The 57671-nt window shown below is 59.7% G+C and carries 47 protein-coding genes and 1 pseudogene (2 of these 48 only partly in view); 28 read left to right on the top strand and 20 right to left on the bottom strand.

Annotated elements, in window-relative coordinates; genetic code table 11:
• The 8 genes from EQV97_RS13560 to aceA form a co-directional block, all read left to right on the top strand.
• On the top strand, positions 1-386 hold the 3' portion of the coding sequence (locus EQV97_RS13560) for an NUDIX hydrolase (RefSeq protein WP_122839244.1). Its footprint begins 61 nt before the window's first position; only the last 386 of its 447 coding nucleotides appear in the window; its start codon lies off the left edge, out of view; the stop codon is at positions 384-386.
• A 59-nt stretch (positions 387-445) separates the two neighbouring features.
• Entirely contained in the window at positions 446-1591 is a 1146-nt protein-coding gene (gene mnmA / locus EQV97_RS13565) for a tRNA 2-thiouridine(34) synthase MnmA (RefSeq protein WP_122839245.1), read from the top strand.
• A complete protein-coding gene (hflD, locus tag EQV97_RS13570; RefSeq protein WP_122839246.1) occupies positions 1588-2211 on the top strand; it encodes a high frequency lysogenization protein HflD in 624 nt (207 codons plus the stop codon). The genes mnmA and hflD overlap by 4 nt, the downstream gene beginning before the upstream one ends.
• Positions 2212-2337: 126 nt before the next feature.
• Positions 2338-3708: an adenylosuccinate lyase gene (gene purB, locus EQV97_RS13575; RefSeq protein WP_045062286.1), complete on the top strand. Its 1371-nt coding sequence runs from the start codon at positions 2338-2340 to the stop codon at positions 3706-3708.
• Positions 3709-3794: 86 nt separating this feature from the next.
• On the top strand, positions 3795-4964 hold the full coding sequence (locus EQV97_RS13580; protein ID WP_045062287.1) for a cupin domain-containing protein: 1170 nt from the start codon (positions 3795-3797) through the stop codon (positions 4962-4964).
• Positions 4957-5382, top strand: a complete 426-nt coding sequence (locus EQV97_RS13585; protein ID WP_122839247.1) for a GNAT family N-acetyltransferase — start codon at positions 4957-4959, stop codon at positions 5380-5382. The genes EQV97_RS13580 and EQV97_RS13585 overlap by 8 nt, the downstream gene beginning before the upstream one ends.
• A gap of 219 nt (positions 5383-5601) precedes the next feature.
• A complete protein-coding gene (locus EQV97_RS13590) occupies positions 5602-6363 on the top strand; it encodes a secretin N-terminal domain-containing protein (protein ID WP_122839248.1) in 762 nt (253 codons plus the stop codon).
• Positions 6364-6838: 475 nt separating this feature from the next.
• Positions 6839-8164 (top strand): isocitrate lyase, encoded by a 1326-nt coding sequence (gene aceA, locus EQV97_RS13595; RefSeq protein ID WP_045062291.1) that lies wholly within the window; start codon positions 6839-6841, stop codon positions 8162-8164.
• Between the two features lie 169 nt (positions 8165-8333).
• On the opposite strand, the gene EQV97_RS28990 is transcribed toward aceA, so the two are convergent.
• Positions 8334-9956, bottom strand: a complete 1623-nt coding sequence (locus EQV97_RS28990) for a metallophosphoesterase (RefSeq protein ID WP_240889077.1) — start codon at positions 9954-9956, stop codon at positions 8334-8336.
• An 884-nt stretch (positions 9957-10840) separates the two neighbouring features.
• On the opposite strand from EQV97_RS28990, the gene EQV97_RS13605 reads away from it, so the two are divergent.
• The 13 genes from EQV97_RS13605 (at position 10841) to nuoN (ending at position 25780) form a co-directional block, all read left to right on the top strand.
• Positions 10841-11254, top strand: a complete 414-nt coding sequence (locus EQV97_RS13605; protein ID WP_003223812.1) for an NADH-quinone oxidoreductase subunit A — start codon at positions 10841-10843, stop codon at positions 11252-11254.
• Between the two features lie 10 nt (positions 11255-11264).
• The gene (locus EQV97_RS13610; protein ID WP_008146035.1) at positions 11265-11939 is read left to right on the top strand and encodes an NADH-quinone oxidoreductase subunit B; all 675 of its coding nucleotides are present in this window, start codon (positions 11265-11267) and stop codon (positions 11937-11939) included.
• A 72-nt stretch (positions 11940-12011) separates the two neighbouring features.
• Positions 12012-13796 carry an NADH-quinone oxidoreductase subunit C/D gene (gene nuoC / locus EQV97_RS13615; protein WP_122839250.1) on the top strand — a complete coding sequence of 595 codons (1785 nt, stop codon included), beginning with the start codon at positions 12012-12014 and terminating at the stop codon, positions 13794-13796.
• A gap of 2 nt (positions 13797-13798) precedes the next feature.
• A complete protein-coding gene (gene nuoE, locus EQV97_RS13620; protein WP_008020715.1) occupies positions 13799-14296 on the top strand; it encodes an NADH-quinone oxidoreductase subunit NuoE in 498 nt (165 codons plus the stop codon).
• Positions 14293-15648, top strand: coding sequence for an NADH-quinone oxidoreductase subunit NuoF (gene nuoF / locus EQV97_RS13625; RefSeq protein WP_122839251.1), 1356 nt, complete (start codon positions 14293-14295; stop codon positions 15646-15648). The genes nuoE and nuoF overlap by 4 nt, the downstream gene beginning before the upstream one ends.
• Before the next feature lie 137 nt (positions 15649-15785).
• Positions 15786-18500, top strand: a complete 2715-nt coding sequence (gene nuoG, locus EQV97_RS13630; protein WP_122839252.1) for an NADH-quinone oxidoreductase subunit NuoG — start codon at positions 15786-15788, stop codon at positions 18498-18500.
• Entirely contained in the window at positions 18497-19504 is a 1008-nt protein-coding gene (nuoH, locus tag EQV97_RS13635) for an NADH-quinone oxidoreductase subunit NuoH (RefSeq protein WP_028623953.1), read from the top strand. The genes nuoG and nuoH overlap by 4 nt, the downstream gene beginning before the upstream one ends.
• A 9-nt stretch (positions 19505-19513) precedes the next feature.
• Positions 19514-20062 (top strand): NADH-quinone oxidoreductase subunit NuoI, encoded by a 549-nt coding sequence (nuoI, locus tag EQV97_RS13640; protein ID WP_045062308.1) that lies wholly within the window; start codon positions 19514-19516, stop codon positions 20060-20062.
• A 9-nt stretch (positions 20063-20071) separates the two neighbouring features.
• On the top strand, positions 20072-20575 hold the full coding sequence (nuoJ, locus tag EQV97_RS13645; RefSeq protein WP_225568606.1) for an NADH-quinone oxidoreductase subunit J: 504 nt from the start codon (positions 20072-20074) through the stop codon (positions 20573-20575).
• A gap of 2 nt (positions 20576-20577) precedes the next feature.
• A complete protein-coding gene (gene nuoK / locus EQV97_RS13650) occupies positions 20578-20886 on the top strand; it encodes an NADH-quinone oxidoreductase subunit NuoK (RefSeq protein WP_007905077.1) in 309 nt (102 codons plus the stop codon).
• A complete protein-coding gene (gene nuoL, locus EQV97_RS13655; protein WP_045062313.1) occupies positions 20883-22736 on the top strand; it encodes an NADH-quinone oxidoreductase subunit L in 1854 nt (617 codons plus the stop codon). Before nuoK ends, nuoL begins: the two co-directional genes overlap by 4 nt.
• A 40-nt stretch (positions 22737-22776) precedes the next feature.
• Complete coding sequence (gene nuoM, locus EQV97_RS13660) at positions 22777-24309, top strand: NADH-quinone oxidoreductase subunit M (protein WP_122839254.1); 1533 nt, start codon at positions 22777-22779, stop codon at positions 24307-24309.
• A gap of 7 nt (positions 24310-24316) precedes the next feature.
• Positions 24317-25780, top strand: a complete 1464-nt coding sequence (nuoN, locus tag EQV97_RS13665) for an NADH-quinone oxidoreductase subunit NuoN (RefSeq protein WP_122839255.1) — start codon at positions 24317-24319, stop codon at positions 25778-25780.
• A 164-nt stretch (positions 25781-25944) separates the two neighbouring features.
• Here the strand turns inward: nuoN and EQV97_RS13670 are convergent, their stop codons facing one another.
• Positions 25945-26409, bottom strand: a complete 465-nt coding sequence (locus EQV97_RS13670) for a GNAT family N-acetyltransferase (protein ID WP_122839256.1) — start codon at positions 26407-26409, stop codon at positions 25945-25947.
• Between the two features lie 324 nt (positions 26410-26733).
• Here EQV97_RS13670 and EQV97_RS28995 point away from each other — a divergent pair.
• Positions 26734-26823, top strand: a pseudogene (locus EQV97_RS28995) (transcriptional regulator); the annotation flags it as partial.
• A gap of 228 nt (positions 26824-27051) precedes the next feature.
• A complete protein-coding gene (locus EQV97_RS13680; RefSeq protein ID WP_240889078.1) occupies positions 27052-28377 on the top strand; it encodes an OprD family porin in 1326 nt (441 codons plus the stop codon).
• A 657-nt stretch (positions 28378-29034) separates the two neighbouring features.
• Here EQV97_RS13680 and EQV97_RS13685 read toward each other — a convergent pair.
• From EQV97_RS13685 to EQV97_RS13705, 5 genes are all read right to left on the bottom strand, one after another.
• On the bottom strand, positions 29035-29367 hold the full coding sequence (locus EQV97_RS13685) for a DUF2790 domain-containing protein (protein WP_122839258.1): 333 nt from the start codon (positions 29365-29367) through the stop codon (positions 29035-29037).
• Between the two features lie 67 nt (positions 29368-29434).
• Positions 29435-29638, bottom strand: coding sequence for a co-regulatory protein PtrA N-terminal domain-containing protein (locus EQV97_RS13690; protein WP_122839259.1), 204 nt, complete (start codon positions 29636-29638; stop codon positions 29435-29437).
• A 184-nt stretch (positions 29639-29822) separates the two neighbouring features.
• Positions 29823-32969, bottom strand: a complete 3147-nt coding sequence (locus EQV97_RS13695) for a CusA/CzcA family heavy metal efflux RND transporter (protein WP_122839260.1) — start codon at positions 32967-32969, stop codon at positions 29823-29825.
• Between the two features lie 15 nt (positions 32970-32984).
• Positions 32985-34187: an efflux RND transporter periplasmic adaptor subunit gene (locus tag EQV97_RS13700; protein ID WP_122839261.1), complete on the bottom strand. Its 1203-nt coding sequence runs from the start codon at positions 34185-34187 to the stop codon at positions 32985-32987.
• Between the two features lie 49 nt (positions 34188-34236).
• Positions 34237-35484 (bottom strand): TolC family protein, encoded by a 1248-nt coding sequence (locus tag EQV97_RS13705; RefSeq protein ID WP_240889079.1) that lies wholly within the window; start codon positions 35482-35484, stop codon positions 34237-34239.
• Positions 35485-35940: 456 nt separating this feature from the next.
• On the opposite strand from EQV97_RS13705, the gene EQV97_RS13710 reads away from it, so the two are divergent.
• Entirely contained in the window at positions 35941-36615 is a 675-nt protein-coding gene (locus EQV97_RS13710; protein ID WP_240889080.1) for a heavy metal response regulator transcription factor, read from the top strand.
• Positions 36612-38045 (top strand): heavy metal sensor histidine kinase, encoded by a 1434-nt coding sequence (locus EQV97_RS13715; RefSeq protein WP_122839263.1) that lies wholly within the window; start codon positions 36612-36614, stop codon positions 38043-38045. Before EQV97_RS13710 ends, EQV97_RS13715 begins: the two co-directional genes overlap by 4 nt.
• Positions 38046-38380: 335 nt before the next feature.
• On the opposite strand, the gene EQV97_RS13720 is transcribed toward EQV97_RS13715, so the two are convergent.
• Genes EQV97_RS13720 through EQV97_RS13745 form a run of 6 tightly spaced genes read right to left on the bottom strand, consistent with a single transcriptional unit; the run spans position 38381 to position 44318 of the window.
• Positions 38381-40123 (bottom strand): ABC transporter substrate-binding protein, encoded by a 1743-nt coding sequence (locus tag EQV97_RS13720; protein ID WP_045062319.1) that lies wholly within the window; start codon positions 40121-40123, stop codon positions 38381-38383.
• Between the two features lie 48 nt (positions 40124-40171).
• Positions 40172-40444: a DUF2160 domain-containing protein gene (locus EQV97_RS13725; protein ID WP_045062321.1), complete on the bottom strand. Its 273-nt coding sequence runs from the start codon at positions 40442-40444 to the stop codon at positions 40172-40174.
• A gap of 10 nt (positions 40445-40454) precedes the next feature.
• Positions 40455-41255: a carbohydrate ABC transporter permease gene (locus EQV97_RS13730; protein ID WP_045062323.1), complete on the bottom strand. Its 801-nt coding sequence runs from the start codon at positions 41253-41255 to the stop codon at positions 40455-40457.
• Positions 41256-41263: 8 nt separating this feature from the next.
• Positions 41264-42130 carry a sugar ABC transporter permease gene (locus tag EQV97_RS13735; protein WP_033057091.1) on the bottom strand — a complete coding sequence of 289 codons (867 nt, stop codon included), beginning with the start codon at positions 42128-42130 and terminating at the stop codon, positions 41264-41266.
• Positions 42127-43224 (bottom strand): ABC transporter ATP-binding protein, encoded by a 1098-nt coding sequence (locus EQV97_RS13740; protein WP_122839265.1) that lies wholly within the window; start codon positions 43222-43224, stop codon positions 42127-42129. The genes EQV97_RS13735 and EQV97_RS13740 overlap by 4 nt, the downstream gene beginning before the upstream one ends.
• A complete protein-coding gene (locus tag EQV97_RS13745) occupies positions 43224-44318 on the bottom strand; it encodes an ABC transporter ATP-binding protein (RefSeq protein ID WP_122839266.1) in 1095 nt (364 codons plus the stop codon). The genes EQV97_RS13740 and EQV97_RS13745 overlap by 1 nt, the downstream gene beginning before the upstream one ends.
• A 311-nt stretch (positions 44319-44629) precedes the next feature.
• Between EQV97_RS13745 and EQV97_RS13750 the strand changes: the two genes are divergently transcribed.
• Positions 44630-46462: a sigma-54-dependent Fis family transcriptional regulator gene (locus EQV97_RS13750; RefSeq protein ID WP_122839267.1), complete on the top strand. Its 1833-nt coding sequence runs from the start codon at positions 44630-44632 to the stop codon at positions 46460-46462.
• Positions 46463-46677: 215 nt separating this feature from the next.
• Here EQV97_RS13750 and cysS read toward each other — a convergent pair whose 3' ends face one another.
• Together cysS and EQV97_RS13760 are read right to left on the bottom strand one after the other, a co-directional pair.
• Positions 46678-48060 (bottom strand): cysteine--tRNA ligase, encoded by a 1383-nt coding sequence (cysS, locus tag EQV97_RS13755; protein WP_045062332.1) that lies wholly within the window; start codon positions 48058-48060, stop codon positions 46678-46680.
• An 18-nt stretch (positions 48061-48078) separates the two neighbouring features.
• Positions 48079-49776: a glutamine--tRNA ligase/YqeY domain fusion protein gene (locus EQV97_RS13760; protein WP_045062335.1), complete on the bottom strand. Its 1698-nt coding sequence runs from the start codon at positions 49774-49776 to the stop codon at positions 48079-48081.
• Between the two features lie 281 nt (positions 49777-50057).
• On the opposite strand from EQV97_RS13760, the gene EQV97_RS13765 reads away from it, so the two are divergent.
• Positions 50058-50561 (top strand): peptidylprolyl isomerase, encoded by a 504-nt coding sequence (locus EQV97_RS13765; RefSeq protein ID WP_045062337.1) that lies wholly within the window; start codon positions 50058-50060, stop codon positions 50559-50561.
• Complete coding sequence (gene lpxH / locus EQV97_RS13770) at positions 50558-51286, top strand: UDP-2,3-diacylglucosamine diphosphatase (protein WP_122839268.1); 729 nt, start codon at positions 50558-50560, stop codon at positions 51284-51286. The genes EQV97_RS13765 and lpxH overlap by 4 nt, the downstream gene beginning before the upstream one ends.
• 94 nt (positions 51287-51380) lie before the next feature.
• Here the strand turns inward: lpxH and EQV97_RS13775 are convergent, their stop codons facing one another.
• From EQV97_RS13775 to EQV97_RS13795, 5 genes are all read right to left on the bottom strand, one after another.
• Positions 51381-52910: a DHA2 family efflux MFS transporter permease subunit gene (locus EQV97_RS13775; protein WP_122839269.1), complete on the bottom strand. Its 1530-nt coding sequence runs from the start codon at positions 52908-52910 to the stop codon at positions 51381-51383.
• Between the two features lie 73 nt (positions 52911-52983).
• Positions 52984-54189 (bottom strand): HlyD family efflux transporter periplasmic adaptor subunit, encoded by a 1206-nt coding sequence (locus EQV97_RS13780; RefSeq protein ID WP_240889081.1) that lies wholly within the window; start codon positions 54187-54189, stop codon positions 52984-52986.
• Between the two features lie 15 nt (positions 54190-54204).
• The gene (locus tag EQV97_RS13785) at positions 54205-55668 is read right to left on the bottom strand and encodes an efflux transporter outer membrane subunit (RefSeq protein WP_240889082.1); all 1464 of its coding nucleotides are present in this window, start codon (positions 55666-55668) and stop codon (positions 54205-54207) included.
• Positions 55665-56138 (bottom strand): MarR family transcriptional regulator, encoded by a 474-nt coding sequence (locus EQV97_RS13790; protein ID WP_045059169.1) that lies wholly within the window; start codon positions 56136-56138, stop codon positions 55665-55667. Before EQV97_RS13790 ends, EQV97_RS13785 begins: the two co-directional genes overlap by 4 nt.
• Before the next feature lie 280 nt (positions 56139-56418).
• Positions 56419-57671, bottom strand: the 3' portion of a protein-coding gene (locus EQV97_RS13795; RefSeq protein ID WP_240889083.1) for a translocation/assembly module TamB domain-containing protein. The gene runs 2422 nt beyond the window's last position; 1253 of the gene's 3675 nt are visible here — the last part of the coding sequence; its start codon lies beyond the right edge, outside the window; the stop codon is at positions 56419-56421.

Raw genomic sequence — 57671 nt, forward strand, 5'->3', positions numbered from 1 at the left:
TGGTCGAAGAACTCAAAGGCGGACGAGCGGTACTCAACCAGCCCGCCGGTCACCTCGACCCGAATGAAACCCTGACCGAAGCTGCCATCCGTGAAACCCTCGAGGAAACCGGCTGGGACGTCGAGCCCACAGGGGTATTGGGCATTTATCTGTACACCGCCCCGAGCAACGGCGTGACCTACCAGCGAGTCTGCTTCATCGCCAAGCCGCTGAAACACCACCCCGAGTATCAACTGGACGACGGCATCATCGGCGCCAAGTGGTTGACCCGCGAGGAATTAATCGGACAGCGCGACAACTGGCGCAGCGAACTGATCATCCGCTGCATCGACGACTATCTGGGCGGTCAGCGCTTCGGCCTGGAATTGATCCGTCCTTCTCTTTAGCCTTGTGGCCTTGGGCCTGCTAGAATCGCGTCCTTTTTAAAGACACTCATTGAATCCCTATGCGTGATCCAGCCCCTTCTGACATACAAAAGAAGCGCGTCATTGTCGGCATGTCCGGCGGCGTGGACTCTTCCGTTTCCGCTCTCCTGCTGATCGAGCAGGGTTACGAGGTGGAAGGCCTGTTCATGAAGAACTGGGAAGAAGACGATGGAACGGAATACTGCACCGCGATGGACGACCTCGCAGACGCCCAGGCTGTGTGCGACAAGATTGGCATCAAGCTGCATACCGCCAACTTCGCCGCCGAGTACTGGGACAACGTGTTCGAGCACTTCCTGGCCGAATACAAGGCCGGACGCACGCCGAACCCGGACATCCTGTGCAACCGCGAAATCAAGTTCAAGGCGTTTCTCGACTACGCGATGATGCTCGGCGCTGACCTGATCGCCACCGGTCACTACGTGCGCCGCCGCGACATCGATGGACGCACCGAGCTACTCAAGGGCCTGGACCCGAACAAGGACCAGAGCTACTTCCTGCACGCCGTGGGCGGAGAACAGATCGCCAAGACCCTGTTCCCGGTGGGCGAGCTGGAAAAACCCGAAGTGCGCGCAATCGCCGAGAAGCACGACCTGGCCACCGCGAAGAAAAAAGACTCCACCGGGATCTGCTTTATCGGCGAGCGCCGCTTCAGCGACTTCCTCAAGCAGTACCTGCCGGCACAACCCGGCGAGATCAAGACCACCGAAGGTGAAGTCATCGGGCGCCACCACGGCTTGATGTACCACACCATCGGCCAACGCCAGGGCTTGGGCATCGGCGGCCTCAAGGACGCCGGTGACGAGCCGTGGTACGTGCTGATCAAGGACCTGGAGCATAACGAGCTGATCGTCGGCCAGGGCAATGACCACCCATACCTGTTCTCCCGCGCCCTGCTCGCCTCGGACATCTACTGGGTCAACCCCATCGACCTCAGCGAGCCACGCAAGTTGACCGCCAAGGTGCGTTACCGCCAGGGCGACCAGCCGTGCACGCTGGAAAAAACCGCTACCGGCTATCGCGCCACCTTCGATGACCCGCAACGGGCGGTCACCCCGGGCCAGTCCGTGGTGTTCTACGACGGTGAGATCTGCCTGGGTGGCGGCGTGATCGAAATAGCCGAGCCCTGGACGAGCAAGAACGCGAGCAAGGGCCAAGCCCAATGAGCCCGACCCAGGAGCAACTGACAGCGCTGGGCGGGGTATTCCTCGCTGCTGTCCTGGTGGACAAGATCGCCAAGACCGGCCAGACCACCGAAGCGGGCCTGACCTGCATGCTGGGCAGCCTGCTGATTCGTGATCCCAAGGACACGCTGGAAGTGTACGGCGGAGACGACATCAACCTGCGTGAAGGCTATCGCGCCCTGATCGGCGCCCTGGAACGCGACCCCAGCACCCTGCAGCGCGAACCGTTGCGCTACGCCCTGGCCATGCTAGGCCTGGAGCGTCAGCTGGCCAAGCGTGAGGACTTGCTGGACGTGATCGGCAAGCGCCTGCCGCAGATCCAGTCCCAGGTCGAGCACTTCGGCCCGGCCCACGAAAACGTGATCGCCGCCTGTGGAGCGTTGTACCAGGACACCTTGAGCACCCTGCGCCAGCGCATTCAGGTGCACGGCGACATGCGCAACCTGCAGCAGCCAAGCAACGCTTCGAAGATCCGCGCCCTGCTGCTGGCGGGAATTCGTTCGGCGCGCCTGTGGCGCCAGTTGGGCGGTCATCGCTGGCAGTTGGTGATCAGCCGGCGCAAATTGCTCAAAGAGCTTTATCCGCTGATGCGCAGTAGCTGAACAGCGCCCGCTACACCGATTTTGATCTGTAACGCGTAATACGCCGGTCAGTTGGCAACGGACCGGCGGATTTTTTCATGTATGATACGCGCCCCATTTCGTTGCCCGACTGTCCGAGAACACCCCATGCAGCTTTCTTCGCTCACTGCGGTTTCCCCTGTTGACGGCCGCTACGCCGGCAAAACCCAGGCCCTGCGCCCTATTTTCAGCGAATACGGCCTGATCCGTGCTCGCGTCCTGGTCGAAGTGCGCTGGCTCCAGCGTCTGGCCGCTCACTCTGCCATCAGCGAAGTACCGGCGTTCTCCGCCGAAGCCAACGCTGTCTTGAACACCCTGGCGGAAAACTTCTCTCTGGAGCACGCCGAGCGCGTCAAAGAGATCGAGCGCACCACCAACCACGACGTCAAGGCCATCGAATACCTGCTCAAAGAGCAAGCGGCCAAGCTGCCTGAACTGGCGGCCGTCAGCGAATTCATCCACTTTGCCTGCACCAGCGAGGACATCAACAACCTGTCCCACGCCCTGATGCTGCGCGAAGGCCGTGATGACGTGATGCTGCCGCTGATGCGCCAGACCGCCGACGCCATCCGCGAACTGGCGATCCGTTTCGCTGACGTGCCGATGCTGTCGCGCACTCACGGTCAACCGGCCTCGCCGACCACCCTGGGCAAAGAGCTGGCGAACGTGGTTTATCGCCTGGAGCGCCAGATCGCCCAGGTCGCTGCCGTGCCTTTGCTGGGCAAGATCAACGGCGCCGTGGGCAACTACAACGCCCACTTGTCGGCCTACCCCGAGATCGACTGGGAAGAAAACGCCCGCGCCTTCATCGAAGACGAGCTGGGCCTGGGTTTCAACCCGTACACCACGCAGATCGAACCGCACGACTACATCGCCGAGCTGTTCGACGCGATCGCGCGCTTCAATACCATTCTGATCGACTTCGACCGTGACATCTGGGGCTACATCTCCCTGGGTTACTTCAAGCAGCGCACCATCGCCGGCGAAATCGGTTCATCGACCATGCCGCACAAGGTCAACCCGATCGACTTCGAAAACTCCGAAGGCAACCTGGGTATCGCCAACGCACTGTTCCAGCACCTGGCGAGCAAGCTGCCGATCTCCCGCTGGCAGCGCGACCTGACCGACTCCACCGTGCTGCGCAACCTCGGTGTGGGCTTCGCCCACAGCGTCATCGCGTACGAAGCCAGCCTCAAAGGCATCAGCAAACTGGAGCTCAACGCCCAGAAGATCGCTGCCGACCTGGACGCTTGCTGGGAAGTATTGGCCGAGCCGATTCAGACCGTCATGCGTCGCTACAACATCGAAAACCCGTACGAAAAGTTGAAAGAATTGACCCGTGGCAAGGGCATCAGCCCCGAAGCGCTGCAAACTTTCATCGACGGCCTGGACATGCCTGCCGCCGCCAAGGCCGAGCTGAAACTGCTCACCCCGGCGAACTACATCGGCAATGCTGTAGAGCAAGCCAGGCGCATCTGATCGACCGCTGCACCCGTTTGAAACGCCCGGCAGCGCCGGGCGTTTTTATTCCCGTCTGAAAAGTACTTTTTTTCAATAGGTTACACATGAATCCTGATATTCCTCTTCAACTTCTGGGCGGCATCACGGCGCGCGAGTTCATGCGCGACTACTGGCAGAAAAAACCGCTGCTGATCCGTCAGGCGATTCCTGATTTCGAAAGCCCGATCGACGCCGACGAACTGGCCGGCCTGGCACTGGAAGAAGAAGTTGAGTCGCGCCTGGTGATCGAAAACGGCGAGCGCCCGTGGGAATTGCGCCGCGGCCCATTCGCCGAAGACGAATTCAGCAAGCTGCCGGAACAGGACTGGACCCTGCTGGTTCAAGCCGTTGACCAGTTCGTCCCGGAAGTCGCTGAACTGCTGGAAAACTTCCGGTTTCTGCCAAGCTGGCGTGTCGATGACGTGATGATCAGCTTTGCCGCACCAGGCGGCAGCGTCGGTCCGCACTTCGACAACTACGACGTGTTCCTGCTGCAAGGCCATGGCAAGCGCAACTGGAAAATCGGCCAGATGTGCGACTCCGAAAGCCCGCTGCTGCAGCACGCCGACTTGCGCATCCTGGCTGAATTCGAAGCCACCGACGAATGGGTCCTGGAACCGGGCGACATGCTTTACCTGCCGCCGCGCCTGGCCCACTGCGGCGTGGCCGTCGACGATTGCCTCACCTACTCGGTCGGCTTTCGCGCGCCAAGCGCCGCTGAAGTGCTGACCCACTTCACCGACTTCCTCAGCCAGTTCCTGTCGGACGAAGAGCGCTACACCGACGCGGATGCCCAGCCAGTCGCCGATCCGCACCAGATCCAGCACGATGCCCTCGGCCGCCTTAAAGGCCTGCTGGCCGAACACATGAGCGACGAGCGCCTGTTGCTGACCTGGTTTGGCCAGTTCATGACCGAGCCGCGCTATCCGGAGCTGGTGGTAGGCCCGGAAGAGATCGAAGAAGACGACCTGCTTGCCAGCCTGGAACAGGGCGCCGTACTGATTCGCAACCCGAGCGCGCGCCTGGCCTGGTCCGAAGTCGATGACGACCTGCTGCTGTTCGCCAGCGGCCAGAGCCGTTATCTGCCGGGCAAGCTGCGCGAGCTGTTGAAGCTGATCTGCGCCGCCGATGCGCTGCACATCGATAACCTCGGCGAATGGCTGGGCGATGACGACGGTCGCGGCCTGCTGTGCGAGCTGATCAAGCAAGGAAGCCTGGGGTTTGCCGATGAATAAAATTCACGTACGTGTCGCAGACTGGCAGAAGGACAACGCCGAGATCCGGCGCATTCGTGAGACGGTGTTCATCGCCGAGCAATCCGTACCGCCCGAGCTGGAATGGGATGCGGATGACGCGACAGCGGTGCATTTCCTGGCCTTCGAAGGTGACTTTCCGATTGGCACTGCGCGCCTCCTGCCTGACGGTCACGTCGGCCGGGTGTCGGTGCTCAAGGACTGGCGTGGCTTGAAGGTCGGTGATGCGCTGATGCAGGCGGTGATCGGTGAGGCCGAGGAACGTGGTCTGAAGCGGCAGATGCTCAGCGCGCAGGTGCAGGCCACGGCGTTCTATGAGCGCCTGGGCTTCAGCCTGGTCAGTGAGGAATTCCTGGAAGCCGGGATTCCGCATGTGGACATGGTGCGTCACTCGGCTTAAGCACACCTGTGGCGAGGGAGCCTGCTCCCTCGCCACAAAAGCGTGAACACCATCGCAAACCGCCCCGCCATCTCCGGATGCCGGGGCGTTTTGCTGTCTGTGATTCAACTTGCCCCACCCCGGGCCGACAAACTGGCAATATCAATCAAAGGCAGGATCAAAAGATCGCAGCCTTCGGCAGCTCCTACGGGCTTTGTTTATTTGGCGGAGATAACGGACATGTCCCTACGCACCCTGCTCACCACGCTGCTGCTGAGCTGCAGTTTTTCGCTCAGCGCAGCCACCGAGATAGTGCCGCTGAACTACCACACCAGCGCCGACATGCTGCCGATGGCACAGGACTTCATCGGCAAGGACGGCCAGGTCAGCGCCTATGGCAACCAGTTGATTGTCAACGCAGATCAACGCAAGATCGACGAACTTAAGGCACTGATCAGCCAGCTGGATACCGCGCCAAAGCGCCTGCTGATCACTGTCGACACCAGCGAAAACAACTTCCAGGCTGACCAGGGCTACTCGGTGAACGGCGCCAGGCCGAGCCAGACTCGCATCATCAACCGCAGCACCGACAGCCGTGATGGTGGCATCCAGCAGATCCAGGCCAGCGAAGGTGCGCCTGCGCTGATCCAGGTCGGCCAAAGCGTGCCACTGACCAGCAGTCAAAGCGATTCCTACGGCGATTTGCGCAGCCAAACCGAATACCGCAACGTCACCCAGGGCTTCTACGTCACTGCCAGCGTCACCGGCGACATCGTTCACCTGAATATCAGTACCAACCGTGACCGCATGAGCCAGGAACGTCCCGATGTAGTGAATGTGCAAAGCACCGACACAACTGTCACGGGGCGCCTTGGCGAGTGGATCCCCCTGGCCGGGGTGAATCGCCAGACCCAGGCCGACAAACAGGGCCTGACCCGCAGCTACTCGACTCAAGGCCGGGACGACATGACCCTGCGGGTTAAAGTCGATACTTTGGACTAAACCACCGAAAACTGACTGATTAGTCGTATTAGACCAAAGATGTAGTGCTTGAAAAAAAGCACTACAAAACGTTTGACGATCGAAAAAAGCAAGGGCATGATGGCCTCGCTCCCGCTAATCAGGGGCCCTGGCAAGGGCCTTCGAAGCGATGTTCGCACCTACCCCGCGAACCGCTTCGTGTCTGTACCGCCCACAAGGTGTGTTTGACGAGGTTGCCGACTGGAACGAAGTTGTCCCGAGGGACGGAAGCGTAATTAGGTAACCCGGCTCCACACTGAAGTCTGCACCAGGGCCCACGATGCCCGAATGCGTTCGCCAGTTCGCCCTTACCTGCTCACTTCCCCTCGAGCCCATCGTTCATCCCGTCGCCAATCCCGCCGAATCCGACTTGACCACCTAAGCTTCTGGTCTGCGAGCGCACGTATTTTCCACCGCAGAACAACTTTCCGTAAAAGACGCGACGAGGTTTATCTCCATGGCACTGACACGCGAACAGCAAATTGCAGCCCTCGAAAAAGACTGGGCTGAAAACCCACGCTGGAAAGGTGTGACACGCGCCTACTCCGCTGCTGACGTCGTCCGCCTGCGTGGCTCGGTTCAACCCGAGCACACCTTTGCAAGACTCGGCGCCGAGAAGCTGTGGAACCTGGTGACCCAGGGTGCCAAGCCGTCCTTCCGCCCCGAGAAAGATTTCGTCAACTGCATGGGCGCCCTGACCGGCGGCCAGGCTGTGCAACAAGTCAAGGCCGGTATCCAGGCGATCTACCTGTCCGGCTGGCAAGTGGCTGCGGACAACAACTCCGCCGAATCGATGTACCCGGACCAGTCGCTGTACCCGGTAGACTCGGTTCCAACCGTGGTCAAGCGCATCAACAACTCGTTCCGTCGTGCTGACCAGATTCAGTGGAAAGCCGGCAAAGGCCCGGGCGACGAAGGCTACATCGACTACTTCGCGCCAATCGTAGCTGACGCCGAAGCCGGTTTCGGTGGCGTACTGAACGCTTACGAGCTGATGAAGAGCATGATCGAAGCAGGCGCCGCCGGCGTTCACTTCGAAGACCAGCTGGCTTCCGTGAAAAAATGCGGCCACATGGGCGGCAAGGTACTGGTTCCTACCCAGGAAGCCGTACAGAAGCTGACCGCTGCTCGCCTGGCTGCTGACGTTGCCGGTACACCGACCATCATCCTGGCCCGTACCGATGCGAACGCCGCTGACCTGCTGACTTCCGATTGCGACCCGTACGACCAGCCATTCGTAACTGGCGAACGTACCCAGGAAGGCTTCTATAAAGTGCGCGCCGGTCTCGACCAGGCCATCGCTCGCGGCCTGGCTTACGCGCCGTACGCCGACCTGATCTGGTGCGAAACCGCCAAGCCGGACCTGGACGAAGCTCGCCGCTTCGCCGAAGCGATCAAGAAGGAATACCCGGACCAACTGCTGTCGTACAACTGCTCGCCTTCCTTCAACTGGAAGAAAAACCTGGACGACGCGACCATCGCCAAGTTCCAGCGTGAACTGTCCGCCATGGGCTACAAGCACCAGTTCATCACCCTGGCCGGCATTCACAACATGTGGCACAGCATGTTCAACCTGGCGCACGACTACGCCCGCAACGACATGACTGCCTACGTGAAACTGCAAGAGCAAGAGTTCGCTGACGCCGCCAAGGGATACACCTTCGTGGCTCACCAGCAGGAAGTGGGCACCGGCTACTTCGACGACATGACCACCGTGATTCAAGGTGGCTCGTCTTCGGTCACCGCGCTGACCGGTTCGACTGAAGAAGAACAGTTTCACTGATCTGCTTCATCTGAAATAACAGCCGCTGCGGACCGACTGAAAAGCTAACCGCAGCGCTGCACCTCTGACGCCCCGACTTGCTCGGGGCGTTTTTTTGCCTGAAATTCAACAAACCATGTCAGCCTTGCGCGTACAGATGCAGACGCGCATGGCTGCGCCAGAGCCAGACTTAATAATCGATTTCCTGGAGCAGAGTCTTGGCTTTGTGGTTATTGTTACGTACCGAGTAGACTCGCAATTTTTTCTGTTCGGGCAGGCTTTCTACAACCAGGTAAGTTTCGTAGGAAGCCGAACCGCTGAGAAACACCGGAGTGTCGCCGAAGTAGTTGGGGTTATGATAATTGCCGTGACCACTATGGAAATGTCCCGCAAAGACAGCGGCCACCTTATGTTTTTTCATCATAGCCCTGAAGGCGTCGGCGTCGGCGGCGCTAAAGTTCTTCCAACTGTTAGGCTTATGGGTAACGAGGATATTCACCTTGCCCCAGGTGCTGGCGAACGCCATCTTGCTGTCGATAAAATTCAAGGATGGGGTAATGTTAAATCTTTTCTTATCAAGGTACGCCACCCCCGTTTCAAATTTAGTTGTATAGACCGGAGAATTATTGGTTTGTACAACGTGCAAATTATTATGCCACTCTGAATGGGCCAAACTGCCCTCGTAGCTTTCTCTGAACTTCCCGCCACTCGTACTGGAGCTCACATCAATATTGCCGTTCGCTATCAAATTTCTTGTCATTTTCAAGTGATTCAGAACACTGTCTCTGGCGCAACCATTGTTGGCACATTTGCCGACGTTATTTTCATAGTCGTGATTGCCCAAACCCAGATAGACCTTGTTATTAAAATACTCTTCAAATCTTCTCTGCATAAAACTTATCTGCGACCCATGACCATAGGCAGTTATATCGCCATTGACATAGACCGGGATATCGAGCGACGGATGACTGGCCCTGAACGAATTGACGTCACGGTACTGTGCATGAATGTACGCTGCTGACAGCTTGTTCTCGTCCCCCCCCTTGTCCTCCTCTTTATCCGTCCAGGGATACTGCGGGTCCGAGGTCATCACGATGTATGAGGGCGTGCCGGCATACGTCCAGTGATCATTGGATTTTTTGTCCGTCGGATAGGCGCGATAACCATCCTTCGGAAGGCCGGAAAATTTTGAGATAAAGTAAGAACTGTCACCTTCGGAGTATTGGTGTATCGCACCGACATAGGTCTGTTCGGTCCAGTCTTTGGGCTCGGCATAAGTACCGGCACGGGTCCCTTTGAAATCCCAGAGTGGACCGCCGAAGGGGCCTGCCGGGTAGAATGGCTCGCCTACATAGCCCTGAAACTTCGCTGCAAAGTACAAATTGCCGCTATTCAGCGTTTTCTTGTGAATGGCCCCAACGTAGGTCAACTCATTCAATTCTTTGGGATCGGCATAGGTACCGGCATGAACCCCTTTGAACTCCCAATAATCGTTACTGTAGGGCCCCGTTGGGAAAAACCAGTTGTGATCACTCGCTTTGCCATCGAATTTCGCCGCGAAGAACAGGTTTTTGCCAGCATAAATGTATTTGTGGATGGCGCCGATCCTTGTGTCTTCCTCCCATAGTTTAGGATGCTCATAAGTGCCAGAAGCGGCGATGGCGCTCATGTTCGTCGCTGCAGAAGGCGGCACGATCTCGGCAGTGGACGGTGCCAAGGCAGAGCTTTCAGCCGCCGACGCATTCATGACGCCAAACGTCAACTGACTGGCAATTAATATTGAAAGGGTAGTTCGCTGCAGGGTAATAAGCACTGGACATCTTCGTTAGATTGAAAAACCCAGAGTGGCGCTGAAGCAACAGCAAAAACATACGAATTGTACGAAATGTCATACAGGTAAATCTAACACCATAGGACGACGATATTCCGTTAAGCGCATGCCTCGCCTGCTCGTCAGGCCGGCACCTGCCTTTTTCTCATCGAGTGAAAATTGCCAGGCAAAAAAAATGCAGCGCTGGACCGCTAGAGAGCAATCGACTCACCTGAAACGGGAGCCTGATCACGAAACACTTCTCGCGGCCTGGCTTACGCGACGAACGCCGACTTGATCTGGTGCGAAACTGCCAGCCGGACCTGGACGAGGCTCGTCGCTTCGCCGAAGCGATCAAAAAGGAATACCCGGAACAACGTCGCGCCTCGAGACGGCCCGACGGATTTGGGACGTTTTTTGGCTTGGGATTTAGCCCATGACTACCGCCGTAGGAGGGTCAGTGGGTCAGTGGCAAACCGGAGGCAAAACATTTATCCAGCGCGGTGCCCCCTTCAGAAAAACGCGGTAAAACCACCGTCGCTGCTACTTGCAGTAACCGCTATATAGGACAACTTCCCACTCCCCAACCCGTTAAACAGTTCAAAAATCAACCCAAACAATATTGATTATCATTTAGCAGCAGTCATGCTTGTTACATTCCCTACAAAACATAATTGGCGAAATACCCCGTAATGCCCGAAGCGCATGGGCTGCAGTGGGTTGGAGGCACGCCATGTCGTTATTCCAATCAATAATTTCGCTATAGGAATTTTACTTGCACCGTGTTGTGCCATAAAATCAGCGGGATTGATTGCTGCGACATATCGTCACTGCGTTGTTTCTTTTTCAAGCTCAGAGACCTTTGCTCTCTGTTAAGGATTTCCAGCATGCCCGAAGCGACAGGACTCATGGCCCACAACTGGGGCTTTGCCATTTTCCTTCTGGGCGTCGTCGGCCTCTGCGCCTTCATGCTTGGTGTTTCCAGCCTCCTTGGGTCAAAAGCCTGGGGCCGCAGCAAAAACGAACCGTTCGAGTCGGGCATGCTACCTACAGGTGGCGCCCGCTTGCGGCTCTCAGCCAAATTCTATCTGGTCGCGATGCTCTTCGTGATCTTCGATATCGAAGCCCTCTTTCTCTTTGCCTGGTCTGTGTCCGTCCGCGAAAGCGGCTGGACCGGATTCGTCGAAGCTCTCGTTTTCATAGCAATTCTGTTGGCAGGTCTTGTCTACCTGTTCCGAGTGGGCGCCCTTGACTGGGCTCCGGAAGCTCGTCGCAAGCGGCAGGCGAAGCTGAAACAATGAGGCTTTGGCAATGCAATACAATCTCACCAGGATCGACCCCGATGCTCCTAACGAGCAGTATCCGATTGGCGAGCGGGAAACCGTTTCCGATCCGTTAGAAGATCAAGTCCACAAAAACATCTTCATGGGCAAGCTCGAAGACGTGCTTAACGGCACGATCAACTGGGGGCGCAAGAACTCCCTGTGGCCGTACAACTTCGGTCTTTCGTGCTGCTACGTGGAAATGACCACCGCCTTCACGGCGCCCCACGACATCGCGCGCTTTGGCGCCGAGGTTATCCGGGCATCGCCGCGCCAGGCGGATTTCATGGTTATCGCCGGTACCTGCTTCATCAAGATGGCGCCGATCATTCAGCGTCTCTACGAGCAAATGCTCGAGCCTAAATGGGTTATCTCCATGGGTTCGTGCGCCAACTCCGGTGGCATGTACGACATCTACTCCGTCGTTCAAGGGGTGGACAAGTTCCTGCCCGTGGACGTCTACGTGCCTGGCTGCCCGCCCCGCCCTGAAGCTTTCCTGCAAGGCTTGATGCTGTTGCAGGAGTCGATTGGACAGGAGCGTCGTCCGCTTTCCTGGGTCGTCGGTGATCAAGGCGTATACCGCGCCGAGATGCCTTCGCAAAAGGAACAGCGCCGCGAACAGCGAATCGCAGTCACCAACCTGCGCAGCCCCGACGAAGTCTGATCCAGATCTGCTTCTTTTATAGAACGAGACACTGGCTTCATTCTTTACGTTGACCGAAAGCGATAAATAACCATGACTACAGGCAGTGCTCTGTACATCCCGCCTTACAAGGCAGACGACCAGGATGTGGTCGTCGAACTGAACAACCGTTTTGGCCCGGAGGCGTTCACCGCCCAGCCGACCCGCACCGGCATGCCGGTGCTTTGGGTTGCCCGTGCCAAACTTTTTGAAGTCCTGAGCTTCCTGCGCAACCTGCCCAAGCCGTACGTCATGCTTTATGACCTGCACGGCGTGGACGAGCGCCTGCGCACCAAGCGTCAAGGGCTGCCGAGCGGCGCCGACTTCACCGTGTTCTATCACCTGATGTCGATCGAACGTAACAGTGACGTGATGATCAAGGTCGCCTTGTCCGAGAGCGACCTCAGCGTACCGACCGTTACCAGTATCTGGCCTAACGCCAACTGGTACGAGCGTGAAGTGTGGGACATGTACGGCATCGACTTCAAAGGTCACCCGCACCTGACCCGCATCATGATGCCGCCTACCTGGGAAGGTCACCCGCTGCGCAAGGACTTCCCGGCCCGGGCCACCGAGTTCGACCCGTTCAGCCTGACCCTGGCCAAGCAACAGCTCGAGGAAGAAGCCGCGCGCTTCAAGCCGGAAGACTGGGGCATGAAGCGTTCCGGGGCGAACGAGGACTACATGTTCCTCAACCTCGGCCCGAACCACCCTTCCGCGCACGGTGCGTTCCGCATCATCCTGCAGCTGGACGGTGAAGAGATCGTCGACTGCGTGCCAGACGTTGGTTACCACCACCGTGGTGCCGAGAAAATGGCCGAGCGCCAGTCCTGGCACAGCTTCATCCCGTACACCGACCGTATCGACTACCTCGGCGGCGTGATGAACAACCTGCCGTACGTGCTCTCGGTCGAGAAGCTGGCCGGCATCAAGGTGCCCGAGAAGGTCGACGTCATCCGCATCATGATGGCCGAGTTCTTCCGGATCACCAGTCACCTGCTGTTCCTGGGGACTTACATCCAGGACGTCGGCGCAATGACCCCGGTGTTCTTCACCTTCACCGACCGTCAGAAGGCGTACACGGTGATCGAGGCCATTACCGGTTTCCGTCTGCACCCGGCCTGGTACCGCATCGGTGGCGTCGCCCACGATCTGCCGCGCGGCTGGGAAAAACTGGTGAAAGACTTCGTCGAGTGGATGCCAAAGCGTCTGGACGAATACCAGAAAGCCGCCCTGGACAACAGCATCCTCAAAGGCCGGACCATCGGTGTCGCCGCCTACAACACCAAGGAAGCCTTTGAATGGGGCGTCACCGGTGCTGGCCTGCGTTCGACCGGTTGCGATTTCGACCTGCGTAAAGCGCGTCCTTATTCCGGCTACGAGAATTTCGAATTCGAAGTGCCGCTGGCGGCCAATGGCGATGCCTATGATCGTTGCATCGTTCGCGTCGAAGAAATGCGCCAGAGCATCAAGATCATCGAACAGTGCATGCGCAACATGCCGGAAGGCCCGTACAAGGCGGATCACCCGCTGACCACGCCGCCGCCGAAAGAACGCACGCTGCAGCACATCGAGACCCTGATCACGCACTTCCTGCAAGTTTCGTGGGGCCCGGTCATGCCGGCCAACGAATCCTTCCAGATGATCGAAGCGACCAAGGGCATCAATAGTTATTACCTGACGAGCGATGGCGGCACCATGAGCTACCGCACCCGGATTCGCACCCCAAGCTTCCCCCACCTGCAGCAGATCCCTTCGGTGATCAAAGGCAGCATGGTCGCGGACTTGATCGCGTACCTGGGTAGTATCGATTTCGTTATGGCCGACGTGGACCGCTAAGCATGAACAGCACGCTTATCCAGACAGACCGTTTCACCTTGAGTGAAACCGAGCGCTCGGCCATCGAGCACGAGCTGCATCACTACGAAGACCCGCGCGCGGCGTCGATCGAAGCCCTGAAGATCGTCCAGAAGGAACGTGGCTGGGTGCCCGACGGTGCCCTGTACGCCATCGGCGAAATCCTCGGCATCCCGGCCAGCGACGTAGAAGGCGTGGCGACGTTCTATAGCCAGATCTTCCGTCAGCCGGTGGGCCGCCACATCATTCGCGTCTGCGACAGCATGGTCTGCTACATCGGCGGCCACGAGTCTGTGGTCAGCGAAATCCAGAGCAAGCTCGGCATCGGCCTGGGTCAGACCACCGCCGACGGTCGTTTCACCCTGCTGCCGGTCTGCTGCCTCGGCAACTGCGACAAGGCGCCGGCGTTGATGATCGACGACGACACTTTCGGTGATGTGCAGCCAGCAGGCGTTGCCAAATTGCTCGAGGGCTACGTATGACCCTGACTTCCTTTGGTCCTGCCAACCGCATCAAGCGGTCGGCCGAGACTCACCCGCTGACCTGGCGCCTGCGTGACGACGGCGAAGCCGTGTGGCTCGACGAGTACCAGGCCAAGAACGGTTATGCCGCTGCGCGCAAGGCGTTCGCCGACATGGCCCAGGACGACATCGTCCAGACCGTGAAAGACGCCGGCCTCAAGGGTCGCGGCGGTGCAGGCTTCCCCACGGGCGTGAAGTGGGGCCTGATGCCCAAAGACGAATCCATCAACATCCGCTACCTGCTGTGCAACGCGGATGAAATGGAGCCGAACACCTGGAAAGACCGCATGCTGATGGAGCAACTGCCCCATCTGCTGATCGAAGGCATGCTGATCAGTGCTCGCGCGCTGAAAACCTACCGTGGCTACATCTTCCTGCGTGGCGAATACACCACCGCCGCCAAGCACCTCAACCGTGCCGTGGAAGAAGCCAAGGCTGCTGGTCTTTTGGGCAAGAACATCCTGGGATCGGGTTTTGATTTCGAGCTGTTCGTCCACACCGGTGCCGGGCGTTACATTTGCGGTGAAGAAACCGCACTGATCAACTCCCTCGAAGGCCGCCGCGCCAACCCGCGCTCCAAGCCGCCCTTCCCTGCCGCCGTGGGCGTGTGGGGCAAGCCGACTTGCGTGAACAACGTTGAAACCCTGTGCAACGTGCCGGCGATCATTGCCGACGGCGTGGACTGGTACAAATCGTTGGCCCGTGAAGGCAGTGAAGACATGGGCACCAAGCTCATGGGCTTCTCCGGCAAGGTCAAGAACCCGGGCCTGTGGGAATTGCCGTTCGGCGTCACCGGTCGCGAGTTGTTCGAAGACTACGCCGGTGGCATGCGCGACGGCTTCAAGCTCAAAGCCTGGCAGCCGGGCGGCGCCGGTACCGGTTTCCTGTTGCCGGAACACCTGGACGCACAAATGTACGCCGGCGGCATCGCCAAAGTGGGCACCCGCATGGGTACCGGCCTGGCCATGGCGGTGGACGACAGCGTCAACATGGTGTCCCTGCTGCGCAACATGGAAGAGTTCTTCTCCCGTGAGTCGTGCGGCTTCTGCACCCCGTGCCGTGACGGTTTGCCGTGGAGCGTCAAGCTGCTGCGCGCAATCGAGAACGGTGAAGGGCAAGCCGGCGACATCGAGACCCTGCTGGGTCTGGTCGGTTTCCTCGGTCCGGGCAAGACCTTCTGTGCTCACGCACCGGGCGCCGTGGAGCCGTTGGGCAGCGCAATCAAATATTTCCGCCATGAGTTCGAAGCCGGCATCGCGCCTGTCAGCGCCGTCGTCCCGCCTCTGGCACGGCCGATCGTAATCGGCGCGTAAACGCTTAAAAAGGCGAAGGGCCCGTGCTCTTCGCTTTGTCGTGTGATGACGCCTTGAACGGCTGTGTTGAATCACGCGAATAACAAGATTCCATTAGCCACGCCCGCTGACACCGGGCCAACGAAGAACTTTGAACCATGGCCACTATCCACGTAGACGGCAAAGAGCTCGAAGTCGACGGGGCAGACAACCTGTTACAGGCATGTCTGTCGCTAGGCCTCGATATTCCGTATTTCTGCTGGCACCCCGCCCTAGGCAGCGTTGGCGCTTGCCGCCAGTGCGCGGTCAAGCAGTACACCGACGCCAACGATACCCGTGGTCGGATTGTCATGTCCTGCATGACGCCCGCCACCGACGGCAGCTGGATCTCCATCGAAGACGAAGAAGCGAAAGTGTTTCGCGCCAGCGTCGTCGAATGGCTGATGACCAACCACCCTCACGACTGCCCGGTCTGTGAGGAAGGCGGTCACTGCCACCTGCAAGACATGACGGTGATGACCGGCCACAACGAGCGCCGTTATCGCTTCACCAAGCGTACCCACCAGAACCAGCAACTGGGCCCGTTCATTTCCCACGAAATGAACCGCTGCATTGCTTGCTACCGCTGCGTGCGCTTCTATAAGGACTACGCCGGCGGCACTGACCTCGGTGTATTCGGCGCCCACGACAACGTGTACTTCGGTCGCGTTGAAGACGGCACCCTGGAAAGCGAGTTCTCCGGCAACCTCACCGAGGTCTGCCCGACCGGTGTGTTCACCGACAAGACTCACTCCGAGCGCTACAACCGCAAGTGGGACATGCAGTTCTCGCCGAGCATCTGCCATGGCTGCTCCAGCGGTTGCAACATCTCCCCGGGCGAGCGCTACGGTGAACTGCGTCGTATCGAAAACCGCTTCAACGGTTCGGTCAACCAGTACTTCCTGTGCGACCGTGGCCGTTTCGGCTATGGCTACGTCAACCGCGAAGACCGCCCTCGTCAGCCTTTGCTGGCCAATGGCGCCAAGCTGAGCCTCGACGAAGCGCTGGATAAAGCCGCTGACCTGCTGCGCGGTCGCAACATCGTCGGTATCGGTTCGCCCCGTGCCAGCCTCGAGAGCAACTACGCGTTGCGCGAACTGGTCGGCGCCGAGCACTTCTACTCCGGTATCGAAGCCGCCGAGCTGGAACGCATTCGCCTGGTCATGCAGGTGCTTAAAGACAGCCCGCTGCCGATCCCGAACATGCGCGACATCGAAGACCACGACGCGATCTTCGTCCTCGGTGAAGACCTGACCCAGACCGCTGCCCGTATGGCACTGTCCCTGCGTCAGTCGGTCAAGGGCAAGGCTGAAGACATGGCCGACGCCATGCGCGTCCAGCCCTGGCTCGACGCCGCCGTGAAGAACATCGGCCAGCACGCGCTGAACCCGCTGTTCATCGCCAGCCTGGCTGAAACCAAGCTCGACGATATCGCCGAAGAGTGCGTGCACGCCGCTCCAGACGATCTGGCGCGCATCGGTTTCGCCGTGGCTCATGCCCTCGACGCCAGCGCTCCAGCAGTTGAAGGCCTCGACACCGAAGCCCTTGAACTGGCCCAACGCATTGCCGACGCCCTGCTGGCCGCCAAGCGTCCACTGATCATCGCCGGCACCTCCCTGGGTTCCAAGGCGCTGATCGAAGCCGCTGCCAACATCGCCAAAGCCCTCAAGCTGCGCGAAAAGAACGGTTCCATCAGCCTGATCGTGCCAGAGGCCAACAGCCTCGGCCTGGCCATGCTGGGTGGCAACTCGGTCGACGAAGCGCTGCAGGCCGTGATCGATGGCCAGGCCGACGCACTGGTCGTGCTGGAAAACGATCTGTACACCCGTACCGACAAGGCGCTGGTTGATGCTGCCCTGAACGCTGCGAAAGTGCTGATCGTTGCCGACCACCAGAAGACCGCCACCAGCGATCGTGCGCACCTGGTGCTGCCCGCTGCCAGCTTTGCTGAAGGCGACGGCACCCTGGTCAGCCAGGAAGGCCGCGCCCAGCGCTTCTTCCAGGTGTTCGATCCGAAGTACATGGACGCGAGCATTCTGGTCCACGAAGGCTGGCGCTGGCTGCATGCCCTGCGTGCCACCCTGCTGAACCAGCCGATCGACTGGACCCAGCTGGACCACGTTACCGCTGCCGTTGCTGCCAGCACGCCGCAACTGAACCGTATCGTCGATGCCGCACCGTCCGCCGCGTTCCGCATCAAGGGCATGAAACTGGCCCGTGAACCGCTGCGTTACTCCGGTCGTACCGCCATGCGCGCCGACATCAGCGTGCACGAACCGCGTACACCGCAGGACAACGACACCGCGTTCAACTTCTCGATGGAAGGTTATTCGGGCTCGGTCGAACCGCGTCAGCAAGTGCCATTCGCCTGGTCCCCGGGCTGGAACTCGCCGCAAGCCTGGAACAAGTTCCAGGACGAAGTCGGTGGTCACATCCGCGCTGGCGACCCAGGCACCCGCCTGATCGAAAGCACCGGCGATTCGCTGAACTGGTTCGCCGCTGTACCGCGTGCATTCAACCCGGCTCCGGGTACCTGGCAGGTCGTGCCGTTCTTCCACCTGTTCGGCAGCGAAGAGAACTCTTCCAAGGCCGCGCCGGTTCAAGAGCGTATTCCGGCTGCTTATGTCGCTTTGGCCAAATCCGAAGCCGATCGCCTGGGTGTCAACGAGGGTGCCTTGCTCAGCTTGAACGTGGCCGGCCAGACCCTGCGTCTGCCACTGCGGATCAACGAAGAGCTGGGTGCCGGTCTGGTTGCATTGCCAGCGGGTATCGCCGGGATTCCACCGGCGATCTTCGGCAAATCCGTTGACGGTCTGCAGGAGGCAGCTCAATGACCTGGTTCACGCCTGAAGTGATTGACGTGATCATCGCGGTTCTCAAGGCCATCGTGATTCTGCTCGCCGTGGTGGTGTGCGGCGCGCTGCTGAGCTGGGTCGAGCGTCGTTTGCTTGCCCTCTGGCAGGACCGTTACGGTCCGAACCGCGTCGGCCCGTTCGGCGCGTTCCAGATCGCGGCCGACATGATCAAGATGTTCTTCAAGGAAGACTGGACTCCGCCGTTCGCCGACAAGATGATCTTCACCCTGGCACCGGTCGTGGCCATGAGCGCCCTGCTGATTGCCTTCGCGATCATCCCGATCACCCCGACCTGGGGCGTGGCGGACATCAACATCGGCATCCTGTTCTTCTTCGCCATGGCAGGCCTGTCGGTCTACGCGGTGTTGTTCGCCGGCTGGTCGAGTAACAACAAGTTCGCCCTGCTGGGCAGCTTGCGGGCCTCGGCGCAGACCGTGTCGTACGAAGTGTTCATGGGCCTGTCGCTAATGGGCATCGTGATCCAGGTCGGCTCGTTCAACATGCGCGACATCGTCGAATATCAAGCGCAGAACCTATGGTTCATCATTCCGCAGATCTTCGGTTTCCTGACCTTCTTCATCGCCGGCGTCGCCGTGACTCACCGTCACCCGTTCGACCAGCCAGAAGCGGAGCAGGAACTGGCCGACGGTTACCACATTGAATACGCCGGCATGAAATGGGGCATGTTCTTCGTTGGCGAGTACATCGGCATCGTGTTGATTTCGGCGCTGCTGGTGACGTTGTTCTTCGGTGGCTGGCATGGCCCGTTCGGCATTCTGCCGCAGATCCCGTTCATCTGGTTCGCGCTGAAAACCGCGTTCTTCATCATGATCTTCATCCTGCTGCGCGCCTCGATTCCGCGCCCACGGTATGACCAAGTGATGGATTTCAGCTGGAAGTTCTGCCTGCCGCTGACCCTCGTCAACATGCTGGTGACCGCTGCGATCGTGTTGCTCAACACGCCCGCCGTCGCGGCTCAGTGAGGATAGAGAATCATGAAGTACATAATTGACATCGTGCATGGTTTCTTCACCCAGCTTCGCAGCCTGGTGATGATCTTCGGCCATGCCTTCCGCAAGCGTGACACGCTGCAGTACCCGGAAGAGCAGGTCTACCTGCCGCCGCGCTACCGTGGCCGTATCGTTCTGACCCGTGACCCTGATGGCGAAGAGCGTTGCGTAGCCTGCAACCTGTGCGCCGTGGCGTGCCCGGTCGGTTGCATCTCGCTGCAGAAAGCTGAAACCGATGACGGTCGCTGGTACCCGGAGTTCTTCCGCATCAACTTCTCGCGCTGCATTTTCTGCGGCCTCTGCGAGGAAGCCTGCCCGACCACCGCGATCCAGCTGACACCGGATTTCGAGATGGCCGAGTTCAAACGTCAGGACCTGGTTTACGAGAAAGAAGATCTGCTGATCTCCGGCCCCGGCAAAAACCCTGATTACAACTTCTATCGTGTTGCAGGTATGGCCATTGCCGGTAAGCCCAAGGGCGCCGCGCAAAATGAAGCCGAACCGATCAACGTGAAGAGCTTGCTGCCTTAAGGAAGAAAGATGGAATTCGCTTTCTATTTCGCATCGGGTATCGCTGTGGTGTCCACGCTTCGCGTGATCACTCACACCAACCCCGTGCACGCCCTGCTCTACCTGATCATTTCGCTGATCGCCGTGGCCATGACGTTCTTCGCCCTCGGCGCACCGTTTGCCGGTGTCCTGGAAGTGATTGCCTACGCTGGCGCCATCATGGTGCTGTTCGTGTTCGTGGTGATGATGCTCAACCTTGGCCCGGCCTCGGTTCAGCAAGAGCGCGTCTGGCTCAAGCCTGGCATCTGGCTCGGCCCGACCATCCTCGGCGTGCTGCTGCTGGCTGAACTGCTGTATGTGCTGTTCGCCCATCAGAGCGGCCAGGCCATCGGCCACACCACCGTAGACGCCAAGGCCGTGGGCATCAGCCTGTTCGGTCCTTACCTGCTGGTGGTTGAACTCGCCTCGATGCTGCTGCTCGCTGCAGCCGTCACGGCGTTCCACTTGGGCCGTAACGAAGCCAAGGAGCAATGACGATGCCTGCTATCCCTTTGGAGCATGGTCTGGCGGTCGCCGGCATCCTGTTCTGCCTCGGTCTGGTCGGCCTGATGGTCCGCCGCAACATTCTCTTCGTGCTGATGAGCCTGGAGGTCATGATGAATGCCTCCGCGTTGGCGTTCATCGTCGCCGGTAGCCGCTGGGGCCAGCCGGATGGACAGATCATGTTCATCCTGGTGATCAGCCTGGCAGCCGCCGAGGCCAGTATTGGCCTGGCGATTCTGTTGCAGCTGTATCGCCGCTTCCACACTCTCGATATCGACGCTGCCAGCGAGATGCGCGGATGAATCTTCTCTATCTGACTTTCGTATTCCCTCTCATAGGTTTCCTGCTGCTGTCGTTCTCCCGGGGACGCTTTTCGGAAAACCTTTCGGCGCTGATCGGCGTCGGCTCCATCGGCCTGTCTGCCATCGTCACGGCCTACGTGATCTGGCAATTCAACGTCGCCCCGCCGGAAGGCGGCCACTACACCCAGGTGTTGTGGCAGTGGATGGCGGTTGAAGGCTTTACGCCGAACTTCGCGCTGTACCTGGATGGCCTGTCCGTAACCATGCTCGGCGTGGTAGTGGGCGTCGGTTTCCTGATCCACCTGTTCGCGTCCTGGTACATGCGCGGTGAAGACGGTTACTCGCGCTTCTTCGCCTACACCAACCTGTTTATCGCCAGCATGCTGTTCCTGATCCTGGGCGATAACCTGTTGTTCCTGTACTTCGGCTGGGAAGGCGTGGGCCTGTGCTCGTACCTGTTGATCGGTTTCTACTACAGCAACCGCAACAACGGTAACGCGGCACTCAAGGCCTTTATCGTGACCCGCATCGGCGACGTGTTCATGGCCATCGGCCTGTTCATCCTGTTCGTGCAACTGGGCACGCTCAATGTCCAGGAACTGCTGGTACTGGCACCGCAGAAGTTCCAGGTCGGTGATTTCTGGATCGTCCTGGCGACCCTGATGCTGCTGGGTGGCGCCGTGGGTAAATCCGCGCAACTGCCACTGCAAACCTGGCTGGCGGACGCGATGGCCGGTCCGACTCCGGTTTCGGCACTGATCCACGCCGCGACCATGGTCACCGCCGGCGTCTACCTGATAGCCCGTACCCACGGCCTGTTTGCCCTGGCCCCGGACATCCTGCAACTGGTCGGCATCGTCGGCGGTGTGACCCTGGTGCTGGCCGGTTTTGCTGCACTGGTGCAGACCGACATCAAACGTATCCTCGCCTACTCGACCATGAGCCAGATCGGCTACATGTTCCTGGCGTTGGGCGTTGGTGCCTGGGATGGTGCGATCTTCCACCTGATGACCCACGCCTTCTTCAAGGCGCTGCTGTTCCTCGCTTCCGGTGCGGTGATCGTCGCCTGCCACCATGAGCAGAACATCTTCAAGATGGGCGGCCTGTGGAAGAAACTGCCACTGGCCTACGCCAGCTTCATCGTCGGCGGCGCGGCCTTGTCGGCCCTGCCACTGGTGACCGCAGGCTTCTACTCCAAGGACGAAATCCTCTGGGAGGCGTTTGCCAGCGGCAACCACGGTCTGCTGTATGCAGGTCTGGTCGGCGCGTTCATGACCTCGCTGTACACCTTCCGCCTGATCTTCATCGCGTTCCACGGTGAAGCGAAGACTGAAGCGCACGCCGGTCATGGCATCGCTCACTGGCTGCCCCTGTCGGTGTTGATCGTATTGTCCACCGCCATCGGCGCGATGATCGTTCCGCCACTGCACGGTGTGTTGCCGCAAAGCGTCGGCCATGCCGGCGGCGAAGCCAAGCACAGTCTGGAAATCGCCTCGGGCGCCATCGCCCTGGCCGGTATCCTGCTGGCTGCCTTGCTGTTCCTCGGCAAGCGTCGTTTCGTTACTGCAATCGCCAACAGCGGCATTGGCCGCTTCCTTTCGGCCTGGTGGTTCGCCGCCTGGGGCTTCGACTGGATCTACGACAAACTGTTCGTCAAGCCATACCTGGCGATCAGCCACGTACTGCGCAAAGACCCGCTGGACCAGACCATCGGCCTGATCCCGCGTATGGCCAAGGGCGGCCACACCGCCTTGAGCCGTACCGAAACCGGTCAACTGCGTTGGTACGCGGCCTCGATGGCAGCCGGCTCCGTGCTGGTCATCGGCGCCATTGTGCTGGTAGCGGTCTGAATATGAACCTTGCGAACTTGCGAAAGGAATTGAGCCCGTCATGATTCTGCCTTGGCTAATCCTGATCCCCTTCATCGGCGGCCTGCTGTGCTGGATGGCTGAGCGCTTCGGCGCTACCCTCCCGCGCTGGATTGCGCTGATCACCATGTCCCTGTTGCTCGCTCTTGGCCTCTGGCTGTGGGCAACCGGCAACTATTCATTTGCCCCGGCGCCTGGCGCCGATCCAACCTGGGCGCTTGAGTTCAAGCACACCTGGATCCAGCGTTTCGGCATCAGCGTGCACCTGGCCCTCGACGGCCTGTCGCTGTTGATGATCCTGCTGACCGGCCTGCTGGGTATCCTCTCGGTACTGTGCTCGTGGAAAGAGATCCAGCGTCACGTTGGCTTCTTCCACCTGAACCTGATGTGGATCCTGGGCGGTGTCGTCGGCGTGTTCCTCGCCCTCGACCTGTTCATGTTCTTCTTCTTCTGGGAAATGATGCTGGTGCCGATGTACTTCCTCATCGCGCTCTGGGGTCACAGTTCTTCGGACGGCAAGAAAACCCGGATCTACGCGGCGACCAAGTTCTTCATCTTCACCCAGGCTTCCGGCCTGATCATGTTGGTGGCGATCCTCGGTCTGGTACTGGTCAACTTCAACAACACCGGCGTGATCACGTTCAACTACGCCGACCTGTTGAAAACCAAGATGTCGCTCACCACCGAGTACATCCTGATGCTGGGCTTCTTCATTGCCTTCGCGGTGAAGCTGCCAGTCGTGCCGTTCCACTCCTGGTTGCCTGATGCTCACGCCCAGGCGCCAACTGCGGGTTCGGTCGACCTGGCAGGTATCCTGTTGAAAACCGCCGCCTACGGCCTGCTGCGTTTTGCCTTGCCGCTGTTCCCGAATGCCTCGGCCGAGTTCGCACCGATCGCCATGACCCTGGGTCTGATCGGGATTTTCTACGGCGCATTCCTGGCGTTCGCGCAAACCGACATCAAGCGTCTGATTGCCTTCTCGTCCGTTTCCCACATGGGCTTCGTGCTGATCGGCATCTATTCCGGCAGCCAGCTCGCGCTGCAGGGCGCAGTGATGCAGATGCTGGCGCACGGTGTTTCGGCAGCGGCGCTCTTTATCCTCAGCGGCCAGCTGTACGAGCGCACCCATACCCGCGACATGCGTCAGATGGGCGGCCTGTGGTCGAAGATCGCCTACCTGCCCGCCATCAGCCTGTTCTTTGCTGCCGCGTCCCTGGGCTTGCCGGGTACCGGTAACTTCGTGGGTGAGTTCCTGATTCTGATCGGCACGTTCGCCAGCGCTCCATGGATCACATCGATTGCCACGACCGGCCTGGTGTTCGGTTCGGTGTACTCGCTGATCATGATTCACCGTGCCTACTTCGGCCCGTCCAAATCGGACGCGGTGCTGCATGGCATGGATGCTCGCGAACTGATCATGGTGCTGGGCCTTGCGGTACTGCTGATTTACCTCGGCGTATACCCGCAACCGTTCCTCGATACTTCTGCCGCCACGATGCATGGCGTGCAGCAATGGCTCAGTACCGCCTTCACTCAACTCGCTTCGGCCCGGTAAGAGCGCTATGGAATTCACGACTCAACACTTTATCGCGCTGGCGCCGCTGTTGATCACCACCGTCACGATCATCGTGGTGATGCTGGCGATTGCCTGGCGCCGTAACCACTCGCAGACCTTCCTGATTTCCGTGGCAGGTCTGAACCTGGCGCTGCTGTCGATCCTGCCTGCCCTGAAAGTTGCGCCTCTGGCCGTAACCCCATTGCTGCAAATCGACAGTTTCGCCTGCTTGTACATGGCGCTGATCCTGGTCGCCACCCTCGCTTGTGTAACCCTCGCCCACGCCTACCTCGGCGATGGCGGCTCGGGTTACCCGGGCAACCGTGAAGAACTGTACCTGCTGATCCTGATGTCCGCCCTCGGCGGTCTGGTGCTGGTCAGCGCGCAGCACTTGGCTGGCTTGTTCATCGGTCTGGAACTGCTGTCGGTACCGGTCTACGGTCTGGTGGCGTATGCCTTCTTCAACAAGCGTTCGCTGGAAGCCGGCATCAAATACATGGTGCTGTCGGCCGCCGGTTCCGCATTCCTGTTGTTCGGCATGGCCCTGCTGTATGCCGATTCCGGCAGCCTGAGCTTCGTCGGTATTGGCCAGGCCCTCGCGGCCACCGGCCTGCCGAGCTCGCTGGCACAACTGGGCCTGGGCATGATGCTGGTCGGTCTGGCATTCAAGCTGTCGCTGGTACCGTTCCACCTCTGGACCCCGGACGTTTACGAAGGTGCTCCGGCACCTGTGGCCGCGTTCCTGGCCACCGCGTCGAAAGTCGCTGTGTTCGCCGTGATGGTGCGTCTGTTCCAGATCTCCCCAGCCGCAAGCAGCGGTGTGCTGAGTGACGTGCTGACCATCATCGCCATCGCGTCGATTTTGTTCGGTAACCTGCTGGCCCTGACCCAGAGCAACCTCAAGCGTCTGCTGGGTTACTCGTCCATCGCGCACTTCGGTTACCTGCTGATCGCCCTGGTGGCGAGCAAGGGCCTGGCCGTGGAAGCCATCGGCGTGTACCTGGTCACCTACGTCATCACCAGCCTCGGCGCCTTCGGCGTAATCACGCTGATGTCCTCGCCGTACAACGGCCGTGACGCCGATGCCCTGTACGAATACCGCGGCCTGTTCTGGCGCCGTCCGTACCTGACTGCGGTACTGACCGTGATGATGCTGTCCCTGGCGGGTATCCCGCTGACTGCGGGCTTCATCGGCAAGTTCTACATCATCGCCACCGGCGTCGAGTCGCATCAATGGTGGCTCGTCGGTTCCCTGGTACTGGGCAGCGCCATCGGCGTCTTCTACTACTTGCGCGTGATGGTCACCCTGTACCTGATCGAGCCGAACCTGCGTCGCCACGATGCGCAACTGCACTGGGAACAACGTGCAGGCGGCGTGATGCTGCTGGCCATCGCTGTGGTCGCCTTCTTCCTCGGCGTGTACCCACAGCCGTTGCTGACCCTGGTTCAGCAGGCGGTATTGGCGGGTTGATCGCTTGGCGGTAATCGGTAGAAAACAAAACGGCACCTTCGGGTGCCGTTTTTTGTGGCGAGGGGGCTTGCTCCCGCTGGGACGCGAAACGACCCCGCTGTTCAGCTGAGAAGCGGGGCCTGCTGCGCAGTCCAGCGGGAGCAAGCTCCCTCGCCACAATGGAATCAAAGGTTCTTCACCATCGGTACACACGCCAGTTGCAGCCCTGAAGGTGATTGGTAAATCGCACTCCCCTCTCCGACGTAACCGCAGCGCCGGTAAAAATCGGCAGCGTTCAACGTTGCGTCCAGACACACCTCTGCCAGCCCCAGTTCCCGCGCCAGATTTTCAAGAAAATACAGGACACGCTGACCCAACCCCCGCTGCATGAAATCAGGAAGAATAAAGATCGCACCGATTTCACGATGCTGCAGATCTAGCATCCCGGTCGCTACCGCTTCACCGTCCACGCACCCCAAATAGAAATGCTTTGCCATGAGTGTGTCGTAACCGTCCTCGGCCGAACCTCTCGTCCAATCGAGCATTTGCTGCTGGCTGTAGGCACCGATGCATTGATGCCGAATCGCTAGTCGCCGGATATCGAAGGCAATCTGGGCATCGTCCAGGGTCGCTCTCCTGATTTCGAACATTTCTCTCTCCATGCGCCATGTGCGGACGGGCAATGAAAAAGCCCCGTCCATTTCTGGCGGGGCTTTGGGTAGCCGTCAAATGACAAACACGTATGACCTTATGGCCCGCCGGAAGCGGTCATAGAGGAGCACATCATGTTCATTCGGTGTTGGGCAGTCATGTTCGGATAGTGCTGTGGATTGTTCCGACACGTCAATCGCGAAGTCTCTTGTTGCTCCACCGAAAGCCCTTGCAAGAAGGTCAGGTTCGTCCTACAGCCAGAATTGAGGCACTTCTCTATCCTCAGTAATTGCTGAAAAGATCAATCGAGGCACGGAGGAACAATCAAACGAGACATTTTTTCCGAACTACTGGACGGCTTGAAATCCTTGGCAGATCAGCGCGAAGGCAAAGTCAAACTACGGACCACCAAGCATTATCTGGTAAAGGATTCCGATAAAAGCGAGGAAACAAACAATCCCACACACCGATTGAGTTCAAATCAAACGCACATGACGAAATTGTAATTCCCCCATCACCTTGGCGTTATCCGCAGCTTGCAACGATGTCACCCGGCGACCATGCCGGCGGCCCCTTGTCCGTCGAACAATAAAACCCACGCCGAAGCGCGTTCCCGTTCTGCCGAACCCAAGGAGTGTTTGATGGTTAACAATACAAAAATGTCGATGGCCGCTTTAGCGGTGGTGGTCGGCTCCGGGCCGTCCATGGTGTTTGCAGAAGACAAGCCTGAGGGCTTTGTCGAAGGCAGCAGCCTGACGGTACTCAACCGCAACTTCTACTTCAATCGTGATCACCGCAACGGCCAGTCCAGCCCTACCGGCAATGGTTATTCCGAAGCCTGGGCACATGCGGTAATCAGCAAGTTCGAATCCGGATTTACCCAAGGCACCGTCGGGGTCGGTGTTGATGCTTTTGCGATGATCGGCTTGAAACTCGACACCGGTGACGGGCGCAACGGTGGCCGCAGTTCCGTTGATGTGCTGCCGGTCAACAGTGACGGCGAGGCGCGGGACGAATACACCAAGGTCGGGGGCGCCGCGAAAGTGCGGGCGTTCGATACGGTGGTCAGGGTCGGTGATGTATTCCCGGCCAACCCGGTAGTGGCGGCAGGTGACTCTCGTTTGCTGCCAGAAAGCTTTCGCGGCGTGACGGCGACCAACACCAGCATTGAAGGTCTATCGGTTCAGGGCGGTCGACTGCACGCTATGAGCCAACCGGTGTCCAGCGACATGCGCGAGAATTTCGCGACCTTCTACGCCGGCCCGGTCAATTCGCCGTGGATCGCTTACGGCGGCGGCGACTATGTACTGAACAAAAACCTCAGTTTCAGCCTCTACTCCAGCCGTCTCAAAGACGCCTGGAATCAGTATTACGCCGGTACCGCCTGGACCTATCCGCTCTCCGATGACCTGTCGCTGTTCGGCGGCCTGAACTATTACAAGGCTGTCGATGAGGGCAAACAACTGCTCGGCGAGTTCGATAACAACATCTGGAGCGGCCGTGCCGGCGTGAAGTTCGGCGCCCACTCCGTCGCCCTCTCCCACCAGCGCAACAACGGTAATGACGACTTCGATTACCTGCGCCAGTCCGACTCGATCTTCCTCGACAACTCCATCCAGTACAGCGACTTCAACTCGCCGAAAGAACGTTCGTGGATGGTGCGTTATGACCTCGACATGACGACCTACGGCGTGCCCGGTCTGTCATTCATGACCCGATATGCGCGTGGTACTGATGCCGATTATTCCAACGCCAACGCGGTGTACATGCGCCGGGATGCCGAAGGTAATCCGCTGACGGATCAGAAGCGCTGGGAGCGCGATATCGAAGTCAAATACGTGGTGCAGAGTGGTTCGATGAAAGACCTGTCATTGCGCTTGCGCCACGCCACTACTCGCGCCACGGCGTTTGAGTCCGATCTGGATGAAGTGCGGGTGATTGTCGAATACCCGTTGGCGATTCTCTGAGTTCACGAGCACAACACATTCACCTTTAGAAGCTCCTTGCTCCTTTGGTAAGAGGTGAATTTTTGGCGTCCTTCGGGCCGCCTTTTTTATGCCCGGTGTCTAGAATCACTTACCCCCTTATGCTGGAGCCCCACGCGGTCATTGAGGCCGAGCGCTTACCGGCGCACCTGAAAAAGTGGCTGGCGATGCCACGATGCCTTCTGCGAATGGCGAGACGTAGGGGGAAGTTGTATTGGCGTCCGCTGGAACGGTTGTTTCAGGCGGATTGGGCGTTGGCTTTTTCATAATGTTTTCACTCAGCTTGACGGTGCAGCTGACCCATCAGGTTCCTCGCGAAGGGGTAGCAGCTGTACGCAGGTTGGAACCCGGGCAATTGAGCAAAACCCGACAGACTCGAAGTCTCCCGCGCACAGCCGCCATAACGGAGTGCACACCATCAAGGTGCGCAAGAATACGTTATGAAAGATGCTTTTGCTGTCAGTTAAACCACGGGGTTCCAATCCCGATCGCTGATTTGGCCGCGACATCCACACACTAGAGAGCCGACGTCCGACGGACAACCTGAAAACATTGTGGGAAGGTTCTGCGATTGACCTACACACTTAAACATCCCGAAGCGAAATACAGATCGTGATATTGCAATCCCCCCGGTGTCGGCTATCCACCGCTGTTCCGGCAGACGCCCGCCACGCTGTATTTGAGGGTGTTGAGCTGCCCTTGCGAATCTTCATAGGTCATGGCGGTGGGGACGACCGAGCAGGCCGGCTGCGGCTTCACGACGCTGACGATTTTCACCACATCCAGCTTCATCCCGTACCCGTAATCCCTCACCACTGGCGGCGCCTTGCCCTGGTTGGCGGCGTATTGCGCCATGGCTTTGGCGTTGGCGCTGAATGCGCGCTCGAACGTGCGGTCACCACCGCCCTCGGCCAACACATTCATGGACATCGCCATGACGCCGGCGAGGGTCAACGACTTGATCAACTTCATGTTCAACTCCTCCATAAAAAAGCCCGGCATCGATGCGCGATGACAGGCTTGTTCCAGCACGGTGTGGTTACAGGTCCTGGGTCTTGTCGTCTTTCTTTTCATTGACGACGACCGGATTGCCAGCAGCCTTTTCCTTGGCGACAAACAGCTCCACAGAGCGGTCCTTGGCGGCCATCATTTTTTCGAAAGTGCGGTCGCCGCCACCTTCGGCCATGGCCAGGGAAGACAACGCGAGGGCTGCAGTGAAGGCACTGATCTGAGCGAATTTCATGTTTGATTCCTCGTTTAAGTAGCTGACGGGATCAAGGTAACAATCCGAACCTATCGTGACGGTGGCGTGGGGATTACATATTCGTTATGTGGGAAAGTGCGGCAACCACACAGAAAATTTTCAGGCCGGAGAAATACCTATGGCGAGGGAGCTTGCTCCCTCGCCATAGGGGTTGTGTTCACAGTCAGGTAGGGACGGAGTCCTCATCCCGGCGATGGGCGAGTTGATAGAGCGCCGGCAATATCAGCAGCGTGAGGATGGTCGAGGACAGGATTCCGCCGATCACCACCGTCGCCAACGGGCGCTGCACTTCCGCACCCGTGCCGGTCGCCAGCGCCATCGGGATAAACCCCAGCGACGCCACCAACGCAGTCATCAATACCGGCCGCAGACGTGTCAGCGCACCTTCGTTGATCGCATCCGACAGCGACCGCCCCTCCTCGCGCAGATTGCGGATAAACGCGATCATCACCAAACCGTTAAGCACCGCCACACCCGACAGCGCGATAAACCCCACGCCCGCCGAAATCGACAACGGAATATCGCGCAACCACAGCGCCATGACCCCACCGGTCAAGGCAAACGGAATCCCGGTAAACACCAGCAGACCATCCTTGAGATTGTTGAACATCATGAACAACAACCCGAACACCAGCAGCAACGCCACCGGCACGACGATCTGCAAGCGTTTGGCTGCCGATTGCAGTTGCTCGAACTGCCCGCCCCAACTGGTCCAGTAACCGGCCGGTACTTGCACGTCACGCTCGATGACTTCGCCCGCCTCGCTGACAAACGAACCAATGTCACGCCCACGCACGTTGGCGCTGACGATCACCAGGCGCTTGCCGTTCTCGCGGCTGACCTGATTCGGCCCGAGCACCAGGTCGAGGCTGGCGACTTCCTGCAGGGCGATGAAGCCGATCTGGTTGGCCGTACCGTTCACCGCAGGCACTGGAATCAGCAGCGCCGACAAACCATCGATGTCCTTGCGCATGGCATCGGACAAGCGCACAACCATGTCGAAACGCCGATCGCCCTCATACAACGTCCCGGCCTGCCGTCCGCCCACCGCCACGGCAATGGTGTCCTGCACATCACCGACGTTGAGCCCGTAACGCGCCGCTTTGTCGCGGTCAATGTTGATGGTCAGCACCGGCAACCCGGTGGTCTGTTCGACTTTGACCTCGGACGCGCCGTTGACCTTCTGCATCGCCGTGGCGATCTTCGCGGCGGTGGCATTAAGCACGTCCATGTCATCGCCGAACACTTTCACCGCAACATCGCTGCGCACGCCGGAGATCAGTTCGTTGAAGCGCAATTGGATCGGCTGCGACAGTTCATAGTTACTGCCCGGCAGCGTCGCGGCGGCGGCTTGCAGTTCCGCCATCAGGGTTTCGCGGGACTTGCCCGGTTCCGGCCACTGCTCTTTGGGTTTGAGCATCACGTAGCTGTCGGAGATGTTCGGCGGCATCGGATCGGAGGCAATTTCCGCAGTCCCCGTTCGGGCGAACACCCGCTCGACTTCCGGCACCTTGGCGAGAATCAACGTTTCCAGACGCTGCTGCATGTCCACCGATTGCGTCAGGCTGGTGCCCGGTACGCGCAAGGCTTGCAAGGCAAAATCGCCCTCGCTGAGGCTCGGCACAAACTCGCTGCCCATACGGCTGGTGAGCACGCTGCTGAGCACGATCACCGCCACCGCCGCGCCCACGGCGACAGCGCGATGCGACATGACCCAGGCCAGTGCCGGCGCATACACCTTGCGTGCGCCGCGCATCACCGCGCCCTCTTCTTCCTTGACCTTACCGGTGACGAACAGCGCAATCGCCGCTGGCACGAAGGTCACCGACAACAGCATCGCACCGAGCAAAGCGATGACCACGGTGAACGCCATCGGGTGGAACATTTTCCCTTCGACGCCGCTGAGGGCGAAGATCGGCAGGTATACGACCATGATGATCAACTGACCGAAAATCAGCGGTCGCCGCGCCTCTTTCGCCGCGGCAAACACTTCCTTGAAACGCTCGGCGCGGGTCAGCAAACGCCCATGATGTTGCTGCGCATGGGCCAGGCGACGCAGGGTGTTTTCAACGATCACCACCGCGCCGTCGACAATGATGCCGAAGTCGAGCGCGCCGAGGCTCATCAGGTTGGCACTGACCTTGTTGCTGAACATCCCGGTGAAGGTGAACAGCATCGACAGCGGAATCACCATCGCCGTGATCAGCGCCGCGCGGATGTTGCCGAGGAACAGGAACAGAATCGCGATCACCAGAATCGCGCCTTCGATGAGGTTTTTCTTCACCGTGGCGATGGCTTTGTCGACCAGGTGCGTACGGTCGTAAACCGGCACGGCGATCACCCCGACAGGCAGGGACTTATTGATCTGTTCAAGCTTGCTCGCGACTGCTTGCGACACCGTGCGGCTGTTTTCACCAATCAGCATGAACACCGTGCCGAGCACCACTTCACGCCCGTTTTCCGTGGCCGCGCCACTGCGCAGTTCACGGCCGATGTCCACGGTGGCGACGTTCTTGATGCGGATCGGCGTGCCGTCGACGTTGGCCATGACGATGTTCGCGATGTCCTCGGTGCTCGCCACTTGCCCCGGCGCACGGATCAGCAATTGCTCGCCGCTGCGCTCGATGTAACCGGCGCCGACGTTGGCGTTGTTGCGCTCCAGCGCGGTGACCAGGTCGGTGAGGGTGAGCTTGTACGCGGCCAGGCGTTTCGGATCCGGCGCAATCTGATATTCCTTGGCGAAACCACCGATGGTGTTGATCTCGGCGACGCCCGGCACGTTGCGTAATTGTGGTTTGATGATCCAGTCCTGAATCACCCGCAGATCGATTGGCGTGTACGGCGTGCCGTCGTCCTTCAGCGCGCCTTCCTGCGCTTCGACCGTCCAAAGAAAGATCTCGCCAAGGCCGGTGGAGATCGGTCCCATCACGGCTTCCGCGCCTTCGGGCAATTGCTCCTTGGCGATTTGCAAACGCTCGTTGACCAATTGGCGGGCGAAGAACAGGTCGGTGCCGTCCTTGAAAATCACCGTGACCTGCGACAGCCCCGAACGCGACAACGAACGGGTCTGCTCCAGCGCCGGCAGACCGGCCATGGCGGTTTCAATCGGGAAAGTGATGCGCTGCTCGGTTTCCAGCGGCGAGAACCCGGCCGCGCCGGTGTTGATCTGCACCTGGACGTTGGTGATGTCGGGCACGGCGTCGATCGGCAGTTTTTGATAGCTGGCGATGCCGAGGCCGGCCATGAGCAGAACGGCGAGCAGCACGATGATGCGCTGCTCGATGGCAAACTGGATTAGGCGTTCGAACATGAGGGCCTTCCGGGATCAATGAGAATGTTCGGCCGAGGCTTTGCCCAGTTCCGATTTGAGGACAAAGCTGCCGGCGCTGGCGACTTTTGCGCCCGCGTCCAGGCCTTGGGTGATTTCCACAAAACCATCGGCGCGGCTGCCCAGCTCCACCGCTCGCGTCTCGAAGCCGTCGTCGGTACGGACGAATACCGAGGGTTTGTCCTCGACCGTCTGGATCGCGGTTTCCGGCACGGCGACTTTCGCTTCGCGGCTGTCGGTAGCCACCAGCGCAGTGACGAACAATCCGGGACGCCACGAACCCTGCGGGTTTTCCAGCGTCACGCGGACCGTTGCAGTACGGGTCTGCTCGCCGAGCAGACTTCCGACATAAGCCACGCTGCCGACCACTTCGGCATTCAGCTCCGCTGCGCTGACCGTGACTTTTTTGCCCACCTGTACCTTGTTCAGATCCTTCGGTGATACGCCAAACGTCACCCACACCCGCGACAAATCCGAGAGGGTGAACGCTGCCGTAGACTCATCGACCACCTCGCCCGGCGTCAGGTGTTTTTCCACCACGACACCGTCGAACGGCGCACGCAATTCGTAGCGGTTGCCGCCGGTGGCAACCACACTGCCGCTGAGCACACTGATTTTTTGCCGGGCATTGCTCACGGCGATTTCGGCTTCTTGCAACGCTTGGCGCGCCTGGAGGAAATCCTGCTCGGCGGAAATCTTGCCCTGCCAGAGTTTTTTCTCACGCTCATAGGTGGTGCGCGCCAACGCCAGACGACGTTGTGCGGCGGCTTGCTCGCTGCGCTGATCGGAGATCTGCTGGCTGGCGATCACCGCCAGCAACTGACCCTTTTTCACCGACTGGCCAAGGTTGACCGCCACCGACTCGACCACGCCCGGCACACGCGGCACCACATGCGCGGTGCGGTCTTCGTCGAAGCGCACTTCGCCGGGGAACGGCAAACCGAGGCTGATGTTCTGCGCCCGCGCTTCGACCAGTTGAATGCCGGCGGCGGTGATCTGCTCGGTGCTCAATTCGATGTGGCCTTCTTCGCCATGTTCGCCCTCGGCTGCGGCGCCCTCCTCGGCGTGATCCGCGTGCTCGGCATGTTCCGAAGCCTCATCGGCGTGCGCGTCGATAACGCCATCGCCCGCCCACATCGAGCCGATGCCGATGCCCAAAACCAGCGTCGCCGCAGCGACCACGATCAGTTTTTTATCCATGGAAACTCCTCTGCGCCGAACCTGCGCACAGTGATCTGAAAAGTGAAATTCAAGGGCGGACGCTGAGGTCGCCGAAGATCCGTTCAATGCGTACGCGGGCGTCGGTCGCCTCGCTGACTGCCTGGATGTATTGGCTGCGCGCAGCGATCAGGGTGCGCTGAGCATCGAGCACATCGAGGAAGCCGAACTTGCCCATTTCGAAACCCCGGGTGGCGCTTTCAACAGCGCTTTGCGCGGCGGGCAGGATGGTCTGGTTGAACGCTTTGACTTCGCCGTTGGCCGTCTGCCATTGCTCAAGACTGGACTGGATTTCCGTGCGCAAGCGTAGCTCGGTGGCGTTGCGCAGATCCCGCGCCTGATCAGTTCGGCGTGCCGCCGCGAGGACGTTGCCCTGATTGCGATTGAACAGCGGAATCGGCATCGTCAGCCCGACCACGTTGACCCGCTCGCGCTCGGTTTCGCTGTACTGGCTGCCGATGCTGACGGTGAGATCGGGAATGCGTTGGGACTTTTCCAGCCCCAACGAAGCTTCACGCTGATCGATCTGCAACTTGGCCAGACGCAGCTCGGCGGTCTCGTTCAGACGCTCAAGCAAACGATTCGACGGCGGCACGTTGGCGAGGTTTTGCGTGGCAGTTTGCACCGTGGTCGAGGTCGGCAGCGGCGCGCCCATGACCTGCGCCAATTGTTGATAGGCGTTGGCCTGATCGCGTTCGGCGCGGCTCAGTTCCAGGCGCACTTCCGAGAGTTGCACCTGCGCCCGCGTGCCTTCGACGGGTGACGACTTACCGGCCTCGATCCGCCCTTGCGCCACACGCAAACCGTGCTCGGCCAGTTGCAGTGACTGGCGGGACAACTGCAAGCGTTGCTGCGCAGTCTGGGCGCTGTTGAACGTCTGAATCACATCGGCGCGCAAGGTGTTGCGCTTGCGCTCAAGCTCGATGCCAGCGGCGTCCTGCGCGCGGCTGGCGACGTCGATGCGCGCGCCGCGCTTGCCACCCAGTTCGATCGGCTGACTGAGCATCACCGTGGTGGTACGCGAGTCGCGACGGGTGTCTTCAGCCTCCCACGAGACTTCAGGGTTGGGGATCAGCCCGGCCTGTTGGCGATCACCCTCGGCGATACCTATTTCCCACTGCGCAGCGGCCAGATCCGGGTTGCCGGCAAACGCCGTTTGCAGGGCCTGATCGAGGGTCAGGGTCGATGCGCCCGCGAGGCTGGTAATGGTCAGCAACAGAATGCCACTGGCTGTTTTTTGCAGGCGTGATCGCGCCGTCAGTTGTCTTGAAACGGGCAATGGAAGACTTCCTTCATTGAGGATTTTTCGATGCCGCCACGGTAGGGTTTTGAACTTATCGACAAGGTGACTGGAACATTACAAATCCGTTATCCACGGTTTCGCCAAGTTGTTTTGCTCTAGGATGCGAAGTGCAAAAAGCTAACTTGGCAATACATAGAAACAAATGAGTCTAAGTTATCTGCTGAACAGCACTTGCCCGAGCAGGAAGGTCATGTGCAAACGCCTGCCTCGCTGCGACAGGCTGTCGCAGAAAGCCACTTTAGAGCCTCATGGCGCACGTCTCAGGTTGACTCTGTAGCCACTTCACCCTTTACCGTGCACGCCTGCAACCGGAGAAATATCCGTCGGAAAATCGTTAGTCGTTAATAGCACCTGCCCGGAAGACCTTACAAAAACAATAACTTTCCCGGTCACCTTAATTACACATCCATTCAATGAAAGTGGTGATTGATCATGCGAATCCTTGTGATCGAGGACGAGCTTAAAGCTGCCGAATACTTGCATCAGGGTTTGACCGAAAGTGGTTATATCGTTGACCACGCGGCCACCGGCGCCGATGGTTTGCATCTGGCGCAACAACATGTTTATGACCTGATCATTCTCGACGTCAATCTGCCCGAACTCGACGGCTGGGGCGTGCTGGAGCAACTGCGTCGCACGCATTCGACGCGGGTGATGATGCTCACCGCGCGCGGGCGTCTGGCCGACAAGATTCGCGGCCTCGACCTGGGCGCCGACGATTATCTGGTAAAGCCGTTCGAGTTTCCCGAATTGCTCGCGCGGGTGCGCACGCTGATGCGCCGCAGCGAGAACATCCCGGTGCCGCAAGTGCTGAAAGTCGCCGATCTGGAACTCGACCCCGGCCGGCATCGTGCGTTTCGCGGCGAACAGCGCATCGACCTGACCACCAAGGAATTCGCCCTGCTGCATCTGTTGATGCGCCAGTCCGGCGAGGTGATGACCCGCACACAGATCATTTCGCTGGTGTGGGACATGAATTTCGACTGCGACACCAACGTCGTGGAGGTCTCGATCCGGCGTCTGCGGGCGAAAATCGATGACCCGTTCGAGCACAAGTTGATCCACACCCTGCGCGGCGTCGGTTACGTGCTGGAGGCGCGGGAATGAAGCCGGCCAGCCTGTCGATGCGCCTTGGCTTGACGGTGAGCATCCTCGGCGCGCTGCTGGTGGTGTTTCTGGCGATCCTCGCTTATTTCGCCCTGACCCATGAGCTGAATGCGTTGTCCAGAGACAGCCTGGAAAAAAAGATGGAACAGGTCGAGCACAGCCTGTCGCTGTACGTCGACGCCAATGAAATCAGCGGTAAACCGCATGTCCTCCTCGATCAGGTGATGGGCCACGACAACCTCACGCTGACGATTTACGACCGTGTCAATCAGCGCTCGCCGCTGCTCAAATCCGGCAGCGGATTACGCGACCTGCGAGTTGAGTTGAAAGCCGTGCGGGCCACCACCGACCAATTGGTTTATTCGGAAAGTACCGACGCCGAGGGGGCAAAATTCCTCACCGTGTCGAAGCTGATTCGCCTCAAGGATGGCAGCAGCGTGCCGGTGCTGTTATCGATCGATAACGCGCACGACCAGGCCCTGCTCAGCGCGTATCTGCGTTCGACGCTGATTGCCTTGCCGTTGCTGCTGGTGTTCATCGGCCTGACCGCGTGGGGCGCCGTGCAGCGCGGGTTGGCGCCGATGCGTGAGTTTCGCAAAGTGGCGGCGATGGTCTCGACCCAGGATCTGGAGCATCGGTTGTCAGTGGTGAACATGCCGCAGGAGTTGAGCGAACTGGCGCAAGGCATCAACTTCATGCTGCACCGGCTGGATGCGGGGGTGCAGCAGCTGTCGCAATTCTCCGATGATCTGGCCCACGAATTGCGCACGCCGATCAATAACCTGATGGGCAAGGCGCAAGTGACGCTGTCGCGCGAACGCACGGTGGATGAGTACAAGGATGTGCTGGTGTCGTGCACCGAAGAGCTGGAGCGCGTGGCGCGGATTGTTTCGGACATGTTGTTTCTGGCGCAGGTGAGTCATCCGTCGGCGCTGGCGCCGTTTGAGTCGGTGGCGCTGGAGGTTGAAGCGGCGAAGGTGGCGGAGATGTTTTTGCTGTCGGCGCAGGACAAGCAGATTCATTTGAATGTGCTTGGCAGCGCTTCAGTGATGGGCGATCGATTGATGATTCAACGGGCGATCTCCAATTTGCTGTCCAACGCTTTGCGGCATTGCCCGTCCGGGAAAACCGTGACATTGCTGATAGAACAAAGCGCGACGCAGACCTCGCTGCTGGTCAGCAACCCCGGCGCGGGAATTGAAGCGCAGCATCTGCCGCACCTGTTCGACCGCTTCTACCGCGTCGACAGCAGCCGTTCGCGTTCACAGGGCAGTACCGGATTGGGGTTGGCAATCGTCCGTTCGATCATGGGCCTTCACCAGGGTGTGGCCGACGTAAAAAGCCTGCCTGGCGCAATGACCGTGTTCAGGCTTGGATTTCCTGCGGTGACTCAAACGGCCCCATCGCTGGCAAGCCAGCTCCCACAGTGATTTCGGGTATTCCCAGGTTTTGTCAGCACCGCTGAAACCTGTGGGAGCGAGCCAGCTCGCGAAAGCGGTGGGTCAGTCGTTATCAATGTTGAATGTCAGACAGCATTCGCTTGCAGGCAAGCTCCCACAGTGATTTGCGGTGCATGCGGAATATGTGACCACCCTAGAAACCTGTGGGGGGTGATTTCGGGTGTACCTGGGTTTTGAGGGCACCACAGAAACCTGTGGGAGCTGGCTTGCCCGCGATGGCGGTGGGTCAGTCGATATCTTTGCAGTGTGTCAGGCACAAATGAAAACGGCACCTTCCGGTGCCGTTCGCCATTCGCGGTCAGCTTTTACTTGCGCGCATCCGCCCAGGATTTCAACAGTTCGTTGTAGTTCACGGTTTCACCTTTTGGCTTCTCGTTCGCCAGTTTCGGCTTCGGCGCACCGGGCTGGTCAAACCAGTATTGCGCATCCCGTTCCGGGTTCATCTTCGGCCCGCATACCGGCTGTGCCTTGGAGCGTTCCAGGCGGGTCATGATCGCGTCCTGATCCTTGGCCAGGCCATCGAGTGCCTGTTGCGGGGTTTTCTCGCCGCTGGCGGCTTCGGCGATGTGGCTCCACCACAGTTGTGCCAGGCGCGGATAGTCCGGCACGTTGGTGCCGGTCGGGGTCCATTGCACACGGGCCGGGCTGCGATAGAACTCCACCAGGCCGCCGAGTTTAGGCGCGAGGTCGGTCATGGCCTGCGAATTGATGTCCGACTCGCGAATAGGCGTCAGGCCGACGATGGTTTTCTTCAGCGAGACAGTTTTCGAGGTCACGAACTGCGCGTACAGCCAGGCCGCCAGTTTTTGTTTTTCAGGCGTCGACTTCATGAACGTCCAGGACCCCACGTCCTGATAACCAAGCTTCATGCCCTCTTCCCAATAAGGCCCACGCGGCGACGGTGCCATGCGCCATTTCGGCGTGCCGTCGGCGTTCACCACCGGCAAGCCCGGTTTGGTCATGTCGGCGGTAAAGGCGGTGTACCAGAAGATCTGTTGAGCGATGTTGCCCTGGGACGGCACCGGGCCGGATTCGGAGAACGTCATGCCTGCGGCTTCCGGTGGAGCGTAGGCCTTCATCCAGTCGACGTACTTCTGCGTCGCATAAACAGCTGCCGGGCCATTGGTATCGCCGCCACGGGTCACGCTGGAGCCGACCGGATGGCAGTCCTCGACGCGGATGCCCCACTCGTCCACCGGTAAGCCATTGGGGATACCCTTGTCGCCGCCTCCGGCCATGGAGAACCAGGCATCGGTGAATCGCCAGCCTAGCGACGGGTCTTTCTTGCCGTAGTCCATGTGCCCGTAGATCCGCTTGCCGTCGATTTCCTTGACGTCCTCGCTGAAGAACTTGGCAATGTCTTCATAAGCCGACCAGTTCACCGGCACACCCAATTCGTAGCCGTACTTTTCCTTGAACTTGGCCTTCAGGTCCGGACGTTCAAACCAGTCCGCGCGGAACCAGTAGAGGTTGGCGAACTGCTGGTCCGGCAGTTGATAGATCTTGCCGTCCGGCGCGGTAGTGAACGAAATGCCAATGAAATCCTTGATGTCCAGGGTCGGCGAGGTGAAGTTCTTGCCTTCGTTGGCCATCAGGTCGGTGATTGATTCAGTCTTGCCATAGCGGAAATGCGTACCGATCAAATCCGAGTCGTTGACCCAACCGTCATAGATGCTCTTGTCTGACTGCATCACGGTTTGCAGCTTCTCCACCACATCGCCTTCCTGCAGCAGGTCGTGGGTCAGCTTGATCCCGGTGATCTCGGTAAAGGCCTTGGCCAACACCTTGGACTCGTATTCGTGGGTGGTCAGGGTTTCCGAGACCACTTTGATGTTCATCCCGCGAAAGGGCTCGGCAGCCTTGATAAACCACTTCAGCTCTTCGAGCTGCTGCTCTGGCGTCAGCGTGGACGGCTTGAACTCGCTGCCAATCCATTTCTTGGCGGCGTCTTCATAGGCATCGGCCCAGGCCGCAGCGCTCAACCCGCTGAGTGCCAGCATGGCTGCCAATGAAACGCTATGTCGCAGCTTATTGTTTTTGTCGAACATAGAGACCTCCTGTTTGAGTTTTGGAGCAACTTTGCCGAGCGATGTCGACTAGCCCCAGCGCATCACAGCCAACAGCCACACCAGGGACAACGCGGACGCTACCCAGATGCTCCAGTCGGTGGCGCCAATCACCAGCAAATGCAGGTAGGCGCTACCGAGAAGACCGATAAACAGCCGATCGCCACGGGTGGTGGCAATCGGTAAAAAACCCCGGCGTAGGACGCTCGGAGAACGCAGCTCCCACGTCGTCATGCCCACCAGGATCAGGCCAATGACGATGAAAAACACCGCGGTGGGGACAGTCCAGCTCATCCATTCCATCATCAGCTCCTCATACCCGGCCCAGGGCAAAACCCTTGGCCACGTGGTTGCGCACAAACCAGATCACCAGCATCCCGGGCAAGATGGTCAGTACCCCTGCCGCCGCCAGCACACCCCAGTCGATACCGGACGCCGAGACCGTGCGAGTCATCACCGCCGCGATCGGCTTGGCGTTCACCGAAGTGAGGGTGCGCGCCAGCAGCAACTCGACCCAGGAAAACATGAAGCAGAAAAATGCCGTAACACCGATCCCGGAGCCGATCAGCGGGATGAAGATCTTCACGAAGAACTTGGGGAAACTGTAGCCGTCGATGTAGGCCGTTTCGTCGATTTCCTTGGGCACCCCGGACATGAAGCCTTCGAGGATCCACACGGCCAGCGGCACGTTGAACAGGCAGTGCGCCAGGGCCACGGCGATGTGCGTATCGAACAGACCGATCGAGGAGTACAGCTGAAAAAACGGCAACAGGAACACGGCCGGGGGCGCCATGCGGTTGGTCAGCAGCCAGAAGAACAGGTGCTTGTCGCCCAGGAAGCGATAACGCGAGAACGCATAGGCGGCCGGCAACGCCACGCTCAGGGAAATCACCGTGTTCAGGCTCACGTAATACAGCGAGTTGAGGTAGCCGGTGTACCAGGCCGGATCAGTGAAGATGACCTTGTAGTTGGCCAAGGTGAAGTCCTGCGGAAACAGGGTCAGGCCGCTGAGGATTTCGGTGTTGCTCTTGAAGGACATGTTCAGCAGCCAATAGATCGGCACCAGCAGAAACAGGATGTAGATCAGCAATGGGATCAGCTTTCTTTTGCTCATGGCAGACCTCAGCGGTTGGCGTCAGAGTGAGTCATGGCGGTGTAGAACAGCCAGGACACCAACAGGATGATCAGGAAGTACACCAGCGAGAAAGCCGCAGCGGGGCCAAGGTCGAACTGGCCGATCGCCATCTGGGTCAGGGTCTGGCTGAGGAAGGTGGTGGCGTTGCCCGGGCCGCCGCCGGTCAGCACGAACGGCTCGGTGTAGATCATGAAGCTGTCCATGAAGCGCAGCATTACCGCGATCAGCAGTACGCTTTTCAGCTTGGGCAGCTGGATATGGCGGAACACTGCCCAGGCCGAGGCCCGATCGATCCGTGCCGCCTGGTAGTACACGTCCGGGATCGCCCGCAGGCCGGAAAAGCACAGCAGCGCCACCAGCGAAGTCCAGTGCCAGACGTCCATCACCAGCACCGTGACCCAGGCGTCCATGGTGTTCGCCGCATAGTTGTAGCTGATGCCCATGGCGTTGAGACTCGAACCCAGCAGGCCGATGTCGGCCCTGCCGAAGATCTGCCAGATGGTGCCCACCACGTTCCACGGGATCAACAGCGGTATCGCCAGAATGATCAGCACCAGCGACGACCAGCGCCCCTTGGTCGGCATCGTCAGGGCGATCGCAATGCCCAGGGGGATCTCTATCAGCAGCACACAACCGGAGTAAATGAACTGGCGCAGCAACGAGTCATGCAGCCGCGGGTCCAGCAGCACCTGCTTATACCAGTCGGCGCCGACGAAGTAACGACTGGATTGATCGAAGATGTCCTGCACCGAATAGTTGACCACGGTCATCATCGGGATCACTGCGCTGAATGCCACCAGCAGGAATACCGGCAACACCAGCCACCAGGCCTTGTTGTTCTGCACCTTGTTCATGGCTGCGTCTCCAGCAGGTAATCATCGGCATAGACCATCAACCACTGGGCCGGGAAACTGATGTAGGCAGTGCCTTGCGGCACCGGCTTGTCTTCGGCCAGGCGCACTTTCAGCGGGGCGCCATCGAGGTTCAAGGTCATGATCTTGTAGGTGCCGAGATCCTCGACGTGTACGACCTGTGCCTGCATCGCGTCATCGAACGGCTCGTCCCACACATGGACGAACTCCGGACGAATGCCAACCTTCAGGGTCTGCCATTCGGATTCAGCGATACGCTGCTGTTGCGCGTCGGACAACGGCAAGTGGGTCGAAGCAAACCCGACGCCCCCAGGCTGGGGCTGCACGTCGATCAGGTTCATCCCGGGGCTGCCGATGAAATAGCCCACGAAAGTATGGCTCGGCCGCTCGAACAGTTCCCGCGGAGTGCCGAACTGCACGATCTGGCCGCCGTACATCACGGCGATCTTGTCGGCAAAGGTCGAGGCCTCCAGCTGATCGTGGGTGACGTAGACCATGGTGATGTTGAACTGCTCGTGGATCTGCTTGAGCTTTCGCCGCAACTTCCACTTCAAGTGCGGATCGATCACGGTCAGCGGCTCATCGAACAGGATCGCGGAGACGTCATCGCGGACCAGCCCACGGCCCATGGAGACTTTCTGTTTTTCGTCAGCAGTCAGGTTGCGCGCCTTCTTGCCCAGCAGCGCCTGCAGGTCGAGGACCTCGGCAATCTCCTGGACCTTGCTGTGGATTTTCGCTTCGGCCATGCCCTGGTTGCGCAATGGAAAGGCCAGGTTGTCGAACACCGTCATGGTGTCGTAGACCACCGGGAACTGGAACACCTGGGCGATGTTGCGCTTTTCCGGGGTCAGGTCGTTGACCACTTTGCCGTCAAACAGCACCTGGCCCTGGGACGGGCTGAGCAGGCCGGAGATGATGTTGAGCAAGGTCGACTTGCCGCAGCCCGAAGGGCCGAGCAAGGCGTAGGCGCCCCCCTGCTCCCAGATGTGATCCATCTCGCGGATCGCATAGTCCTCCGGACCGCTCGGCGTGCGGGTATAGCTGTGGGCGAGGTTCTGCAAGCGGATCTCGGCCATCAGGCAACCCTCGCGATACGGCGCCCGGGTGCCTGGACCAAGCGGCCCTGGGCATCGAACACAAACAGTTTGTGGGTCGGGATATAGATGCGAATCGGCGCGTCGACGTCGTATTCGTGAACCCCGGGCAAGTGCAGCACCAGCAGGAAATGTTCGTTGCGCACGTGCAGGAAGGTTTCCGATCCGCTGATTTCCGCCACCTCGACCGTTACTGCCAGCTCCAGGTCATCGTCGTTGCTCGGCACCAGGGAAATATGACTGGGCCGCACGCCAAAGCGGTATTCACCCTCACCGACCGGTCGCAGGTCGACGTTCAGCGGGAAGTGCACGAAATTGGCGAAGCTGACTTCGTTGCCGGCAATGCGCCCGGGCATCAGGTTGATCGGCGGCTCGGAGAACAGTTCTGCCGCCAGCACACTCTGCGGCTGGTGGTAGACCTCGGACGACTTGCCACTCTGGATCACCCGTCCTTCGTGAAGAATGGTCGTGGTGCCGCCCAACGCCAACGCTTCATTGGGTTCGGTGGTGGCGTAGATCGCGATGGTGTGCCGGGCCTTGAACAGCTCGCGCATTTCCTGGCGCAGCTCTTCGCGCAACTTGTAGTCGAGGTTGACCAGCGGTTCGTCGAACAGGATCAGTTCGGCATCCTTGACCAGGGCACGAGCCATGGCGGTGCGCTGTTGCTGGCCACCAGACAGTTCGAGCGGATGGCGCTGGAGGAATTTCTCGATGCGCAGCATCTTCGCCGTTTCCTGAACCTTGCTCTCGATCAGGTCCCTGGACACCCCTGCCTGGCGCAAAGGCGAGGCGATATTCTCGAACACGGTCATGGTCGGGTAGTTGATGAACTGCTGATACACCATCGAAACGTTACGCAGACGCACCGGGCGCAGGGTGACGTCGACGCCGTTCATCAGGATGCGCCCGCTGTCGGGCTTGTCCAGGCCGGCCATCAGGCGCATCAGGCTGGTTTTGCCGGACAGCGTGCGACCGAGCAGAACGTTGAAAGAACCGGCTTCAAAATTCAGGCACGCATCGTCGATCCAGGTCTGGCCTTCGACGGTGCGGCTGACGTGCTCCAGGGTTAGCGACATGGCTCGGCCTTTTTATTATTGGAGTCAAGCGACCCAGGCTGTAGAGCGAGTTTCATGCCAGGAAATGCAAGTCGTTGAACCACCGGGAAAAACGCCGAATTGGCGAGCCGCCGGGGTTCGATGCTGAACAGAAATGAACAACCGCCAATGAACAATTGAACAGTTGGCCGGTTGACAATGAACAATAGTGAACAACACTCTATGGACCGTTCACGGTCCCCGTAGGGGCAGCCTTGGGCAGCTCCTACGCAGGTCGTGGGCAACTGAAGTACCCATAAAAACAATAAAAGTCAGCTCAGAGATCGCCTGCCATGGCCGTACCTGCCTCGCCGCTCTCCCATGACGCCATCATTCAGGACTCCTGGTCCCGCTGCCGCGCGTTTGGTCTGGACCATCAAAGCGCCCCGGCCTTCGATCAGCTGCCGGCTGCTGGCATAGCGCAACTGCTGGAGAGCCAGCATTCGCTGGTACAGACCACTCATCAGGAAGTCCTGCCGTACTACGAGAACATCCTCAGTAACTCCAACTGCCTGATCATGCTCGCCGACAATCAGGGCCAGGTGCTGACATCGTGGGGGACCCAGCGATTCATCGAGCCGACACTGACCCGAGGCTTCAGCGCCGGGGCCAGCTGGATGGAGCGCTGCAGCGGAACCAACGCGATCGGCACCGCGCTGGCCTGTGAGCAGGCGGTGCATATCGAACACGATGAACATTTCCTCAAGGCCAACCGCTTCATGACCGGCTCTGCCGCGCCGATTTTCGATGCCGAGCGCAAAGTGATCGCCGTGCTGGATGTGTCCAGCGACAGCTACCTGCCGCCGTCACACACGCTGGGCATGGTCAAGATGATGAGTCAGACCGTGGAGAACCGGCTGATTCTCAACCTGTTCCACGGCCAGCACTTCCAATTGACGTTCAACACCGGCTTGAACAACCTCGACAGCCAGTGGGCCGGCTTGCTGATTTTTGATGAGACCGGCCAGGTGCTGTCGGCCAATCGACGGGCGGACAATCTGCTCGGCATCAGTCTGTCGCGAGTGAGCGTCGAGAGCCTGTTCAAGGTGTCATTGCTAGAACTGTTGAATCAGCCGGATGATCTGCCCTTCGCCCTGCAGACCTCGGGACGCAATCGCTTCCAGTGCCTGTTGAAACGGCCCAAGCAAGTGCCGGTCAAGGCTCGAGTGTTCGTCGAGCAACCAGCAGTGCCATCGGCTGCAATCAGTCTCAATACCTTGCATTTTGGCGACAGCCGGGTGGAAAAAGCGGTTCGCCAGGCCGAGCGGTTGCTGGAGAAGGACATTCCGCTGCTCATCCACGGTGAGACCGGTGTGGGCAAGGAAGTTTTCGTCAAGGCTCTGCACCAGGCCAGCTCGCGCAGCAAACAGGCGTTTATCGCGGTGAACTGTGCAGCGATCCCTGCCGAGTTGGTGGAGTCCGAACTGTTCGGCTACGAAAAAGGCGCGTTCACTGGCGCCAACCAGAAAGGCAGCATCGGGCTGATTCGCAAGGCCGACAAAGGCACCCTGTTTCTCGATGAAATCGGCGACATGCCGCTGCCGACTCAAGCTCGTCTGTTGCGGGTGTTGCAGGAGCGTTGCGTGCAACCGGTCGGTAGCAGTGAGTTGTTCCCGGTCGACATCCGTATCATCTCCGCAACCAATCGATCCCTGCGCGAACAGGTTCAACTGGGCCGGTTTCGCGAAGATTTGTATTACCGGATCGGCGGGTTGACCCTGGAGTTACCGCCGTTAAGGGAACGCAGTGACAAGCAGGAGCTGTTCAAACGATTGTGGGAACAGCATCGCGAACCGTCGCAGTGGGCGGGTTTGAGTCGTGAGGTGCTGGAGTTGTTTGCTCGCCACCCGTGGCCGGGGAATTTGCGCCAGGTCAGCAGCGTGATGCAGGTGGCGCTGGCCATGGCCGAGGAGCAACCGGTGCGCCCGGAGCATTTGCCCGATGATTTTTTTGTCGATATGGAGATGGAGCCGGTGGATGCACCGGAGCCGCTGGCAGTGGATCTGGATGATGCCGAGGATTTAAGTCGGCAGTTGCAGGCAGTGGGCGGGAATATTTCGCACCTGGCCCGGCGGTTGGGGGTTAGTCGTAATACCTTGTACAAAAGGTTGCGCCAGGCTGAATGAGTGTTCAACCGCACTGGCAGTGTTCGGCTTGAGACCATCGCGAGCAGGCTCGCTCCCACAGGGTGTTATGTCCACCACAAAACCCATACCTGGCGAAGATCCAATGTGGGAGCGAGCCTGCTCGCGATGACAGTCGAGACGCCACCGAACCTGCATCCACCCGAAAAAACAAAAACCCGCACAAGGCGGGTTTTGTTTTGCAGCAAACTAAGCAATCAGTCAGCCAGACGCCACGTCGTGCCGCCTTTGCCATCTTCCAGCACCACGCCCATGGCGGTGAGCTGGTCGCGGATGCGGTCCGATTCGGCCCAGTCTTTACCTGCCCGAGCGGCCAGACGCGCAGCAATCAGCGCATCGACTTCAGCCGCATCAACCCGCCCTTCAGCGCCAGCCTGCAGGAAGTCATCGGCCTCAAGCTGCAACACACCCAGCACACTGGCCAGTTCCTTCAACCGTGCCGCCAGACCCGCCGCCGCGTCGATATCTGTATCCCTCAGGCGGTTGATCTCGCGGACCATCTCGAACAGCACCGCACAGGCTTCCGGTGTACCGAAGTCGTCGTTCATCACCTGGGTGAAACGCTCGACAAAGGCTTCGCCGCCGGCCGGAGCAACACTCGGCAGGCCTTTCAAGGCGTGATAGAAACGCTCGAGTGCGCCCTTGGCGTCCTTGAGGTTGTCTTCGGAGTAGTTGATCGCGCTGCGATAGTGGCTCGATACCAGCAGGTAACGCACCACTTCCGGGTGGTACTTTTCCAGCACGTCACGAATGGTGAAGAAGTTGTTCAAGGACTTGGACATCTTCTCGCCATTAATGCGAATCATGCCGCAATGCATCCACGCGTTAGCGTAGGTCTTGCCGGTGGCCGCTTCGCTTTGGGCGATTTCGTTTTCATGGTGCGGGAACTCAAGGTCACTGCCGCCGCCATGGATATCGAAGGTCTCACCCAGGCAGCAGGTGGACATCACCGAGCACTCGATGTGCCAGCCCGGACGACCGTCGCCCCAAGGCGATGGCCAGCTTGGCTCGCCCGGCTTGGTGGCCTTCCACAGCACGAAGTCCAGCGGGTCCTGTTTCGACTCGTCGACTTCGATACGGGCGCCGATGCGCAGATCTTCGATCTTCTTGCGCGACAGCTTGCCGTAACCCATGAACTTGGCCACGCGGTAGTACACGTCGCCATTGCCCGGTGCGTAAGCGTAACCCTTGTCGATCAGGGTCTGGATCATGCTCAGCATGCCCGGAATGTGATCCGTGGCACGCGGCTCCATGTCCGGCTTGAGGATGTTGAGGCGCGCCTCGTCCTCGTGCATGGCGGTGATCATGCGCTCGGTCAACGCGTCGAACGGCTCGCCGTTCTCCCGCGCCCGGTTGATGATCTTGTCTTCGATATCGGTGATGTTGCGCACGTAGGTCAGGTTGTAACCGCTGAACCGCAACCAGCGGGTCACCAGGTCGAACGCGACCATGCTGCGGCCGTGGCCAATGTGGCAGTAGTCATACACGGTCATCCCGCAGACGTACATGCGCACATTGTTGCCATCCAGCGGCTTGAAGACTTCTTTGCTCTTGGTGAGCGTGTTGTAGATCGATAGCACTTTAGTTGTTTCCTTGAATCACTGGCCCCACGAATCACGCAAGGTCACGGTGCGGTTGAATACCGGATGACCTGGTTTCGAGTCCTTGATATCCGCGCAGAAGTAACCTTCGCGCTCGAACTGGAAACGGTCTTCCGGCTGTGCGTTGCCCAGCGAAGGCTCGGCACGACAACCGGTGAGAACTTGCAGCGATTGAGGGTTGATGTTGTCCAGGAAACTGGCGCTGTCTTCGGCCTTCTCAGGGTTCGGCGAGCGGAACAGGCGATCGTAAAGGCGCACTTCGCATTCGACGCTGGCCGCGGCCGGTACCCAGTGCACCACGCCTTTGACCTTGCGGCCTTCAGGGTTCTTGCCAAGAGTTTCTGGGTCGTAGGAGCAACGCAGTTCGACGATATTGCCGTCGGCGTCCTTGATCGCTTCGTCGGCACGAATGACGTAGCTGCCGCGAAGGCGCACTTCGCCGTTGGGTTCCAGGCGCTTGTAGCCTTTTGGCGGCTCTTCCATGAAGTCTTCACGGTCGATGTAGATTTCCCGAGCGAATGGCAGGACGCGCACGCCCATGTCTTCCTTCGGGTGGCACGGCAGTTCGAGGTTCTCGACCTGGCCTTCCGGGTAGTTGGTGATGACCACTTTTAATGGACGCAGGACGCACATGGCGCGCGGTGCGCTGTGGTCGAGGTCATCACGAATGCTGAATTCCAGCATGCCGAAGTCGACCACGCCATCGGAACGGTTGGTGCCGACCATGTCGCAGAAGTTGCGGATCGATTTGGGCGTGTAGCCACGGCGGCGAAAGCCCGACAGCGTGGACATGCGCGGGTCGTCCCAGCCATGCACGTGCTTCTCGTCCACCAGTTGCTTGAGCTTGCGCTTGCTGGTGATCGTGTAGTTCAGGTTCAGGCGGCTGAACTCGTACTGGCGCGGGTGGGCCGGTACCGGCAGGTGCTCGAGGAACCACTCGTACAGCGGACGGTGGCTTTCGAATTCCAGGGTGCAGATCGAGTGGGTGATGCCTTCGATGGCGTCCGACTGACCATGGGTGAAGTCGTAGTTGGGGTAGATGCACCACTTGTCACCGGTCTGGTGGTGGTGGGCGTGACGGATGCGATACATGATCGGGTCGCGCAGGTTCATGTTCGGCGAGGCCATGTCGATCTTGGCCCGCAGTACCCGCGCGCCGTCCTGGAACTCACCGGCTTTCATGCGCGCGAACCAGTCGAGGTTCTCTTCCACGGAGCGGTCACGAAACGGGCTGTTCTTGCCCGGTTCGGTCAGGGTGCCGCGGTATTCCTTGGCCTGCTCGGGGCTCAAGTCATCGACGTAGGCCTTGCCGGCCTTGATCAGCTCGACTGCCCAGTCGTGCAACTGGTCGAAGTATTGCGAGGCGTAGCGCACTTCGCCGGACCATTCAAAGCCCAGCCACTTGATGTCGCTTTCGATCGCGTCGATGTATTCCTGGTCTTCCTTGGCCGGGTTGGTGTCGTCGAAGCGCAGGTGCGTGACGCCGCCGAATTCCTGGGCCAGGCCGAAGTTCACACAGATCGACTTGGCGTGACCGATGTGCAGGTAGCCATTGGGCTCGGGCGGGAAACGGGTGACGATCTGCGTGTGCTTACCCGAGTCCAGGTCCGCCTGGATGATCGGGCGCAGGAAATTGGCCGGCACGGCTGGGCCGGTCTTGGAATTCGAGGTAGGTTCGACAGTGGGCTTGCTCATAGGATCCTTGAACGTACAAGTGCGCGGCCGCAGACGGGGCCTGACAAATCAAAGCCGCTATCATAGCCGATGCCGTCAAGCTGCTGACAGAGCAGGCCCGAAAACGGCTGCATTTAATCGCCTGCAAATGAAAAACAGCCTCGAAATTCGCGTCTGTCGCGCTAAACTGCGTTTCTTGGCCCAATACAGGCTGAACCGGTTGCAGGCACCAATGCCCAAAACCACGAATTCATTGAAAACGCTTTATCTCATGAAGCTTTAATTCATCAAGAGTACCGATCATGACCCAAGTCAAACTGACCACCAACCATGGCGACATCGTCCTGGAACTGAACGCTGAAAAGGCACCGCTGACCGTTGCCAACTTCATCGAATACGTCAAGGCCGGCCACTACGAAAACACCGTGTTCCACCGCGTCATTGGTAACTTCATGATCCAGGGCGGCGGTTTCGAGCCAGGCATGAAAGAAAAGAAAGACAAGCGCCCAAGCATCCAGAACGAAGCCGACAACGGCCTGCCGAACGTCAAGTACAGCGTAGCCATGGCCCGCACCATGGAGCCGCATTCGGCTTCCGCGCAGTTCTTCATCAACGTGGCGGACAACAGCTTCCTCAACCACAGCGCCAAGACCACCCAGGGCTGGGGCTACGCCGTGTTCGCCAAAGTGGTTGCCGGTGAAGAAGTGGTCGACAAGATCAAAGGTGTTTCCACCACCATGAAGTCCGGCCACCAGGACGTTCCCGCAGAAGACGTGATCATCGAGAAAGCCGAGATCATTGAGTGATACTGCTGATTTCAGACTTGCATCTGGAAGAGGAGCGCCCGGACATTACCCGGGCGTTTCTGGATTTGCTCTCCGGGCGCGCCCGCTCGGCGAGTGCGTTGTACATCCTCGGCGACTTTTTCGAAGCGTGGATTGGCGACGATGCCATGACCGCCTTCCAGCGTTCCATCTGCCAGGCCCTGCGCGATCTCAGCGACAGCGGCACGGCCATTTTTCTGATGCACGGTAATCGCGACTTCATGCTCGGCCAGGCCTTCTGCAAACAGGCCGGCTGCACGCTGTTGAAAGACCCGAGCATCGTGCAACTCGCAGGCGAACCGGTGCTCTTGATGCACGGTGACAGCCTGTGCACCCGCGACGAAGCCTATATGAAGCTGCGTCGCTACCTGCGCAATCCCCTCACCCTGTTCATCCTGCGCCACCTGCCCCTGGGCACGCGGCACAAGCTGGCGCGCAAACTGCGCAGTGAAAGCCGGGCGCAGACCCGAATGAAAGCCAATGACATTGTCGATGTGACCCCCGAGGAAGTGCCGCGGGTGATGCAGCAATACGGGGTAAAAACCCTGATCCACGGCCACACTCACCGCCCAGCCATTCACAAATTGCAGATTGGCGAGCAGGCGGCCAGGCGCATTGTGCTGGGGGATTGGGATCGCCAGGGGTGGGCGTTGCAGGTCGATGAGAACGGATTTGCGCTGGCCCCGTTTGATTTTACAGCCTCTTAAGGTCAAAAGATCGCAGCCTGCAGCAGCTCCTACAGGGTCATGTGTACACCTGCAGGAGCTGCCGCAGGCTGCGATCTTTTTACAGCCACAACCATTAATGCCCTGCCGACGCAGGCCCGGCCTTGGCGGCAAATGGCGGTTTGGCCAGCCACACGATCAGTATCAACCCCATGAACCCCCACCCCAGCAGCGTGAAGTAATCCACGGTGGAGAGCATGTACGCCTGGCTGGTCAGCACATGATCGAGTTGTGCATAGGCCGGGTTGCCAGGGCCGCCCAGCGCATTGAGCGCGTCACGGGTGGCGGGCTCGTAGGTGCTGATGCTTTCACTCATGTAGGCGTGGTGCTGATCCGCCCGGCGAATCCAGATCCAGGTGGTCAGCGATGCCGCAAAGCTGCCGCCCAGGGTACGCAGGAAAGTCGCCAGCCCGGCGCCATCGGCGATCTGGCTCGGTGGCAGGTCTGACATCAGGATGCTCAGCGTTGGCATGAAGAACAGTGCCACGCCAATGCCCATGAATAACTGCACCAGCGCGATGTGCTGGAAGTCCACTTCGTTGGTGAAACCGGCGCGCATGAAGCAGCTCAGGCCAATCGCCAGGAAAGCCAGGCCGGCCAGCAGGCGCAGGTCGAATTTGTGCGCGTACTTACCGACAAACGGCGACAGGATCACCGGCAGGATGCCGATCGGCGCCACCGCCAGCCCGGCCCAGGTCGCGGTGTAGCCCATCTGGGTTTGCAGCCACTGCGGCAGGATCAGGTTGATCCCGAAGAATCCGGCATACCCCAGCACCAGCACTATTGTGCCGATACGGAAGTTGCGGTGGGCAAACAGGCGCAGGTTGACCACCGGATGCTGGTCGGTCATTTCCCAGATGATGAACACCGCCAGGGCAATCACCGAAATGGCCGCGCCGATGATGATGAAGTTGGATTCGAACCAGTCCAGGTCATTACCTTTGTCGAGGATCACCTGCAAGGCGCCGACCCCGATGATCAGGGTGATCAGGCCGACGTAATCCATCGGCTGGCGACTGGTTTCCACCGGGCGCGCCTTCAGTTGCTGACGCACGACCATCACCGCGAAGATACCGATCGGTACGTTGATGAAGAAGATCCACGGCCAGCTGTAGCTGTCGGTAATCCAGCCGCCGAGGATCGGGCCTGCAATCGGCGCCACCACCGTGACCATCGCCAGCAACGCCAGGGCCATGCCGCGCCTTGCAGGTGGATAGACCGCAATCAGTAACGTCTGCGTCATCGGATACAAAGGCCCTGCTACCAGGCCCTGGATCACCCGGAACAGGATCAGCTCCGGCATCGAGGTGGAAATGCCGCACAGGAACGAGGCAATCACGAACAGGATGGTCGCCCAGAGAAACAGCTTCACCTCACCGAAGCGCCGGCTTAGCCAGCCAGTCAGCGGCAGGGCGATCGCATTGCTCACGGCAAACGAGGTGATGACCCAGGTGCCCTGCTCCGAACTGACCCCCAGGTTGCCGGAGATCGTCGGCAGCGCCACGTTGGCAATGGTGGTATCGAGCACCTGCATGAAAGTCGCCAGCGACAGGCCGATGGTGCTGAGCAGCAGGCTGGGCGGCGTGAAAGAGGCGTTATTGCTCATCGCAAATCCTTTGGAGCTTCAGACCCTGTGGGCGCGGGCAAGCCCGCTGCCACAGGGTTTGTGTGGTTGCGAATCAGCGTTGCGCGGTCTTGCTCGCCGCGGCGCTGTTGTCATGGATCAGTTGGGCGATCATTGCATCGGCTTCGGCCAACTGACGTTCGTAGACGTTGGTGCTGAACGAGGCCTTTTGCGGCGGCTGTTGCGCCAGCACCGGACCACTCTGGTCATGCAGGTTCACATCGACCTGGGTCGACAGCCCGACGCGCAATGGATGCCTGGCCAGCTCTTCGGCGTTGATATGAATCCGCACCGGCACCCGCTGGACGATCTTGATCCAGTTACCGGTAGCGTTCTGTGCCGGCAGCAAGGCGAACGCGCTGCCGGTACCGGCGCCAAGGCTGTCGATGGTGCCGCTGTACTTCACGTCACTGCCATAGAGGTCGGCTTCGATGTCCACCGGCTGCCCGATGCGCATGTCGCGCAGCTGGGTTTCCTTGAAGTTGGCATCGATCCACAGTTGATCCAGGGGAATCACCGCCATCAGCGCGGTGCCCGGTTGAACCCGCTGGCCCAACTGCACCGTGCGCTTGGCGACATAACCGGTGACCGGAGCGATCAAGGTGCTGCGGGCGTTGGTCAGGTAGGCCTGGCGCAGTTGCGCGGCGGCGGACATGACGTCCGGGTGCGACGAAACCACAGTGTCATCCACCAGCGCGCTGGTGGTTTTGAGTTGCTGGCGGGCATTGGCCAGGGCGTTTTGCGCCGAGGTCAGGTCATCGCGGGCGTGGGACAGTTCTTCCTGGGAGATCGCCCCGCCGGCTGCCAGGTTCTTGCGGCGATTGAAGTTGTCCTGAGCCTTCTGCACTTCCGCCTGCTGGGCGTTGACCTGGGCTTTCATGCCGTCGACATTGCTGTACAAGCCGCGAACCTGACGCACGGTGCGGGCCAGGTTGGCCTGGGCACTTTGCAGCCCGACTTCGGCGTCATTCGGGTCGAAATTGATCAGCACCTGGCCTTCATGCACCAGGTCGCCATCGTCGGCACCGATGCTGACCACGGTGCCGGTGACCAGCGGAGTGATCTCCACCACATTGCCGTTCACATAGGCATCGTCGGTGCTCTCGTTCCAGCGCCCGTAGAGCTCGTGATAGGCCCAGACGCCGGCACCGGCGAGGATCACGACAATGGCCAGAAGCACCAGCATGATCTTGCGCTTGCGCGGATTGCCGGTGTCCTGATGAGCATCGGCGGCTTTTTGAGTGTTTTCGGCAGTGGCCATGACAGTTACCTTGAATTAGTTGTGCTGCGTGGCTGAAGTGGCGGCTGCCAGGGTGTCACCCTGGAAGCCTCCGCCCAGCGCCTGCATCAGTTGGATCGACAGGTCGATCTGCTCGGCATTCAGGTTGGCCAGCTGACGCTGGGCCTGGAGCAATTGCTGCTCGATGCTGAGCACGTCCAGGTAGTTACCGATGCCGGAACCGTAGCGCTGGACCACGGTGTCGTAGGATTGCCGGGCGATCTCGGTGGCGTGCTGCTGCGCGCCGATCTGCCGGCCGATATCTCGCAGCTGATTGATCGAGTCGCTGACATCGCCGAGTGCCTTGACCAGGCTTTTGTTGTACTGCGCCACCGCGAGGTCGTAGTCGGCGTCGCGGGAATCGAGGTCGGCACGCAGGCGGCCGCCGTCGAAAATCGGCAGGGAAATCGTCGGCCCGACGTTGAAGAAACGACTGGCCGAACCAAACATTGCATCCCCCAGCAGCGATTCGAAACCAGCGGCAGCGCTCAGGTTGAGGTTGGGGTAGAAGCGGGTCTTGCCGGCAGCGATGTTCTTGCTCGCGGCTTCGACCCGCCAGCGCGCGGCGATCAGGTCCGGTCGGCGACCGAGCAGTTCGGCCGGCAACACCGATGGCAGTGCCACGGCGCTGGCCTGGAGGACTTTGGGCCGGGGGATTTCATTGCCGCGATCCGGGCCCTTGCCGAGCAGCACCGCCATGGCGATCTTCGCGCTGTTCAGGCGTTTTTCAGCGTCGATCAGGCTGGCCTGCGAGCTGGCTTCCAGGCTCTCGGTCTGCTGGAACTGGTACTGGCTGTCGATACCCGAACTCAAGCGGCGTTTGCTCAGGTCGAGCATCTGCCGGGTACGCTTGAGGTCTTCGCTGGCCAGGTCATGGATGATGTGGGCCTGGCCCAGATCGCTGTAGGCCCGGGCGACGTCGGCGGCCAGGGTCAACTGCGCTGCCTGTTGGTCGACTTCGGCGGCACGGGCCTCGCCCAGTGCAGCTTCCCAGGCGTCCCGCTGACCACCCCAAAGGTCGAAGTTGTAATTGAAACTGGCACCGAGGTTACGCAGGGTGGAATACGCCCCGCCCTGCCCCTGCGGGTTCTGATCCCGAGCCAGGCGGGACCGGCTGACCCCGGCACTGGCATCGAGCGTCGGCATGCGCTCGGCATCGGCGGCGTAGGCCGCGGCGCTGGCCTGATGCGCGCGAGCCTCGGCAATCTGCATGTCGGGGCTGTCTTGCAGGGCTTCGCGGATCAGCCCGTCAAGTTGCGGGTCGCCGAGGCTCGTCCACCAGGCGCTTTTCGGCCAGGCGGCCGGCGACAAGGTGACGCCGGTCAGCGACTGCCCGGCCTTGAGACTTTTTGCATCCAGACTGACGCCTTCGGTTTTCAAGCCACTGTAATTGGCACAACCCGCCAGGGTCATGGCCACCAGCACCAGGCTCAAGCGGGTGCGCGAGAGTTTACTGCTCATTTATCACCTACCCGCAGCAAGGTGATGGAGTCACCCGCCGCGACTAAAATTTTCTTCAGGATCTGTTCCAGGGTCGCCAGCTCTTGCTCGGTGATGGCGCCAGCCAGTTCGTTCATGGCTGCCGCGCCGATGTCTGGCAGGCGGTCAGCCAGCTGCTGGCCCTGCGCGGTGAGTACCAGTTGCACTTGACGACGGTCGGCTTCCGAGCGCTGGCGGGCGAGGAAACCTTTGTGCTCCAGGCGATCAAGCATTCGGGTCATCGAACCACTGTCGAGGGACAGGTGCCGGCAAAGTTCGGCCGGGGTGTCGACGCCGAACTGGGCCATGATGATCAACACTTTGAACTGCGCGGCGGTGATGCCGTGAGGTTCCATGTGGGTGTCGATGATCCGGTCCTTGAGCAGCGCAGCCCGCCCGAGCAGGAGCCCGAGGTGGCAGTTCTTGAAGTCGTCCGGGGTGAAGTGTTTCATCTGGCCACCGATTAGCTGCCTAGGCAGAGAATGTATGACAAGATGTTACTGCCTAGGCAGCGAATGTCAACGTAATAGTTAGGATGCTTTGTATTTGGATGATAAACGGGGGGGACTGGTGGCCTTGATGACGCCATCGCGAGCAAGCTCGCTCCCACAGGTTCAGTGTTACACCTGTGGGATTGGTGACGCTTGAAGTGAGATCCGTGCAGGACATCCGATCCCTGTGGGAGCGGGCTTGCCCGCCAAGGCAGCGACTCGGTTCCAGAGGGAACGCGGCTTAGAAATCCCGCTTGTAGAAGATATCCAGTGAACTCGCCACGCCACCCGCCGCTTCCAGGTAAACCTTCTTGCTCAGCTTGTAGCGCAACGCAATGGTATTGGCCGGCTCGAACACCCCAACCCCATACCGCAGGCTGAGTTTTTCCGAGATATTGCCGCTGGCGACCACGGCGGTCTGGTCGCCACTGCCTTGGGTGTCGAGCTGGAAGTCCTGGATGCCCAGGTTCTTGGCCAACCCGCTGGTCACCCCGGCGCTGCCCATCAACCCCAGGCCCAGTGCCGCCTGGGCAAGCATGTTGTTATCACCGCCATCCGTGCTCAGCGGCCGCCCCAGCACCAGGTAGGACAGGGCCTGCTCCTGGCTTAAGGCAGGTTCGGAGAAGATCTGCGTGGTGGGCTGTTCGGCACTGCCGCTCAGGCGAATGCCGGCGATGACGTCATCGGTCTGGCGGATGGCCTCGATGTCCAGGTATGGCTGATCCAGCGGCCCGGCAAACAACAAACGGGCCCGGCGCACGGTCAGGCGCTGGCCGTAGGCGCGGTAACGACCGTCGTTGAGCCAGAGCTCGCCGCGGGTGTCCATGTTGTCGCCGATGTGCACGTGGCCCTGCAGATTGGCCGTCAGGCCAAACCCGGCGAAGCTGAGTTTGTCGGCGCCCACCTCCACGTCAATGTCCATTTTCATCGCCAGTGGCGCCTTGCCTTGCTCGGTCTGCTGACCCACGATGACCGTGTCATCGGAGACCTTGACCGTCGATGGCGGCAACTCGCGCACGGTGATTTCCCCTCTGGGCACCAGCACTTTGCCAGCGACCGCCAGCTCATCGCCTTTCATCGAGATCTTCAGGTCAGGGGCCACCTCAAGCTTTGCATAGGGTTCGACGGACACCGGAAGCTGCGAGCCCTTGAGTGCCAGGTCGACCACCAGTGCCTGGCCCCAGGCGATGTTGCCATTGAGCGTGCCCTGCCCGGTCTTGCCGCTTTTCCAGCCGCCGTTCAATTGCACGGTTTCCCCGGCGATCACCGCCTGCAGCTGCAAGGCTTGCAGTTCGATCGGCAATTGCGGTCCGGACACTTCGCCATCGCTCAACAGCAGATTGCCATTAACCAAAGGCGCCATCAGGGTGCCGCCGATCGTGCCACTGCCATTCAGGCGCCCGGTGATTTTTTCGACCATCGGCACGAACGGCCGGGCCACGGACAAGTCCAGGCCATTGAGGCGGAACGTGCCACTCATGGGCTTGTTTGCCG

The sequence above is a fragment of the Pseudomonas sp. TMW22090 genome (assembly GCF_022496665.1).
GTDB classification, from domain to species: domain Bacteria; phylum Pseudomonadota; class Gammaproteobacteria; order Pseudomonadales; family Pseudomonadaceae; genus Aquipseudomonas; species Aquipseudomonas gregormendelii.

Excerpts from the sequence above, each read along its gene's own strand:
- mnmA (WP_122839245.1), top strand. The coding sequence starts at position 446 with ATGCGTGATCCAGCCCCTTCTGACATACAAAAGAAGCGCGTCATTGTC.
- hflD (WP_122839246.1), top strand. The coding sequence starts at position 1,588 with ATGAGCCCGACCCAGGAGCAACTGACAGCGCTGGGCGGGGTATTCCTC.
- purB (WP_045062286.1), top strand. The coding sequence starts at position 2,338 with ATGCAGCTTTCTTCGCTCACTGCGGTTTCCCCTGTTGACGGCCGCTAC.
- EQV97_RS13580 (WP_045062287.1), top strand. The coding sequence starts at position 3,795 with ATGAATCCTGATATTCCTCTTCAACTTCTGGGCGGCATCACGGCGCGC.
- EQV97_RS13585 (WP_122839247.1), top strand. The coding sequence starts at position 4,957 with ATGAATAAAATTCACGTACGTGTCGCAGACTGGCAGAAGGACAACGCC.
- EQV97_RS13590 (WP_122839248.1), top strand. The coding sequence starts at position 5,602 with ATGTCCCTACGCACCCTGCTCACCACGCTGCTGCTGAGCTGCAGTTTT.
- aceA (WP_045062291.1), top strand. The coding sequence starts at position 6,839 with ATGGCACTGACACGCGAACAGCAAATTGCAGCCCTCGAAAAAGACTGG.
- EQV97_RS13605 (WP_003223812.1), top strand. The coding sequence starts at position 10,841 with ATGCCCGAAGCGACAGGACTCATGGCCCACAACTGGGGCTTTGCCATT.
- EQV97_RS13610 (WP_008146035.1), top strand. The coding sequence starts at position 11,265 with ATGCAATACAATCTCACCAGGATCGACCCCGATGCTCCTAACGAGCAG.
- nuoC (WP_122839250.1), top strand. The coding sequence starts at position 12,012 with ATGACTACAGGCAGTGCTCTGTACATCCCGCCTTACAAGGCAGACGAC.
- nuoE (WP_008020715.1), top strand. The coding sequence starts at position 13,799 with ATGAACAGCACGCTTATCCAGACAGACCGTTTCACCTTGAGTGAAACC.
- nuoF (WP_122839251.1), top strand. The coding sequence starts at position 14,293 with ATGACCCTGACTTCCTTTGGTCCTGCCAACCGCATCAAGCGGTCGGCC.
- nuoG (WP_122839252.1), top strand. The coding sequence starts at position 15,786 with ATGGCCACTATCCACGTAGACGGCAAAGAGCTCGAAGTCGACGGGGCA.
- nuoH (WP_028623953.1), top strand. The coding sequence starts at position 18,497 with ATGACCTGGTTCACGCCTGAAGTGATTGACGTGATCATCGCGGTTCTC.
- nuoJ (WP_225568606.1), top strand. The coding sequence starts at position 20,072 with ATGGAATTCGCTTTCTATTTCGCATCGGGTATCGCTGTGGTGTCCACG.
- nuoK (WP_007905077.1), top strand. The coding sequence starts at position 20,578 with ATGCCTGCTATCCCTTTGGAGCATGGTCTGGCGGTCGCCGGCATCCTG.
- nuoL (WP_045062313.1), top strand. The coding sequence starts at position 20,883 with ATGAATCTTCTCTATCTGACTTTCGTATTCCCTCTCATAGGTTTCCTG.
- nuoM (WP_122839254.1), top strand. The coding sequence starts at position 22,777 with ATGATTCTGCCTTGGCTAATCCTGATCCCCTTCATCGGCGGCCTGCTG.
- nuoN (WP_122839255.1), top strand. The coding sequence starts at position 24,317 with ATGGAATTCACGACTCAACACTTTATCGCGCTGGCGCCGCTGTTGATC.
- EQV97_RS13670 (WP_122839256.1), bottom strand. The coding sequence starts at position 26,409 with ATGTTCGAAATCAGGAGAGCGACCCTGGACGATGCCCAGATTGCCTTC.
- EQV97_RS13680 (WP_240889078.1), top strand. The coding sequence starts at position 27,052 with ATGGTTAACAATACAAAAATGTCGATGGCCGCTTTAGCGGTGGTGGTC.
- EQV97_RS13685 (WP_122839258.1), bottom strand. The coding sequence starts at position 29,367 with ATGAAGTTGATCAAGTCGTTGACCCTCGCCGGCGTCATGGCGATGTCC.
- EQV97_RS13690 (WP_122839259.1), bottom strand. The coding sequence starts at position 29,638 with ATGAAATTCGCTCAGATCAGTGCCTTCACTGCAGCCCTCGCGTTGTCT.
- EQV97_RS13695 (WP_122839260.1), bottom strand. The coding sequence starts at position 32,969 with ATGTTCGAACGCCTAATCCAGTTTGCCATCGAGCAGCGCATCATCGTG.
- EQV97_RS13700 (WP_122839261.1), bottom strand. The coding sequence starts at position 34,187 with ATGGATAAAAAACTGATCGTGGTCGCTGCGGCGACGCTGGTTTTGGGC.
- EQV97_RS13710 (WP_240889080.1), top strand. The coding sequence starts at position 35,941 with ATGCGAATCCTTGTGATCGAGGACGAGCTTAAAGCTGCCGAATACTTG.
- EQV97_RS13715 (WP_122839263.1), top strand. The coding sequence starts at position 36,612 with ATGAAGCCGGCCAGCCTGTCGATGCGCCTTGGCTTGACGGTGAGCATC.
- EQV97_RS13720 (WP_045062319.1), bottom strand. The coding sequence starts at position 40,123 with ATGTTCGACAAAAACAATAAGCTGCGACATAGCGTTTCATTGGCAGCC.
- EQV97_RS13725 (WP_045062321.1), bottom strand. The coding sequence starts at position 40,444 with ATGGAATGGATGAGCTGGACTGTCCCCACCGCGGTGTTTTTCATCGTC.
- EQV97_RS13730 (WP_045062323.1), bottom strand. The coding sequence starts at position 41,255 with ATGAGCAAAAGAAAGCTGATCCCATTGCTGATCTACATCCTGTTTCTG.
- EQV97_RS13735 (WP_033057091.1), bottom strand. The coding sequence starts at position 42,130 with ATGAACAAGGTGCAGAACAACAAGGCCTGGTGGCTGGTGTTGCCGGTA.
- EQV97_RS13740 (WP_122839265.1), bottom strand. The coding sequence starts at position 43,224 with ATGGCCGAGATCCGCTTGCAGAACCTCGCCCACAGCTATACCCGCACG.
- EQV97_RS13745 (WP_122839266.1), bottom strand. The coding sequence starts at position 44,318 with ATGTCGCTAACCCTGGAGCACGTCAGCCGCACCGTCGAAGGCCAGACC.
- EQV97_RS13750 (WP_122839267.1), top strand. The coding sequence starts at position 44,630 with ATGGCCGTACCTGCCTCGCCGCTCTCCCATGACGCCATCATTCAGGAC.
- EQV97_RS13760 (WP_045062335.1), bottom strand. The coding sequence starts at position 49,776 with ATGAGCAAGCCCACTGTCGAACCTACCTCGAATTCCAAGACCGGCCCA.
- EQV97_RS13765 (WP_045062337.1), top strand. The coding sequence starts at position 50,058 with ATGACCCAAGTCAAACTGACCACCAACCATGGCGACATCGTCCTGGAA.
- EQV97_RS13775 (WP_122839269.1), bottom strand. The coding sequence starts at position 52,910 with ATGAGCAATAACGCCTCTTTCACGCCGCCCAGCCTGCTGCTCAGCACC.
- EQV97_RS13780 (WP_240889081.1), bottom strand. The coding sequence starts at position 54,189 with ATGGCCACTGCCGAAAACACTCAAAAAGCCGCCGATGCTCATCAGGAC.
- EQV97_RS13785 (WP_240889082.1), bottom strand. The coding sequence starts at position 55,668 with ATGAGCAGTAAACTCTCGCGCACCCGCTTGAGCCTGGTGCTGGTGGCC.
- EQV97_RS13790 (WP_045059169.1), bottom strand. The coding sequence starts at position 56,138 with ATGAAACACTTCACCCCGGACGACTTCAAGAACTGCCACCTCGGGCTC.